We start from the raw sequence: 43,316 nt of genomic DNA, 5'->3' as shown, positions 1-43,316 counted from the left end.
TAAACATGTGGATGTCATCTAAAACTATCACTTCTTTTAAAACCTACACATTTTCTTAATGAAACCCAATATATCTTTTAGTTTCATCTTTATAACCATAAACAGCTTCAGTATCTAACAGGTTATCAATTTGAATAACATACAACTCAAAAGCTATTTTCTTATAACTAAACTTTGGTATCTTATAACTTTTATCGTTAAGCTCTATTTTGCCTTTACTAATTTCTTTTAACTTTTGCTTTTGTAGAAAAGAATTATACATAAAGTTTTCTAAAAAAAAGAGAATTTTTAATTATCAGTTTGACTATTAATTTATTGCTACTTATAAAGCTTATTAAAAATGGTTTTATAGATTAAACAACAATTTAATAAGACACTATACAAGCAGCTAAATAACAAGCAATTACAAACAACCAAAGGTTTTATCAAGAAAACTAAATAATTATCCTAGATTAGCCATTAATAATATCAATCACAAGTTATATATCTACAATAGCTTTCAAAAACTGTTACACTCAGCTTAATCATATTTTATAGATTCTTTATTATATTTTCTTAAAAGATCAGATAAATAAGCTTAATACCATATTTATAAACTAGGAAAAATTTAATAATATCTATTTTAATATTTATAATAAATATTAAAAAACAAAAAATCCGATTAGTAAAAAACTAATCGGATTTTTGTTTAAAAGAAAGGCGACGACCTACTCTCCCACCAGTGGCAGTACCATCGGCGCTAATGGGCTTAACTTCTCTGTTCGGAATGGTAAGAGGTGAGCCCCATTGCTATAATCACCTTAAGTTGTTTCAGTATATTTCAACTGTATAAGTTAACATATTAGTAAAATGGTATTTTAAATAATCAAAAGAGTTGTCTTCCCCTCATTAAGAGGGGAAGTACGTACATAAGCCTATGGGTTATTAGTACTACTCAGCTACATACATTACTGCACTTACACTTATAGCCTATCAACGTTGTCATCTTCAACGACCCTTTAAAGAAATCTCATCTTGTGGTGGGTTTCGCGCTTATATGCTTTCAGCGCTTATCCCTTCCGAACGTAGCTACTCTGCAGTGCCCCTGGCGAGACAACAGATACACTAGAGGTTCGTCCAACTCGGTCCTCTCGTACTAAAGTCAGATCCACTCAAATTTCTAACGCCCACAGCAGATAGAGACCGAACTGTCTCACGACGTTCTGAACCCAGCTCGCGTGCCACTTTAATGGGCGAACAGCCCAACCCTTGGGACCTTCTCCAGCCCCAGGATGTGACGAGCCGACATCGAGGTGCCAAACCCCCCCGTCGATGTGAGCTCTTGGGGGAGATCAGCCTGTTATCCCCGGAGTACCTTTTATCCTTTGAGCGATGGCCCTTCCATGCGGAACCACCGGATCACTATGCTCTACTTTCGTACCTGATCGACCTGTATGTCTCTCAGTCAAGCTCCCTTATGCCATTGCACTCTACGCACGGTTACCAAGCGTGCTGAGGGAACCTTTAGAAGCCTCCGTTACTCTTTTGGAGGCGACCACCCCAGTCAAACTACCCACCACGCACTGTTCTCATCGCTGAGTTAGGCTCTAGATAAGCAAAGGGTCGTATTTCAAGGTTGACTCCACAGCGCCTAGCGACACTGCTTCAAAGTCTCCGACCTATCCTACACATTACTTATCCAAAGTCAATACGAAGCTATAGTAAAGGTTCACGGGGTCTTTTCGTCCCGCTGCGGGTAATCGGCATCTTCACCGATACTACAATTTCACCGAGCTCATGGCTGAGACAGTATCCAGATCGTTGCACCATTCGTGCAGGTCGGAACTTACCCGACAAGGAATTTCGCTACCTTAGGACCGTTATAGTTACGGCCGCCGTTTACTGGGGCTTCATTTTAGATCTTCGCCGAAGCTAAACCCTCCACTTAACCTTCCAGCACCGGGCAGGTGTCAGGCCTTATACATCATCTTTCAATTTAGCAAAGCCCTGTGTTTTTGATAAACAGTCGCCTGGATCTTTTCACTGCGGCCTACCGAAGTAGGCGACCTTTCTCCCGAAGTTACAGGTCGATTTTGCCTAGTTCCTTAGCCATGAATCTCTCGAGCACCTTAGAATTCTCATCCCAACTACCTGTGTCGGTTTACGGTACGGGCTGCTTCACTCGCTTTTCTTGGAACCTCTTACTTGCTTTCGCTTTGGCCGAAGCCTAGGCTCAACGGGGACTTCCGTCACCCCGTAAGCACCTGGGAGATCCGTCACTTTTAATGTGAGCAGGTACAGGAATATTAACCTGTTGTCCATCGACTACCCCTTTCGGGTTCGCCTTAGGTCCCGACTAACCCTCAGCTGATTAGCATCGCTGAGGAAACCTTAGTCTTTCGGTGAGGGGGTTTCTCGCCCCCTTTATCGTTACTTATGCCTACATTTTCTTTTCTATACGTTCCAGCATGCCTCACAGCACACCTTCAACACATATAGAATGCTCCCCTACCACTCTCGTCCATAGCTTCGGTAGTATACTTATGCCCGATTATTATCCATGCAAAACCGCTCGACTAGTGAGCTGTTACGCACTCTTTAAATGAATGGCTGCTTCCAAGCCAACATCCTAGCTGTCTAAGCAGTTTCACCTCGTTTATTCAACTTAGTATACATTTGGGGACCTTAGCTGATGGTCTGGGTTCTTTCCCTCTCGGACATGGACCTTAGCACCCATGCCCTCACTGCTGAGAAACATTTTATAGCATTCGGAGTTTGTCAGGAATTGGTAGGCGGTGAAGCCCCCGCATCCAATCAGTAGCTCTACCTCTATAAAACTTTTACTCAACGCTGCACCTAAATGCATTTCGGGGAGTACGAGCTATTTCCGAGTTTGATTGGCCTTTCACCCCTATCCACAGGTCATCCAAAGACTTTTCAACGTCAACTGGTTCGGTCCTCCACTATGTGTTACCACAGCTTCAACCTGCCCATGGATAGATCACTCGGTTTCGCGTCTACTACTACTAACTATACGCCCTATTCAGACTCGCTTTCGCTTCGGCTCCGGACCTTAAATCCTTAACCTTGCTAGCAACAGTAACTCGTAGGCTCATTATGCAAAAGGCACGCCGTCACCCAGTTAATGGGCTCCGACCGCTTGTAGGCGTACGGTTTCAGGTTCTATTTCACTCCCTTACTTAGGGTTCTTTTCACCTTTCCCTCACGGTACTAGTTCACTATCGGTCTTTCAGGAGTATTTAGCCTTACCGGATGGTCCCGGTAGATTCATACAGGATTACACGTGTCCCGCACTACTCAGGGTACTGCTATATCATCTTCGCTTACCTATACGAGACTATCACTCTCTATGGTTCGTCTTTCCAAACGATTCTAGTTCACTAAGATTCTAATGTCGCAGCCCTACAACCCCAATATTGCCGTAACAACATTGGTTTGGGCTAATCCGCGTTCGCTCGCCACTACTAACGGAATCACTATTGTTTTCTCTTCCTCCGGTTACTTAGATGTTTCAGTTCACCGGGTTTGCCCCTTTCGGTACTATACCTTCAGTATAGTGGGTTGCCCCATTCGGAAATCTACGGATTATAAGGTATGTGCCCCTCCCCGTAGCTTATCGCAGCTTATCACGTCCTTCATCGCCTCTGAAAGCCTAGGCATCCGCCATACGCCCTTATTTAGCTTATTGTACTTTTTGCTTTGACTTACGTCAAAACGAGCTCTTTATAATTCTTTATAAAAATATTTTTGTTAGAGTATAACCTCTAACTCTCTATCTTGATTCTTTACGATATCATTTTACCAATATGTCAATGAACTTGTTATGAGTCATCACAGGAAACTAAACCTATATAACTCTTTGTGGAGAATACCGGAGTCGAACCGGTGACCTCTTGCGTGCAAGGCAAGCGCTCTAGCCAGCTGAGCTAATCCCCCATATACTAGTAGTTAGTACATAGCAGTTAGTAGTTTCTAACAACTACATCCTCAACTTCTAGAATTTCCTAATCTTTAAATAGTAGTCTCGGGCAGACTCGAACTGCCGACCTCTACATTATCAGTGTAGCGCTCTAACCAGCTGAGCTACGAGACTATTTTAAGATCTTAGTCTTTAGTATAAAATTAACAGCAGAGTAGTAAAATAACACACAATTACTCTTGTAACTCACCATCTTTCTCTAGAAAGGAGGTGTTCCAGCCGCACCTTCCGGTACGGCTACCTTGTTACGACTTAGCCCTAGTTACCAGTTTTACCCTAGGCAGCTCCTTGCGGTCACCGACTTCAGGCACCCCCAGCTTCCATGGCTTGACGGGCGGTGTGTACAAGGCCCGGGAACGTATTCACCGGATCATGGCTGATATCCGATTACTAGCGATTCCAGCTTCACGGAGTCGAGTTGCAGACTCCGATCCGAACTGTGATATGGTTTATAGATTCGCTCCTATTCGCATAGTGGCTGCTCATTGTCCATACCATTGTAGCACGTGTGTAGCCCAGGACGTAAGGGCCGTGATGATTTGACGTCATCCCCACCTTCCTCACGGTTTGCACCGGCAGTCTCGCTAGAGTCCTCAGCATTACCTGCTAGCAACTAACGATAGGGGTTGCGCTCGTTATAGGACTTAACCTGACACCTCACGGCACGAGCTGACGACAACCATGCAGCACCTTGTAAAGTGTCCGAAGAAAAATCTATCTCTAGACCTGTCACTCTACATTTAAGCCCTGGTAAGGTTCCTCGCGTATCATCGAATTAAACCACATGCTCCACCGCTTGTGCGGGCCCCCGTCAATTCCTTTGAGTTTCAATCTTGCGATCGTACTCCCCAGGTGGGACACTTATTACTTTCGCTTAGTCACTGAAATAATCCAACAACTAGTGTCCATCGTTTACGGCGTGGACTACCAGGGTATCTAATCCTGTTCGCTCCCCACGCTTTCGTCCATGAGCGTCAGTATACACGTAGTAGGCTGCCTTCGCAATCGGTATTCTAAGTAATATCTATGCATTTCACCGCTACACTACTTATTCTACCTACTTCCGTATAACTCAAGTCAACCAGTATCAAAGGCAGTTCTACAGTTAAGCTGTAGGATTTCACCTCTGACTTAATTAACCGCCTGCGGACCCTTTAAACCCAATGATTCCGGATAACGCTTGCACCCTCCGTATTACCGCGGCTGCTGGCACGGAGTTAGCCGGTGCTTATTCTTATGGTACCGTCAAGCCTCTACACGTAGAGGGGTTTCTTCCCATATAAAAGTAGTTTACAACCCATAGGGCAGTCTTCCTACACGCGGCATGGCTGGTTCAGGCTTGCGCCCATTGACCAATATTCCTCACTGCTGCCTCCCGTAGGAGTCTGGTCCGTGTCTCAGTACCAGTGTGGGGGATAATCCTCTCAGACCCCCTACCTATCGTAGCCATGGTAAGCCGTTACCTTACCATCTAGCTAATAGGACGCATAGTCATCTTGTACCGATAAATCTTTAACTAATAAGCGATGCCACTCACCAGTATTATGGAGTATTAATCTTCATTTCTAAAGGCTATCCTCCTGTACAAGGCAGATTCTATACGCGTTACGCACCCGTGCGCCGGTCGCCATCCAATTGCAAGCAATTGATGCTGCCCCTCGACTTGCATGTGTTAAGCCTGCCGCTAGCGTTCATCCTGAGCCAGGATCAAACTCTTCATTGTATAATCTTTAATATTATTTATGAATAAGTTTCAAAAGAATTTAACTTTGTTAAAGCTATGTTACTTTACTCTCTATATTTACGCTGTCAATTTCAATATTATCAATGAACTTAATTAATCTCAGCACTCAATCTGTTTCAACCGAAACTTCAACTAATCTAATCTTTGTAAAGACACCAGAATCGAACTGATTAACACTATTATTTGTTATTCCAAAATCTCTGTGATCGTTGCTTTCATTTCCGAAAGCGGATGCAAAACTATAACCTTTTTTTAATCTGACAAAACTTTTTTTGAAATTTTTTTCGATTAATTTTAAACCTAATCTTGCACCAAAAAATCAATGAACTCACGCCTCAAAAACGGACTGCAAATATAGAAACTTTAATTCTAATTCCGCAAGTAAAATTTTAATTATTTTTTAACCTTAATTTTACCAACTATCTACACTCTGTTTATGAACTTCTGCAAACTTCTAAACTGCGTTTCTCCGTTTGCGGGTGCAAAACTACACACTCTTTTTAATCTACACAAACTTTTACAACAAAAAAAAATAAAAAAAATCACAATAAAAAAACAACTATCAAATAGTCAACACTTTGTATTCAAAATAAAAATTTATTGAAATTAAATATTCTTACTTTTCATTCCGAATAAAATACGGACAAACTTAAAAGGACGTATTAAAAACACATAACAAAACAGTATTAAAAGAAAAGAACTTATTAATAATAGAACTATTTTAGTTGCAATAGACAGATTTATTTTTACAATATAGTAAGCTAAAACAACAATGATAGTTTGATGAAGCATATAAAATGGATAAATTCCTTCATTAAGTTTCACTAGTAAGTTACTTTTTTTACTAAGTAATACTTGACTATATCCTAATATAGTTGTAATCATAGACCAAGATAACAAAGCACAAACCAGATACCACAGTCTCCATCTGTTAGATAAAGTAATATAAGGCTTTATAAGTTCACTAGGTAAAAAGTAATATGCGTAAAATAATAATGAGAAAATTATAGTGAGTTTGAAGTTTAATTTTCTTTTGTTTAATAATAAACTCCATAATTGATCTACATTAGAAATTAGAATGCCACTGAAAAAAAAGAAACCAAAGTAAAATGTAGTAGATAAGTTAAAAAAACTTTTAGAATCACTTGGGAAAAACTCTTTTGTTATTATTCTAATAGCAATTAAAAATATCCCCCAAAACATCATACCATACTTATCGGTTTTAATTCTTATCCATTTTTTAAAGTTTTTACTCTTACTAGATTTTATAAAAATCACGAAAGGAATAAAAAAAATCGACATCAATAAAAGATTTTCTATAAACCATAAATGATTAACTTTTAGTTTTGATACCAAAACAGGGTAAGAAGAAAAATAACTTTTATATCTTGAAGTGTTTTCAAAAAACGTTTGAGGCGGTATTAAAAATAAAACTCCAAAGACTAAAGGAATTAAAAGCCTAAGCATTCTTTCTTTGATAAAAGAAATCCAATTTCTCTTTGAAAAAGCAAATACGGTTCCTACTCCTGAGATAAAAAATAAAAGAGGTAATCTGAATTGTTCAAAATACACCATAATATCATCTAACAATTTACTATGAGTATTATTCATAATATGGAAATTATCTCCATTGAAAGGCATTAGAACGTGATGAAGAAAAACTGCAAAAACAGAAATAACTCGTAACCAATCTAAATCGTATCGTCTTTGTTTTGTCATTATTAGTCGTTTAATTTTTCACGAAACTAATTTCAAGAAAACAATTATTGATTAATTATTAGGAGTTTGGGACGAGTAACATAGTAAATGTTATCAATAACTTATAGATTTTGGTTTTTAAACTTGTATTCGAATTCGGGTATTAATTTTCTTGACACTGGTATATAATCTTTATCATTAATCCAAAGCTGTAACCCTTGAGAATTACCTATCACTTTTTTTATAACTTTTAAGTTAATGATATATGATCTGTGAACACGACAAATATTAGCACAATCAGACAATTGCTCTTCAAAACTTTTAATTGTGATCCTTTTTAATAACACTAGATTATCTTCTAGATAGATTTCTAGATAATTTTTATCTGATTTTGCATAAAGAAAATTATTCAGATTAAGAGAAAAATCATCTGATATGACCTGAGTTTTTATTTCAATATGTTTCTCAACTTTATTTAGAGTTGCATTTAAAGTTGAATCTAAATCTTTGCCTTTTTTTATATAGATATTTTTTAGTCTTTCAATATTTATTGAAGTTATAACAAAAATTAAGAGTCCGCCTACTAAAATAGTATTCCTAATTTCTTCAACTAAATATTTAAATGACCAATTATCATCTTTTAAGTAAATAAAATCTCTGATTAAAAACTGAGAAACACCAATAATTAATAAAACTAAAAAGAGAAAAGAGAATTCATTTTTGAGTTTCCATTCATTCTTATTATCTCTAAAAACATTTAACACAAAAACCGAGAACATAAAAACAATGAATGATACTACTGAGTGAATAATTGATATAAATAAAAAACTAAACTTTAATTCTTTATAATTTACTTCAAAAGGTTCAAATAAAATTGAAAATAAAGTAGACAGAATAAAAACTAGTATTGATATTATGATAGAAGTTTTTATATCATAATAGAATGGGTAAGAAAGGTTGAAATATTTTCTCAATATATTTTTTATGCAAAATAAAAAAAGGCACACAAACTTAAATAAGTTGTGTACCTTTTTATTATTTAATAAACTGATAATTCTACCAGCTTGCTTTTTTAACTCCAGGAATTAAACCTTGGTTAGCCATTTCACGGAAAGTAACACGTGAAATACCAAACTGACGCATATAACCTTTTGGACGTCCAGTTAATTTACAACGATTGTGTTTTCTAACTGGTGAAGCGTTTTTAGGTAACTTTTGTAATGCCTCGTAATCTCCAGCTTCTTTTAAAGCCTTTCTTTTTTCAGCATACTTAGCTACAGTTTTAGCTCTTTTACGCTCACGCGCTTTCATTGATTCTTTAGCCATCTTTTAATTCTTTTTAAATGGTAAACCTAATTCTCCTAATAATGATTTAGCTTCTTTATCAGTTTGTGCAGATGTTACAAAAGTAATATCCATACCACTAATTTTCTTCACTTGATCAATATTAATCTCTGGGTAGATGATTTGCTCAGTAATACCTAAATTGTAATTACCTCTACCATCAAAACCATTTGCTTTTATTCCATTAAAATCTCTTACACGAGGTAAAGATGCAGTAACTAAGCGATCTAAAAACTCGTACATTATATCTCCTCTTAACGTAACTTTTGCTCCGATTGGCATTCCTTTACGCAATTTGAAGTTTGCAACATCTTTCTTAGATATTGTTGGAACTGCTTTTTGACCTGTGATTGAAGTTAATTCTTCAATTGCATAATCAATTAATTTCTTATCAGCAATAGCAGCACCTACACCTTTACTTACAACTATCTTTTGTAACTTAGGTACTTGCATTACGTTTTTATATCCGAACTCATCAGTTAGAGCTTTTATCACCCTAGCTTTGTATTCCTCTTTTAATCTTGGTACGTAACTCATGATTATATTGCTTTTTTAGTTTTTTTAGAGATTCTAGTTTTAGCATCTCCTTCAACTTTATAACCTACTCTTACAGCTTCTCCGTTCTCTACTAAAGCAACGTTTGAAATGTGTAATGGAGCTTCTTGTTTTACGATACCTCCTTGAGGATTAGCAGCATTTGGTTTGGTATGCTTAGAAACCATATTTACACCTTCTACTACTACTCTATCCTTATCTTTTAAGATACGTAAAACTTTTCCTTCAGATCCTTTGTGATCTCCTGCGATAACTTTAACAGTATCTCCTGATTTAATTTTAAATTTCTTCATCTTAAAATCTGATTTTATAACACCTCAGGTGCTAATGATACTATTTTCATAAATTGTTTCTCACGTAATTCACGAGCCACAGGACCGAATACACGTGTTCCTCTCATTTCCTCAGAAGGATTTAAAAGTACACAAGCATTGTCATCAAATCTGATATATGATCCGTCTTTACGTCTAACTTCTTTCTTAGTACGAACAACAACTGCACGAGAAACTTGTCCTTTCTTTACAGTTCCGTTTGGAGTTGCAGACTTAACAGTAACAACTATTTTATCTCCAACGCTAGCGTAACGCTTTTTTGTTCCTCCTAAAACTCTAATCACTAAAACCTCTTTAGCTCCAGTGTTGTCTGCTACTTTTAATCTTGATTCTGTTTGTAACATATTATTTAGCTCTTTCTAGGATTTCTACTAATCTCCAACGCTTAGATTTACTTAATGGACGAGTTTCCATTATTTTAACTGTATCTCCAATGTTGCAATCGTTATTCTCGTCATGTGCAACGTACTTCTTAGTCTTTAATACGAACTTTCCGTACATTGGGTGCTTTACTCTTTTTACCTCGCTAACTACGATAGACTTCTCCATCTTGTTGCTAGATACTACACCTATTCTCTCTTTTCTAAGATTTCTTTTTTCCATCTTTAAAACTGACTAGAATTTATTGTAATTCTCTTTTAGTTAACTCTGTAGCAATTCTTGCTACAGTTCTTCTTAAGGTTTTTAACTGCAAAGGATTTTCCAATGGAGTTATAGCGTGAGCCATCTTAAGATCAGTATAGTTTTTCTTCAACGCTCCAAGCTTACCTTGTAAGTCAGCTGTTGATAATTCTTTTACTTCTGATTGTTTCATGATATATTAGAATTAAGCGTTATAATCAAAATCTCTTGCAATAATAAACTTTGTTTTCACTGGAAGTTTTTGTGCAGCTAAACGTAATGCTTCTTTAGCTACTTCCATTGGCACTCCACCAACTTCAAATAATATTCTTCCTGGCTTAACAACAGCAACAAAATGATCAGGTGCACCTTTACCTTTACCCATACGTACCTCTAACGGTTTCTTTGTTATTGGCTTGTCTGGGAAAATTTTAATCCAAAGTTGTCCCTCTCTTTTCATGTAACGAGTTGCCGCGATACGAGCAGCTTCTATTTGACGAGAAGTAAGTAAGTTCTGGTCTAAGGATTTGATACCAAACATTCCGTTTGATAATTGAGTTCCTCTTCCAGAGTTTCCACTCATATTACCTTTACCCTTCTGAACTCTACGAAATTTTACTCTTTTTGGCTGTAACATCTCAAATTTCTTTTAAAAATTATTTTCTTCTGCGAGGTTGACGTCTACCACCTCCACCTTTGTTATTTGAATTACCTTTTTGCTTAGATAATCCAACTAACGGAGATAATTCACGTTTTCCATAAACCTCACCTTTCATGATCCATACTTTCACACCGATTCTTCCGTATGTAGTATGCGCTTCAACAAGTGAATAATCGATATCTGCTCTAAAAGTAGATAAAGGAATTCTTCCTTCTTTATAGTGTTCAGAACGCGCCATTTCAGCTCCGTTTAAACGACCAGAAAGTTGTACTTTAATACCTTCTGCGTTCATACGCATTGCAGCCGCGATAGCCATTTTAGTAGCACGCTTGTATGAAATTCTATTTTCGATTTGACGAGCAATACTAGCTGCAACTAAGTTTGCATCTAATTCTGGACGCTTAATTTCGAAAATGTTAATTTGAACTTCTTTTCCTGTAATCTTCTTAAGCTCTTCTTTTAACTTGTCTACCTCTTGACCTCCTTTACCGATAATAATACCAGGACGTGCAGTTGTGATAGTAACGGTTACAAGCTTTAAAGTACGCTCGATGATGATACGAGAAACACTTGCTTTAGATAATCTGGCTTTTAAATACCTTCTTATCTTATCATCTTCAGCAATTTTATCACCGTAGTCATTTCCACCATACCAGTTAGATTCCCATCCTCTGATGATTCCTAAACGATTTCCTATTGGATTTGTCTTTTGTCCCATTTCTACTAATGATTAATTACTGTTATTTTTAGTTCCTAACTCTAAAGTTACGTGGTTAGAACGCTTACGAATTCTGTGAGCACGTCCTTGTGGAGCTGGTCTTAATCTCTTTAACATTCCAGCGCTATCTACATAAATAGATTTCACGAATAATCCAGCGTCTTCGATACTAGCATCTTCATTCTTTGCTTGCCAGTTAGCAATTGCAGATAATAATAACTTTTCTAAGTTACGAGATGCTTCTTTTGGACTGAATTTTAAGATTTGTAAAGCTTTTTCAACTTCTACTCCTCTAACTTGATCCGCTACTAAGCGCATTTTTCTTGGTGACGTAGGACAGTTAGTAAGCTTAGCAAAAGCTTTTTGCTTTTTAGCTTCTTTTAACTGTGTTGCCATGTTTTTTTTACGACTTCCCATAATATCCTACTATTTTTTTCCTTTATTTTTAGCACCAGCGTGTCCACGGAATGAACGTGTTGGTGAAAATTCGCCTAACTTATGACCTACCATGTTTTCAGTAACGTAAACAGGTACAAACTGACGTCCGTTATGAACAGCAATCGTTTGTCCAACAAAATCAGGAGTAATCATACTAGCTCTAGACCAAGTTTTGATTACAGATTTCTTACCTGATTCAACGTTAGCTAACACTTTTCTTTCTAATTTATAGTGAACGTAAGGTCCTTTTTTTAATGATCTTGCCATGATTTATTATTTCTTTCTACGTTCGATAATATACTTATTACTAGCCTTAGTCTTAGATCTAGTCTTATATCCTTTAGCTGGGATACCATTCTTAGATCTTGGATGTCCTCCAGAAGAACGTCCTTCACCACCTCCCATTGGGTGATCAACTGGGTTCTTTCTAACTGCATTAGTTCTTGGTCTTCTACCTAACCATCTAGATCTACCAGCTTTACCAGAAACGATTAACTGATGATCTGAATTAGATACAACTCCAATAGTAGCTAAACAAGTTTGTAAGATTAATCTTGTTTCTCCAGAAGGTAACTTAACTGTAGCATATTTTCCATCTCTTGCCATTAACTGAGCAAAAGATCCAGCAGAACGAGCCATAACAGCTCCTTGACCTGGACGTAATTCGATACAAGAAATAGTTGTTCCTAAAGGAATATCACTTAAGAACATAGCATTACCAACATCTGGTGTAGCTTCTTTTCCTGAAACGATAGTTTGTCCTACTTTTAATCCGTTTTGTGCAATCACATAACGCTTTTCTCCATCAGCATATTGAACTAACGCGATAAACGCTGTACGGTTTGGATCGTACTCGATAGTTAATACTGTTGCAGGATCGTTATATCTATTTCTTTTGAAATCGATAATACGATATCTTCTCTTATGACCTCCACCTCTGTTAGGAGTAGTCATACGACCCTGATTGTTTCGACCTCCAGTTCTTTTTCTCGGTGCCAATAATGACTTTTCCGGCTTATCAGTAGTGATGGTGTCGAACCCATTCACAACTCTAAAACGCTGACCTGGTGTTATTGGTTTTAATTTTCTAACTGACATTTGTCTTGCTTATTCTTATAGATTGTTATAAAAATCAATTTCGCCTTCTGCTAACTGAACAACCGCTTTTTTATAACCGCTTGTTAAACCAGAAACTAAGCCTTTTTTAGTATACTTAGTTTTTCTTAATGCTGGGTGATTTAAAGTTCTCACCTTTTCAACTGTTACTCCGTAAGCAGCTTCAACAGCATCTTTAATTTGAATTTTGTTAGCTTTCTTGTTTACAACAAAAGTGTAACGATTGAATCTTTCGCTATCATTTGTTGCTTTTTCCGTAATAATAGGTTTTATTAAAATACTCATATCTGAAAATCCTATTTACTTAAGTTAGATTCAATTCCTTCTAAAGTACTTTCAGCGATAACTACTTTACCCGCGTTTAACACGTTGTAAGTATTTATTCCTGTAGCACTTACTACTTTAGAATTCTTTAAGTTACGAGATGATAAGTAAACATTTTTACTTTCGGCTCCTAACACGAATAAAGATTTTTTTGTATCTAATTCTAAAGCTTTTAATACATTAACAAATTCTTTAGTCTTTGGAGTTTCAAAATTGAAATCTTCAACCACTACTAAATTGCTATCTTTTGCTTGAATACTTAAAGCTGATTTACGAGCTAAACGCTTTAAGTTTTTGTTTAATTTGAAAGAATAATTTCTTGGTCTTGGCCCGAAGATACGTCCTCCCCCTCTAAACACAGGAGACTTGATACTACCAGCACGAGCTGTACCTGTTCCTTTTTGTTTTTTAATCTTTCTTGTACTTCCAGCAATCTCACCTCTCTCTTTAGATTTGTGAGTACCTTGTCTTTGATTAGCCAAATATTGCTTTACATCTAAGTAGATTGCATGATCATTTGGCTCTATTCCGAATACTTCGTTAGAAAGTTCAACTTTTCTACCAGTATCTTTTCCTGTAATATCTAATACTGCTACCTTCATTACTTCTCAATAATTACATAAGAGTTTTTGTGACCTGGAATAGCACCTTTTATTACTAAAAGATTCTTTTCTGGAACTACTTTTAATACTCTTAAATTTTGAACTTTAACTTTATCGCCTCCCATACGTCCTGCCATACGCATTCCTTTGAATACTCTTGCAGGATAAGAAGCTGCACCAATAGAACCTGGTGCTCTTAAACGGTTATGTTGACCGTGAGTTGCTTGTCCAACACCACCAAATCCGTGACGCTTAACAACCCCTTGAAAACCTTTACCTTTAGAAGTTCCTGAAACATCCACGAACTCTCCTTCAGCAAAGTGCTCAACTGTAATTGAGTCACCCAATTTAAACTCTCCTTCGAAACCTTGGAACTCAACGACTTTTTTCTTAGCTACGGTACCTGCTTTTTGAAAGTGACCGTCTAAAGCTTTATTAGAGCTTTTTGCCTTTTTGTCATCGAAACCAAGTTGTAAAGCATTGTAGCCATCAACCTCTTCGGCTCTGACTTGGGTAACTACGCAAGGACCTGCTTCGATCACAGTACATGGGATATTCTTCCCATTCTCGTCGAATAAGCTGGTCATTCCGATTTTTTTTCCTATTAACCCAGACATATCTGTTAATTTTAAGACGATTAGATTTTTAATTTATCCAGCGCGTCTATTCATAAATATTTATTTGAAACAAAAGTTTCTACGTCTTTAAAATTTCACTCAAAAAAAAAGAGCGTAAAACACGTTTTTAGCTCTTAACTTACTGTGTTTTACCATTTTTCCTTTGCGAAACCCTCCGGACATGTTGTTGAAATTGTGTGTAAAAAACTGATTAACACTCAATTTCGGACTGCGAAAGTATAAAAAAACAAACACATAACCAAAATAATTTCAATTATTTAAATGATTTCATGATAGTTAAGTTACCTTTTCTTTTATCACTTAATCAGTAAATCAATTTATGCAGTAAAACAAATTTCAAAATCATCAAATTTAATCTCTATAGTCAAAAACCTTAAACAGCAAAAAAGGCTTTTACATAATTGCAAAAGCCATTCTTTCGTTAAATACTAAATGTACTTATACTTTGATCTCTACCTCAACTCCGCTAGGTAATTCAAGTTTCATTAAAGCATCAATAGTCTTAGAAGAAGAACTATAAATGTCTAATAAACGCTTGTAAGCAGATAATTGAAATTGCTCTCTCGATTTTTTGTTTACGTGTGGTGAACGTAATACTGTAAAAATCTTTTTATGAGTAGGTAAAGGGATTGGTCCGTTTACTACCGCACCTGTACTTTTTACTGTCTTAACGATTTTCTCAGCTGATTTATCAACTAAATTATAATCGTAAGATTTTAATTTTATTCTAATTTTTTGACTCATCTTAATTAACCTTTTGCATTAGCGATAACTTCTTCTGAAATATTAGAAGGAGTCTCAGCATAGTGTGAAAATTCCATTGTAGAAGTAGCTCTACCTGAAGACATAGTTCTTAAAGCTGTTACATAACCGAACATTTCAGATAATGGCACAGTAGCTTTTACAACTTTTGAACCTGCTCTATCAGACATATCTGATACTTGTCCACGTCTTCTATTTAAATCTCCTACGATATCTCCCATGTTTTCTTCAGGAGTTAACACTTCTAACTTCATTATAGGCTCCATAATCTTAGCTTTTGCAGCTTTTGCAGCAGCTTTGTAACCCATTTTAGCAGCTAGTTCGAATGATAATTGATCAGAATCTACAGGGTGGAAAGATCCATCCGTTAAAGTTACCTTCATCGAATCCATCTCGTATCCTGCTAAAGGACCATTCTTCATTGCTTCTTTGAAACCTTTCTCTACTGAAGGAACAAATTCTTTCGGTACGTTTCCACCTTTAATAACAGATTCGAAAACTAAACCTTGAGTTCCCTCTTCAGCTGGTTCCATAGTAAATACGATATCAGCAAACTTACCACGTCCACCAGATTGTTTTTTATAAACTTCTCTGTGTTCAGCAGTAGCTGTAATCGCTTCTTTATATTCTACTTGAGGTTGTCCCTCATTAACTTCTACTTTAAACTCACGCTTTAAACGATCTACAATAATATCTAAGTGTAACTCACCCATTCCAGATATAATTGTTTGACCTGAAGCTTCATCTGTTCTTACTGTAAAAGTTGGATCTTCTTCAGCTAATTTCCCTAAAGCTATTCCTAATTTATCAACATCTGCCTTAGTCTTAGGTTCTACTGCGATACCAATTACTGGATCAGGGAAGTCCATTGATTCTAGAACGATTGGATTCTTCTCATCAGATAAGGTATCACCAGTTTTGATAGATTTAAATCCTACAGCAGCTCCAATATCTCCAGCTTCAATATACTCAATTGCATTTTGCTTATTAGAATGCATTTGATAGATACGTGAAATACGTTCTTTTTTACCTGAACGGTTATTTAAAACATAAGAACCTGCATCTAAACGACCAGAATAAGCACGGAAGAAAGCTAAACGACCTACGAAAGGATCTGTAGCAATTTTAAATGCTAATGCTGAAAAAGGCTCTTTTGCATCTGGCTTACGAGTAATCTCATCACCAGTGTTTGGATCAGTTCCTACAATAGCATCTTTATCCACTGGTGAAGGTAAATAACGACATACTGCATCTAATAAAAACTGAACTCCTTTGTTTTTAAACGCCGATCCACAAATCATAGGAATGATAGACATGTCCATTACAGCAGCACGAAGAGCAGCATGCACTTCTTCTTCAGTAATAGAATTTTCGTCCTCCATGAATTTCTCTAAAAGATTTTCATCGTAAGCTGCAACTTCCTCAATAAGTTTACCTCTTAATTCTGCTGCTTCTTCTTTTAAATCTTCTGGAATATCGATAACATCAAAAGTAGACCCTTGAGTTTCATCATGCCATACAATAGCACGGTTTTTTACTAAATCTACAATACCTTTAAAATCAGCTTCATCACCAATATTCATTACAATTGGCACTGCATTAGACCCTAACATATCTTTAACTTGCTGACATACCGCCATAAAGTTAGAACCTTGACGATCCATTTTGTTAACAAAACCGATACGAGGCACTTTATAGTTATCAGCTAAACGCCAGTTAGTTTCTGACTGAGGCTCAACACCGTCAACTGCAGAGAATAAGAAAACTAAACCATCTAACACACGTAAAGAACGGTTTACCTCTACTGTAAAGTCAACGTGACCCGGAGTATCAATAATATTGAAGTGGTAACCTTTTGTATCTGAAACTGCCTTTCCGTTTTCAGTTGGGAAGTTCCATGTACAAGTAGTAGCAGCCGAAGTAATTGTAATACCTCTTTCTTGCTCTTGCTCCATCCAGTCCATTGTAGCAGCACCATCATGTACTTCTCCAATTTTGTGAGAAACCCCTGTATAATAGAGGATACGTTCTGTTGTTGTAGTTTTACCTGCATCAATATGAGCAGCAATACCAATGTTTCGCGTAAATTTTAAATCTCTAGCCATTTTTATTAAAATCTAAAGTGTGAGAATGCCTTGTTAGCTTCAGCCATCTTGTGAGTATCAACTCTCTTTTTAACTGCAGCTCCTTCTTCTTTAGCTGCTGCTAAAATCTCAGCTGCTAAACGTTGTGCCATAGTTTTTTCATTACGCTTACGTGCATAACTTATCATCCACTTGATCGCCATTGACACTTTACGATCTGGTCGGATTTGCATTGGTATTTGGAATGTAGCACCTCCCACACGACGTGAACGAACTTCTACGTGAGGCATTACATTTGACAAACCATCTTTCCATACTTCTAAAGCTGACTTCTCTTCGTCAGTTTTCTTTTGGTCTACGATATCAATTGCATCGTAAAACACTTTGAACGCTACAGACTTCTTACCATCCCACATTAAGTTATTTACAAAACGTGTTACTAATTGATCATTAAATCTTGGATCTGGTAATAAAATCCTTTTTTTCGCTCTTCTTTTTCTCATGTCTTTACATTAAAAAAGTTACTGAATAATTACTTTTTGTCTTTAGGGCGTTTTGCTCCATATTTAGACCTACGTTGAGTTCTCCCTTCAACACCTGCAGTATCTAATGCACCACGTACGATGTGATATTTAACCCCTGGTAAATCTTTTACCCTTCCACCTCTAACTAATACTATCGAGTGCTCTTGTAAGTTGTGCCCTTCTCCTGGGATATACGCGTTAATTTCATTACCATTTGTTAATCTAACACGAGCTACTTTACGCATAGCTGAGTTAGGTTTCTTTGGTGTTGTAGTGTATACACGCGTACAAACTCCACGTCTTTGAGGACATGCCGTCAATGCAGCCGATTTACTCTTCTTAGTTATTTTGGTTCTTCCTTTACGAACTAATTGTTGAATAGTTGGCATACTAATTAATTACTTGTTTTCGTTTGTACTTATTAATATTAATCTCTATTTTTAAGAGTGTGCAAATGTACGATTAATTTCTAATTATTCAAATATCAGTAAGTTATTTTTACATCAACACAACAAAAGAAGGGGAATCTACTGATTTTAATATACTTTAGCATTTAATTTCAAATTGTGAAGCAAACACTATTTTTACTAGCATACATACTACTTTTAATCAATTCTTTACTTTTTTCTCAGGAAAGAAAATTGAAATTTATTTTTAGAAATGCTTCTGAAGAAAAAAACATACAACTTAACAAACTCAATCAAATAAAACCAAATAAGTCATTCAAAAAAACTTTAGACTCAATTTCTTATGTGTTAAAATTAAAAGGATATTTCTACAACAGAATTGACTCTACAGTAGACAATAAAAACCAAAAACTTGTTTACCTCCATTTTGGAAAAAAAATTGACTCCATAATCTTAACTACACCCGACACCAAAATCGCCTCTTCAAGAATCAAAAAAGAAATCCGTACTGAAGAACTACTTGAAACCTTGAAAGAAATTAATTCAAAGCTTGAATCTCAAGGCAAACCTTTCTCTAAATCTCATTTAGAAGAAATCAAATTAATAGATAATAAAATTTACGCTACCTTAAATATTAAAGAATCAAGAAAAAGAACTCTAGATAAAATCTTAATTAAAGGGTATGATAAATTTCCTAAATCTTATCTAAAGCATTTCGTAAAAATAAAACCGAAATCAACCATCAACAAAAACTTAATAAAACAAGTATCTAATCGAATTAATGCTATTCCTTTTATAAAACAAAAAAAAGAACCAGAACTCTTATTCAGCAAAGACTCTACTATTATATATATATATGTAGAAAAAGCAAAAAACAGCAATTTTGACGGCCTTATAAATTTCAATTCTGAAAATACCGAAAGACTAGAAATTAATGGAAATATAAATCTAGAGCTAAACAACCTTTTAAACACAGGAGAAAAACTACATCTTAACTGGAATGCCAACGGTAATGATAGACAAAATTTAATTTTGAAAATCTTTACACCATATCTTTTCAACTCCCCAATATCTAACCAAAGCTCTTTTGAAATATATCGCCAAGACAGCACTTTTTTAAATTCGAACTTCAAAACATCCTTCTTATATGACATTAACAGCAAAATAAAAACAGGAATTCAATTTGAAAATCAAGAATCCAACGAAACTTCAACAAACAACTTTAATACTCCTAATTTTTCATCATATTTCTTTGGTTTAAATTTCTATTACCAAAGTTTGAACTTAGACAAAAATCTTTCACCCAAATTCACTTTCAACTTCACTCCTCTTATTGGAAAAAGAAAAACAAACAACAACTCTTCAAAACAAATAAAAACAGAAATAGAAGTTTCGTTAACGATTGACATTAATCAAAAAAATTCAGTACATATAAAAAACAAAACAGGTCTACTTTTTTCTCCTAATTATTACCTAAACGAACTATACAGAATTGGAGGAATTAAATCCATAAGAGGTTTCGAACCTCAAAGTATTTTTACTCAGAATTTCTCCTACATAAATTTAGACTACAGATATTCTACATCAAAAAAAAATTACATTTATAGTTTTATTGACCCAGGAGTATTCCAAGATATCAATAAAAACAATTTTCACATCTTGGGTTATGGAATCGGGTATGCATTTAAAAGAAAAAATTCCTCAATTAATCTATCTATATCTAGTGGAATTTCAAAGATTCGCAACAACACCCCATATAATTTATCAATCATATTTAAAAACTACCTTTAAAAACAAAAACCAACCTTTTTTAACACCCATAATTAGATATTTACATTTTATTAACTCTTTTTGTTGTTTTTTTAAGTTTTATTTAAGATTTTAGCACACATTAATTCAAATAATTACATAATGAAAACAAAATTTAATGGAATTTTGACGTTTATTTTGGCGTTGCTTGTGCATGTTTCCTTTGCACAAGACAGAACTATTTCCGGTATTGTTACAGATGGATTTGATCCATTACCTGGAGTTAGTGTATTAAAAAAGGGAACGACAACAGGAACAGAAACTAACTTTGATGGTAAATACACGATCAAAGCAAAAACAGGAGATGTTCTTATTTTTAGTTTTGTTGGTATGAAAACAGTTGAAAAAACTGTTGGTAATTCAAACAAAATGGATGTTACCCTAGCTACAGATAACCTTCTTGAAGAAATTGTACTTACTGCTCTTGGTACAGAGAAGAAAAAAGACAATGATTTAAGTTCTACTAGTATTGTAAAAGTAGACCAATTACAAAAGTCTGGAGAAGCAGGGGTATTACAAGGTTTATCTGGTAAAACTTCCGGAGTTAACATAACAAGAAACTCTGGAGATCCTGGAGCTGGAGCTTACATTCAGATTAGGGGTCAAAACACAATTTTAGGAGATAGTAGTCCTTTAATTGTATTAGATGGTGCAATTATTTCTAATAGCGCAGTTGGTGGTGGTACTGCTGGTGTAGTACAACAGTCTCGTCTTAACGACATTAACCCAGAAGACATCGAATCTATCTCTGTATTAAAAGGAGCATCTGCTGCTGCTATTTACGGTACAGGTGCTGCAAATGGTGTAATCGTAATTAAAACCAAAAGAGGATCTAAAGGAGGAAAAAGATGGCAAGTAAATGTAAAGTCTGCTCTTTCTATTGATGAAGTAAACAGAGAATGGGCTAAACAAGATCAATATGGTCAAGGTTTCCCTAATGCTTGGTTAGGTCAACCTGGATTTACAGGAGTTGATTTACCTACTGCATCTACTTCTTATGGTGCTAAAATTTCGACCAGAGCAGGTGGTGCTGATTCAGTAGACACTACTGGTCAATACTTCGTAGCTGACGATGGTACAATTTACTATCCAATTACACAAAAAAATTCAAGACAAACATTTAATCAAGAAAACAGAGATGCTGTTTTTACAAACGGTATTGTTTTTGACAACAATGTAAGTTTTAGTTATGCTGGAGATAATTCAAGAACTTTTGTAAGTTTATCTAACTGGGATCAAGAAGGTATCTATAGAGGAGCTTCTGACTACAAAAGAACTTCAATTAAATTAAATAACGATACAGATATTTCAGACAATTTTACTGTAAAATTATCTACTACTTATGTTGACATTAGCTCTAACAGAATCCAAACTGGATCTAACTTAAATGGTCTTTACTTAGGTTATTTAAGAACTCCAGCTGATTTTGACATTAGAGATTATAAAGGAACAAATTTTTCAGCTTCAGGAATCCCTACTCCTAACTCTCATAGAGGATATAGAAGATATTTAGGTTCAACTAGAACATTTGATGCTGAAACTGGTACTTTCCAATATTCTGCTCCAACATATAACAATCCACTTTGGACTTTAAACGAGCAAAAAAACTTAAACGAAGTTGATCGTTTTATTATAGCACCAGAATTCACTTATAAGATAAATGACAATTTAGCTTTTACAGGTAGATATAGTTTAGATTACTATCAAGACAACAGAATTAACTTTTGGCCTGCTGGATCTGCTGGAGACGGTAGTCAAGGTTTATTTAGCGAAGATAGAATTACTGAAAGTAACCAAAACTACAACTTCTTCCTTTCTGGTAACTATAACTTAACTAATGATGTAAAGTTCAACTTCACTACTGGTATCCAAATGTTTGAAAACAAATTCAAAAGATTAAGCGGTACTGAAACTAACTTTACAAACCCTGATGAAGTATTTTTAAATTTAGGTAATGCTACTTCTGAAAACTCTAATCCTTCTGACTTTATCCAAAACACAAGAAAATCAGGTGGTTTTGCAGTATTAAACTTTGATCTATGGGATCAATTATTAGTTGAATTAACAGGTAGAGGTGAATATGTATCAACTATTCCTGGCGATTTTATCTTTTACCCAAGTGCATCTTTAGGATGGAACTTCTCTGATTATGTAAAAGACTCTTTTGTTTCTTTTGGTAAAATTAGAGCTTCTTATGGTGAAGTTGGTATTGAGCCAGTACCTTATTCAACAAGAACAGTAATTACAACAGGAGGAATCACTTCTTCTTGGGGAGACGGTTTTGATGGATCTTTATATGGAAACCCATTAACTCAATCAGCTACACGTGGTAACCCAGACTTAAAAGAAGAGCGTATTAAAGAATTTGAAGTTGGTTTCGATACAAGATTCTTCAATAACAGATTAAGCTTATCTGCTACTTACTATAACAGAACTTCGGAGGATGTTTTACTTTCTTTACCAACACCTCCTTCTAACGGTTTCTCTCAAGAGCTTAGAAATGCTGCTACAATCTCAAATAAAGGTATTGAAATTGATTTATCTGGTAAGATTATTCAAAACGAAAACTTTACTTGGAATGCTAATATTAACTTCACTCAAAACAGAAGTTTAGTTGAAAACATGGCAGGAGCAGGTTACTTCACTTTAAATGGATTTACTTCAACTTCTTCTGGTGTTGCTGAAAATCAACCTTTCGCAGTACTTAGAGGTGGAGTTTATGACAGAGATGCTAATGGCGACCTTGTATTAAACGCAAATGGATTCCCTACAGCGGCTGCTACTAACGAATTTATTGGTGACCCAAACCCTGATTGGAGAGGTGGTTTAGGTACAACTGTTTCTTATAAAGGTATTACTTTATCTGCTCAAGTTGAAACTTCTCAAGGAAATGATGTATGGAATGGTACAAGAGGAGTACTAAACTTCTTCGGTATACACCCAGACACAGCTAACGAAACTATTGCTTCTCAGGATTTATTAAACGCAGACGGTGATCTTATTGCTGCTGGAACTGCTTTCAGAGGATATGAAGTAGATTTTGGTGGAGGTCCTGTTGCTGTTGACTATGCATGGTGGACAACAAATGGAGGAGGATTTGGAGATGTTTCTGAGCCATTTATTGAAGATGCATCTTGGACAAGATTAAGAGAAGTTTCTTTATTCTACGATTTCGATAAAAATGTTACTGATAAACTTGGTATTGAAAGTCTACAAATCGGTGTAACTGGAAGAAACTTATTTATATGGACTGATATCGAAGGATTCGATCCAGACAACAATTTAACTGGTGCTTCTAAAGGTCGTGGTTTAGAATACTTTAGCAACCCAGGAACTAGATCTTTTATCACAACTCTAAGATTATCATTCTAAAAACTTAAAAAATGAAGAACATAAAATATTTTATATTATCCTTAGTTATTTTAGCTTCATGTAAAGATTTTACTGAAGGCTTAAATACTGACCCAAATAACTTTAGTTCTGCTGCTCCTGAACTTATTATAGGACAAGCTCAACTAAGTTGGATGCAATTAGCAGAAAGTAATGGTGCTAGATATGCTGGTATCTTTATGAATCAATTTTCTGGAGAAGATCGTCAATATTTAACTGTAGAAGCTTACTCTATAACAGCTGGTGAATTTGATGATCTATGGGATGATGCCTATGTGGAAGGTATTACTCAAGCTAAATTAACTAAAAAATTAGCTTTAGAAGACGGGAACACACAACTTGCAGGGGTTGCTCAAATTACAGAAGCTGTTCTTTTTGGAGAATTAGCAGCTCTTTTTGGAGACATACCATTTAATCAAGCAAGTGACGCAGACAACAACTTTGCTCCAGAATACGATTCTCAAGCTTCTGTTTTAGCAGGAGTACAGAATCTTTTAGATCAAGCAATTACAAATATAGGTTCAGCTCCTGCATCATTATACGCTGGAAATAGAATGTCTAGTTCAGCTACTTGGGCGCAAATCGCTCACTCTTTAAAAGCTAGATATTATTTATTGGCTAAAGATTATGCTAATGCTTTAACTAGTGCTAGATTAGGAATAGATTCTCCTGCTGGAAGTTTAGTATCTTTACACGGCACTTCTCCAGAAAATAGAAACCTATATTATCAATTCATGGTTGATGAAAGAGAAGGATACTTAGGAGCTACTGGTTCTTATTTAGAACAACTAATTGATTTAGGAAACACTTCTGTAAACAGATTAATCAATACTCCTGGTGAAGCACAAAGACATGCATATTACTTTACTGGAACAGATCCAAACACAACTGCTACTGGTGTATTTGGACAGACTCAATCTTTCCCTTTAATTTCATATGAAGAAGTAAAATTAATTGAAGCTGAAGCTGCTAATAGAACAGGAGATGCTGGAGATATTACAGCTTTTAATGCTGTTAGAGACAAGCTTGCTTTAGATTACAAAACAAGAAAATTTGAAGTAAACTATCCTACCACATTTTCAGATAGTGTAAGGATCTCTATAAATAACCAACCAATAAATGGTATAGCTAGCGTAAATAATAATGGAACTAGTGATAACTTAATTGATGATTATGTAGAAGTTATCATAAACGAACAAGATATTCAATTTTCAGGAGTAGATAATTTAACATACGAAATATGCGACTTAAAAGCTTCACCTATTTCTTGTCAAACTGGCACAATAAGTTTTAGTTCCAGTTTCCCTCACTCTACTTCTTCTGGAGATGCTTTATTAAGAGAAATTATAGAAGAGAAGTATATCACTTTAATTGGTCAATTACAACCTTTCCATGATATCAGAAGAACAAACAACATATTAGGTATTCCTGCAAAAACAGGAAGTCAAATCCCTCAAAGATTCTTATATCCACAAGTAGAAGTTGACAACAATCCAAATACACCAAACCCATTACCTGGTTTATTTGATGCAACACCAATAAATTTATAGATATAAATTTTTTAAAGATTTATCATAAATATAGAGAAGCTAACCTTTACAGGTTAGCTTTTTCTTTTTTTTGTTAAAAAATTGTTTATTTAAGATAAAATTAAGATTTTAGCGATTGATTAATTCAAACAATTATACAATGAAAACAAAGTTTAATGGGATTTTAACGCTCCTTTTGGCGTTGGTTGTGCAAATATCATTTGCGCAAGACAGAACAATTTCAGGAACTGTTTCGGATGAAACCGGGCCTTTACCTGGAGTTAGTGTATTAAAAAAAGGTACCACTTCTGGTACTGAAACTGACTTTGACGGAAAGTATTCAATTAAAGCAAAAACTGGAGATGTTTTAGTTTTTAGTTTTGTTGGTATGAAAACTGTAGAAAAAGTAGTTGGTGCTTCAAACAATATCAGTTTCACTATGGAAGGAGATAATGTTTTAGAAGAAGTTGTAGTTACTGGTTATGGTACAGAAAGTAGAGAAACGGTTTCTTCTTCTGTAACTGTATTAAGTGCAGAGGACGTAGAAGGAAGACCTACTGCATCTTTAGTACAAGCTTTACAATCTCAATCACCAGGTTTAAATATTGCTACAGGTAACGGTCAACCAGGTGGAAACAGTGTTATTTTATTAAGAGGTATTAACTCTTTATCTGGTAACTCTGAGCCATTATTTGTTATTGATGGAGTTCCTGTAGATGAAGATAACTTTAGATCTATCAACCAAAATGATATTGCTTCGGTAACAGTATTAAAAGATGCATCTGCAACAGCTATTTATGGTAACAGAGCAACTGGTGGTGTTATTTTAGTTACAACTAAAAAAGGTAAATCAGGTCAAAAATTACAAATTCGTTATTCAGGAAGAAGTGGATTTACATTCAAACAAAACCCTAACTTCACATTAGCAAACTCTAGACAAATTTTAGAAATTGAAAGACAAGCTGGTGTTGGTGTTGGTAGTGGTGCTTATGATGACTACATTGCTTCAGTTACAGGATTACCTGTAAGAGCTGCTGGAGCTGCACCAATTCCTTTAACTGATGCACAAATTGCTACAGCTTCTCAAACTAACACAAGCTGGCAAGATATTTTATTAAGAGTAGGTAATTTTACTTCTCATGATCTTTCTTTTTCTTCTGGTTCAGAAAACATTAATTCATATACTTCTTTAGGATATTTTGATCAAGAAGGTATTACTTTACGTTCTGGATTACAGAGAATGACTGTTAGAAATAACACTACTTATAAAGCTAACAAATTTACATTCAACTCAACTATTGGTATTGGATTTAGTAGATCTGATTTTGCAGGTGGTGTTGGAACAGGAACTGGAAGTGGATCTTTAAGTAACCCTTTTATCGTTCCTTTTGTTGCTAAACCATATTTACCAGCTTATAATGCTGATGGAACTTTAAATGTAGAAGGTAACACTGACCCTGATGACGATGATGGATTCTTAAACACTCCATATATCGCTCAAAATGTTGCTAGATTTGATACAAACAGAACTACAGAATTAAGAATTACTGGATCTTTAACTGCTGATTATAACTTTACAGATAAATTAAGAGGACATATTGGATTTGGTGTGGATATGATTGAAAGTGAAAACTTCCAATTACAACCAACACATAGTATTAGAGGTAGAAATGCAAATGACCCTAATGCACAATTCCAAGGATCTCAAAGTCAAAACTACAACAGAGACACAAGAACTATTTCTGATTTCAGATTAAGTTACGATGACACTATTAACGAGAAACATAATTACTCTGTTATAGGTATTACGGAATTTTTATATTCACAAATTAACGGATTCAGCTATGCGCAAACTGGTTTAATACCAGGTTTAGAAGGAGTTGGAGCTGGTTTCGTAGCTGGTACTACTACTGAAGACCCTAACAATGATGGTGTAGATGATTATTTCTATATACCTGGAGTAGGTTCTTTTAAAAATAAAGTATCTCAGTTCTCTTTAGTTGGAAAAGCTACTTACGACTATGATAAGATTGCTGGATTTGATGTTACTTTACGTCGTGATGGTTCTTCTCGTTTTGTTGGAGACAATAGATTTGGTTTATTCTGGGCTGTTGGAGGTTTTGCCAACTTAACAAAATCTTTATTTGAACCTTCAGATATCGTAAACGACATCAAGTTAAGAGGTAGTTATGGTATCACTGGTAACGATAGATTATTAGGTGGTTACTATGGCGGTTTAGACGTGCCTTTTGATCAGTTTAATACTGGAGGTGGTTATAATGGTAGTGTTGGTTTATTCCCTAGTCAATTAGGTAACCCTAATATTAAATGGGAAGAAACTGCAAAAGCAAACGTAGGAGTTGATTTTAGATTATTAAACAACAAACTTACTGGATCTTTCGATGCATATATTAATAAAACTACAGATTTATTTGGTACTAACTTAGTAAGTAACTTAACTGGATTTACTCAAGTTCCAGGTAATATTGGAGACATGGAAAACAGAGGTTTAGAAGCAGTTTTAAATTATAAATTAATTTCAAACGAAAATACTTCATGGACTGTTAATGTTAATGGATCTTTAAACAAAAACGAAATTACAAGATTAGAAGGTGTTGAAGCTGATGCTAATGGAGATATTATATTAAATCCAGGTCAAAGAGCTCCTGAAGCTGTAGGACATAAATTTAATGAATATTACGCAGTTAGATGGGCTGGTGTAAACCCTGCAAATGGTAGACCTCTTTATTTAGATAGAGATGGAAACATTACTGAACAATATGACCCAGCAAACAGAGTATTTACTGGAAAGTCTACTATACCAACTTACCAAGGAGGATTTAGTACTTCTTTCTACCACAAAGGATTCTCTTTAGATGCTCAATTTACATTTGCTGCAGACGTTTACAGATACAATGGTACATTAGGTGTAGCTGAAGATCCAGGTTTAATTGGTATAATTAATGCTACTACTAACTTATTAGATGCTTGGCAACAACCAGGTGATATCACTGGTATCCCATCTTTAAACTCTGGTTCAACTAGAAACTTACTTTCTGACAGATACTTAGAAGATGCTTCTTATTTAAGATTAAAAAACATCGCTATTGGATATGAATTAACAAACTCTTTAGTTAAGAAAAGTCCTTTTAGTTCAATGAAAGTGTATTTACAAGGAGAGAACTTATTAACTTGGTCTGCATGGAGAGGATTCGATCCAGAATTTGATCCTTTTGCTTCTAATGATTTCTTCTCATTCCCGAACTCACGTATTATAACATTAGGTGTTGATTTAAAACTTTAAAAAAAATGAAAGCAATTAAAAAAATATTTTTAGGATTAGCTCTAGCTTCATCAACATTATTTATTTCGTGTGATGAGCAGTTAGACATTTTACCTAACGACTCTTTACTTCCTGAAACAGCTTTTCAGAATGTAACAGATTTACAAAATGGACTTAATGCTGCTTATAGTCAGTATGATAATAGTTCTATTACTTTAAATTCTATTTTTACAGATAACACAAAAGTTGGTGTTGATAATGGTGGTCAGCAATTAAACTTACACGGTTTAGTTATGAATCCAAACACTGGTATCGCTCAAACTATTTGGATTACTAGATATAGAATGATTAACTATGCTTCGAGAGTTATTCAAGCATTCCCTACAGTAGATAAAGCAGGACAAGAAACTGCTGCAAATCACATATTAGGTCAAGCTCGTGCTTTACGTGCTTTTGCTCATTTCGAGTTATTTCAATACTTTACTCCAGATTATTTAGATCCTAATGGACTAAGTGTTCCTGCTGTAGATTTTGTTGTTACAACAGAAAATTTGACAAGAAATACTGTTTCAGAAGTACTTCAAGCTATTCAAGCTGATCTTACTGCTGCAAGTGGTTTATTAGATGCTACACAAACTGATAATCGTTTTGTTACTGCAGATTTTATCACTGCTTTAAGAGCTAGAATTGCATTATTTACTGGTGAATATACTACTGCTTTAAGTTTAGCGAACCAATTAATCGCAAAATACCCTTTAGCTGATCAAGCTCAATATAGAGCAATGTTCTTAGATCAAGATAATACAGAGGTTATTTTTAAAGCTGCAAGAATACAAGGAGATGCTAGACCAGGATTTATTTGGCACTTTTCAGGAGGTGGACCATTTATTGAAATGTCTAATTCATTCTTTAATCAATTAGATCCAGCAGATATTAGATATTCTACTAATTTAAATGTTGCTGATAGTGACCCTGGAGCTAACTCACACTTAATCAACAAATACCCAGGTACTGCTTTAGAATTTTTAGCTGATGTTAAAGTATTTAGAGTTTCTGAAATGCATTTAATTAAGGCTGAAGCTGAAGCTAGAGCTGGAAACTACGCTGCATCACAGATGACAATAAAAGGATTAAGAGATGCTCGTTTTGGTTCTAATACTACTCAACCAACTTATGTTAACTTAAATGATGCTTTAGATTTTATCTTTAATGAAAGAAGAATTGAATTAGCTTATGAAGGCCATAGATGGTTTGATTTAGGTAGATTAGGTAAAGGACTTAACAGAGCTTCTGAAGATTGTGCATCATTAGATAATGCTTGCACATTAACTCCTGCAGATCAAAGATTTACTTTACCTATTCCTGCATCTGAAATAAACGCTAATCCTAATTTAGTACAAAACCCTGGTTACTAATTAGTAATTAAAATTTAATAATTATGATTAAAAAAATAAGTTCATATATATTCATTCTTGCTGTATTGGTTTTAGCAGGATGTGATCCAACTGAGAATATTATCACTGATATTCCTGAAGCTGGTTTTATTCAGCTAGCTTCTGAAACAGGAACTGTATCTGAAGGTGCTACAAATGTTGAAATAGACGTTTTATATGGTGCAAAATCAAATCAAAACGGTGTTACTGTTAAATATACAGTTACTTCTGAAGATCCTTCTAGATATGTAGATGTAACTGGAGGAACTTTAGAGATTCCTGCTGGTGAGTTTTCTGGTAAAATTGTTATAGCACCAGTAAACAACGCTGCTACTGACGGAGATTTAAAGATAGCTGTAACATTAACATCAGATAGTTCTGCTCCTGTAGGTTTAGTAGGAGGCGTTAATAACGTAACTCAAAATTTAACTTTAATTGATGATGATTGTCCTATTTCAATCAATGATTGGGTAGGAACATATACTGTTGCTGAGGTATTTAGTGCTGGTGGTACTAATGCTGGTTTAACTTTAGCAGGTGCTTTTGGTGAATCTTATCAAATTGAGTTAGCTTTAGATCCTACTGATACTGATGGTATTAAGTTAGTAGTTACAAATTCTGCTGGTTTCAATACTTATTTACCAAACGGAACAGTAATTACTTTTGATACATGTAATGCTAAAGTTTCTTATAGCAATGATCCTTTAAACATTGCTGCTTTTGCTAACCTAACAATTAGTGAAACAGCTTACAACGAAGGTGGTTTCTCAATTTCTACAAATGGTTCTTTAGGTAACTTTGGAGCTTATGAGTTTAAATTAACGAAGCAATAAACTTTATTTCATAGTATTTAAAAACCATCTCTTAAAGAGATGGTTTTTTTATTATACTTATTATACCTTTGCAACATGGAACAGACTACAACAATTTTTGGTATTAGAGCTATTATAGAAGCTATTGAAAGTAATTCGACAATAGACAAAGTATATCTTCAAAAAGGTTTAAGAGGAGAACTTTACTTTGAATTAGAAAAACTTATTAAAAAAAATAAAATATCTACAAGTGTTGTTCCTGTAGAAAAATTAAACAGGCTATCTAAACATAATAATCACCAAGGAGCTGTTGCTAAAATATCTCCCATTACTTTTTATGAATTAGATATATTAATGGAGAAAACTTTAAATTCCGATAAAACACCTCTATTTATTATTTTAGATCAACTATCTGATGTTAGGAATTTTGGTGCAATTATAAGGACTGCTGAATGTACAGGTGTAGATGGGATAATTATTCAGAAAAGTGGTAGTGCTCCAGTAAATGCAGAAACTATAAAAACCTCTGCCGGTGCTGCGTTTAAAGTTCCTATCTGTAAAGTAGATCATATAAAAGACGCTATATTTCAATTTCAAGCAGCAGATATTAAATTAGTAGCTGCTACTGAAAAAACAGAAGATTCAATTTATGATGTAGACTTAAATCAACCTACGGCAATCATAATGGGATCTGAACATAAAGGAGTTAGTAATTCAGTTTTGAAAATGGCTGATTACAAAGCAAAATTACCTTTATTAGGAGAAATAGAATCATTAAATGTATCTGTAGCTTGTGGTGCTTTTTTATATGAAACCATAAGACAAAGAATAAAATCATAAAAAAAAGGAGCTTTAAAGCTCCTTTTTTTTATTCTTCCTCCTCTTTAACATTAGGTATATAAATATATCTGTAATTAATTTCTTCAAAGTTTTGTTCTTCTTCTAAAACAGGAGGTACATAATTCCCTTCTTCATCAAACATTTCATCAAACTCCGTTTTAGAAAACACAAATTTCTCTTTAACTATACCCACTTTTCTATAGTAAATAGCAAAAATTAACCCAATTAAAAAACCTGACAAATGCCCTTCCCAAGAAATTCCTTTTTCTATAGGAAATAAATACCAAATCATACTTCCATAAAGAAAAATTACAATTAAAGACATAGCAACCAAACGAAAATGTTTTCTAATAATTCCACTAAAAAAAATAAAACTGAATAATAAATAAACAACACCACTTGCTCCAAAATGATAAGCTTCTCTACCTATAATCCAGGTAAGAAAACCTGTTAGTAGACCACCAATAATTAGCAACTTCCCTCCTACCTCTTTATAAAAATAAAATAAAGCCATTAAAAGCACTGTCAGAGGAACTGAATTATTAAACAAATGTTTTGTGTCGATATGTATGAAATGAGACAAAAAAACACCTTTAAAACCTTTTAATGTTCTTGGTAATACGCCAAGTTTGTTAAAATTAAAACCAAATTTAATTTCTACCCAATAAACGAACCATATAGCGAAAACAAATAATAAAGGAATCACTATTATATTATTCTTAAACTGAAATTGTTCCTCTTGTTCCATATTTTATATAGTTATCAAAAAGAAAACCATTTTATATTTCTTGTTAATCTGTCATAAATGTTTCCTATTTTTACTTTATGAGTGCACCTTTGGCAGAAAGAATTAGACCCAAATCTTTAGACGATTATATTAGTCAACAACACTTAGTTGGTAAAAATGGTATTTTAACCAATCATATTAAACATGGAATTATTCCTTCATTAATTTTTTGGGGACCTCCTGGAATAGGAAAAACAACCTTAGCTAATATTATTGCCAAAGAGTCCGATAGACCATTTTACACACTAAGTGCAATAAGTTCTGGCGTAAAAGATGTTAGAGAAGTAATTGAGAAAGCCAAAAAAAGTGGAGGATTATTCACTCAAAAAAATCCAATCTTATTTATTGATGAAATTCACCGATTTAGCAAATCACAACAAGACTCTTTACTTGGTGCTGTAGAAAAAGGATGGGTAACATTAGTTGGTGCAACTACTGAAAATCCAAGTTTTGAAGTTATTCCAGCACTTTTGTCTCGTTGTCAAGTATACATTTTAAATTCTTTTGATAAAGATGATTTAATTGCACTTTTAAATAGAGCGATTAAAAAGGATGAGATTTTATCTTCTAAAAAAATAACATTAAAAGAAACAGATGCTTTGTTACAAATTTCTGGAGGTGATGCTAGAAAACTTTTAAATGTATTTGAACTAATAGTAGCTTCTGAAAATGAAATAGAAGTTACCAATAAACTTGTTTTAGAAAAAGTACAGAAAAACACTGTTAGATATGATAAGACAGGTGAGCAACATTACGATATTATTTCTGCCTTTATTAAATCAATTAGAGGAAGTGATCCTAATGGAGCTGTGTATTGGTTAGCTAGAATGATTGAAGGCGGTGAGGATGTAAAATTTATTGCTAGAAGATTATTAATTTCTGCTTCAGAAGATATTGGTAATGCTAATCCTACTGCTTTAATTTTAGCTAATAATACTTTTCAGGCTGTATCTGTAATTGGATATCCAGAATCTAGAATAATATTAAGTCAATGTGCTGTTTATTTGGCTAACTCCCCAAAAAGTAATGCTTCTTATATGGCCATAGGTAAAGCTCAAGATTTAGTTAGAAAAACTGGCGATTTATCTATTCCTTTACATTTAAGAAATGCTCCAACTAAATTGATGAAAGATTTAGATTACGGAAAAGATTATTTGTACTCTCATAATTATGAAAACAACTTTGTAAATCAAGAATACCTTCCCGAAGAAATTTCTAATACAAAACTTTATGAACCTGGAAACAATGCTAGAGAAAACAGTTTCCGAGAAACATTAAGAAAACGCTGGAAAGAGAAATACAATTACTAAAACTTTACACTATAAAGTTTAGTAACTAGTTTATCATTTTCATAAAATTCGGCAGACCAAATATTACCTTGTTTCTTTGTAAATGTTCCATTTTTATCTTTTATAATAAATGTATTCGGATTTTTAGTTTTTAAAAGTTTAAAAACAACTTCTGGAATATCATTAATTAATTGAAATCCGTAATCTTTAGGCTGTGCATAAAGAATTCCTGAGACTGCTTCATTGACTTTCTCTTCAACATTAACATCAGCCTGTTTAACTGTATTCTCTACCTTATTTACAGCTACCTTTGTAGAAGAAACACTATTATTAACAGCAATAGGTTTTTCATTTGCTTCAGGAATATATTTATAATTTAGTTGTTGAATTGACTTAAAAGCATCTCTTATTGCCTTATGATAAGCTCTCTTATAATCTTTTAATTTATTTTTTCCTAATACGGAGGTGTATATTGTTTTATTAAAACAATCTTTAAATTCAATTTGAACTTTGGTGCTAAAAATTCCTGAATCATTGAGTAAATTTGCTGTTAATGCCTTACATCTATCAGTTGCTAAATCTGTAGGTAAAGATTCATCCTCTAAAAAAACAGTAAAATTACTTTTTTCTAATAAAAACTTAATTAATGAACTAGTTTGGTATTGATCTGCTTTTTTAAAACCATCAAATTGTTTAGGTACTAAAATATATTTATAATTATTTACATCTTTCTGAGCAAAAACAGCTGTTGTGGTTAAGAATAGAAGAATAAGTACTTTTTTCATCATTAATAAATTTATATCAAAAACGACAAGATAGTAAAAAAGCTTTTAAAGCTATTACAATATTGTTTATCTAGAAACAAAATTAATTCCAAACTGGAAAGATGCACTATTCGCTGCTGCTACATCTGAAAGTTGAAATACATTATCTACTGCTGTATAAATATTAAGTTTCCATACATTCGCTGATATTCCTAAACCAATATTTGAGTTTGAAAAATCATCAACTGTATATGTAATTTTAGTATTAAATCTATTAGATATTTTTCTTTCAAAAAAACCAGTTAAAGCAAATTTTGGTCCTATTGGTGTCAGAACAGAAAAGATTTGTCCTCCAACTGTATTATTATAGTAATCGTTAAATGACATATCGGAACAACTTTCTTCTCGTCTTGATTTACCAAAACTATATTTACCGGCTAAATTTAATTTTAAAGGTCTCATTACAGAATAGGATTCTGCATTTTCACTTCTTGGAATTCTATCATTTATTTGATCATTTAAATCTTGCCAATAATCTGGATTTGTATTATCAAACCTAAAATCAATTCCACTAAATATATAATCTCCTGTAACATTTCCATTTCTAACTTTATTCGAATAACTTATAAAACCAATATCTAATAAACTTGCCGATAGTTCGGTTTGATCATCTACCACATAAGTGAAACCTAAATCGAATCCTAAACCTAAGTTACTTCCTAAAAAAATATTTCCTGTAATATCTTCAGCTTGAAGATCAAATTCATCATTTTCATTATATAACCCAGAGCTATAACCATTAATATTTACATTATTTAATGCATGTTCATACAAACTAGAAGTTCCTAAACGAGTAGTAAAACTCCCTCTATTACCTGTAGATGTAATATTTATAGCTCCTGAATAAATCTTTAATCTGGCACCTGCTATGAACTTATCATTAAGTTTTCTAGTAATCCCTGCATGAATAACTCCTAATACATCTGCTTTTGTAGCTAAATCAGAGAACAAAAAACTTCTATTTATAAAAGGGGCATTTCCATCTTTTATTAACTCTAAAAACTCTTTAGGTATTTTTAAAAAAGCATCTACTTCTGTATAATAACCTACACTTATATAATCTTTTTTATTTAATTGATACCCTGCATTAATTACTTCTATCTGAGAATTAATGTAAGCATAGTCGTTACTACCTAAATTATTAACTACATTATTGAATTTGGTGGTAAAATCGATATTATCATCTCTAAATAAATCAGCAACGGTAAAGCCTGATGTATTTACACTCATTGAAATTCCTGATAATACAGGAACTCCTACATGATATTTATAATCTGTTTCTGCCCCAGGGTTTAATAATAATCCTTGCGGAATTTTATCAAAACCATATAAAACTTGTTTATTTTGACTAAAACTTAAGCTTGTATATACAAAGAAGAAAAATAAAAAGATTTTATTCATAAATTTAATTTACTCTAAAATATAAGGTTCCTGCTGACCTAAAATTTAATGAAGCTGGTACATTAGCATCAATTATTGAACCATCGGTACTTGGTAATAATTCTACTCTTACTCTAACTTTTCTCGTATTAGTAAAAGTTGGTTCGTTAGTTAAAAGAATTTCTTCTTCTTGTGTAAAATCTGATTGATTTGGAGCTATATTTAAAGTTATTGGGTCGTATGTTGAATTATCTGCATTATCTAAAAAAAAGAAGTCTATTCTAAAACCTCTATTAAATTGATTATTTATTGCAAATTGCAAAACAACACGTTCTAAATTATCATTTGACTGTTGATTATTAAAAATAGTGAAAAGAGAAGTTTGTTCAATCGGAGCACTTACTTCTAAACCACCAACAACTAAATCATTTTGAGTAATTGTAGCATTTACCAAAGATGCTAAAACTGCTGGGGTAATTTCTAAATCTTCTGCTTGGTTAAAATTAATATCTTCAACACAAGAATTCATCATCAACAAAATACTGCATAAGATAATTTTAAAAAATAACTTCATTCTATTTATTTTTAATTCTGAACGTAAAATCTCTAGAGAAATTGTTTAATTTCTAACAAAGAAGAAATACTTTGAACATTAGGAATTCCTATTTCCTTGTTAGGATTGTAAAAAATAGCTTGCATTTTCATATCTATAGCTCCTTTTACATCAGCTTCTAAACTATCACCTATCATTACACATTTTTCTGGCTCTGCGTTAACCTCTTGTAACGCAAAATCAAATATTTTCGGATTTGGTTTCTTTAATCCTACACTTTCAGATGTTACTACTAAGTTGAAAAAATCCCTAATTCCTGATTTAATTATTTTTTTATGTTGAACTTCTTTAAAACCATTTGTAATAATATGAAGTTGATATTTTAGCTTTAAATATTCTAATATTTCTAATGCTCCTTCGATTAAGAAATTATAATCAGAAAGATACTTAATATAATCTTCTGATATTTTATGAATTAATTCATCTGTTACTGAATAATTTAGTTTTTCAAAAACATCGTGTAATCTTCGATATCGAAGTTCTTCTTTAGAAATTTTATCTTCTCTAAATAATCTCCAATATTTAAGATTTAACGGAATATAAACTTCTAAAAACTTATCAAAATCAAGTGTTATCTCTTGTTCTTTAAAAATTTGTTGAAATGTTAATGCCGAATTCTTTTCAAAATCCCATAAAGTGTGATCTAAATCAAAAAAAATATGTTCAATCTCTGTCATAAACCAAAAGTAAGGATATAATTCAGCTAAGATTTAATTTAATTGTTAAAAAAATATATCTTGGTACTCCTAAAAAAAGTACAATTGCAATTATCAGAATTTTTTAATTTATTTTTAATTATTAGCGCTATTCACGGTTTTGCTTTCAATTTTTTCTTAATCAAGAAGAATATTAAAAATAAAGGAATATTATTTATAAACTTGATGATTTTAGTTATTGCTTTAAATAATTTACAATCGTGGTTCTTAATTAAAGACTTCTTTGTTTTAAAATATATTCAAATTCCTTGGCATTTTTTAGTTGCTCCACTTTTTTACACATTTTTAATTCATTACTTACATATTAAGGAAAACTTTTTTAATGTTTTAAAGATTGTAATTCCTATTTTCTTTATCAGCATTATTTTACAAGTAGTGAATTTATCTTTTGTAAATGATATTAGTAATGATGGCAATTATCTATTATTCTATGAAAAATACACTGCTGTAGAAGAGGCAATAAGCTTATTAATTTCTCTTACTTTATTTTTTTATTGTTATAATATTTTAAAAAATAAGTCTCACTTATTTAAGGAGATATTAAGTTTTGATAATTTAAAATGGCTGAATACTTTTATTTATTTAGCTGGTATAACTTACATTTTATGGATTACAGCCTTAAGTATAAAATTTTATTTAAACTTTGATAATTTTATTGTTTTCTATTACCCTTTAAGAATAATGACCACTGTTCTTATTTACTGGTTAGGATATGAATTGGTTTTCGTATTAAAACAAGTAAACGAAAGAAAATCTATACGGGAAAAAATTGTTGCGAAGCCTAAAGAAGAAAAAGAAAACTTATCTAAGAAATTTATAAAAATTACTACTTATATAAAAGATAATAGACGCTTTTTAGACAATCTTCTTAGTTTAGAAACTTTGGCTAACGAATTACAAATAAGTAGTAGTCAATTATCGAAAGTTATTAATGAAGAAACTTCTCAAAATTTCAACTATTTAATTAACACCTACAGAGTAGATTTTTCTAAAAAATTATTAATCGATCCAGAATATAATAATTACACAATTACTTCTATAGCTTTAGAATCTGGCTTTAATTCTAAGTCTACTTTTTACAATGCTTTTAAAAAGCATACTGGTATTACTCCTTCAAGTTTTAGAGATCAAAACTCCTAAAACTGAGTATCCAAAAATCATCAAACTTGTCCTATTTCTAGCATAAACCTTAATGTTGGACTAAGAAAACACGAGCTAAAAATACTTTTGAAGAAACTTTTTAAATCTTTTTATTATGAAGAATTCTTCAAAATTTTCAGTTCTGAAAAATTTATGTTTTACCATTTTTTTCATTTCATTTTTTAAAGCACATGTTTATGCACAAAACATCAACTTATTTTCTTTAAAAAATGATTCTGCTAACATAGGTTTTATTCCTTCGGATATTTATTTAATAAACGGAATAGGTATTAAATATTCTGAAACGATGTTTGATTCTGCTGATACAGATTGCGATGTAAATGGGATTCGATTAGGAGTAGATCCATTTACAATTTTTATGCCTTTTCTAATGGCTATACACGCTTATGAAATAAGTGATGAAGATTATGATAGCATACCAAATGATATTACTCAATTCAATATTGTTAACGGAATTGACTTGAGTTTGTTTAATTCTGAAAGAACAAAAGTTAATGGACTAGAGGTAAATCTTTCGGGTAATTTCGGTTCCTTTTCTAACGGATTATCTATTGGATTAGTTAATAATCATTATAAAATAAACGGTCTTGGAATCGGAGTTTTGAGAAACAAAAGCTCTAAATGTAGAGGAATTCAAATAGGAATAGTTAATGAATGTAGTGATTTAAAAGGCTTACAAATCGGATTATGGAATAAAAATCAAAAAAGAAACTCAGCTTTAATTAATTGGAACTTTTAAAATTTTAAAAATGAAAAATATTATAACCTTCTTACTTTTTACATTGATAACAATTAATGTGAATAGTCAAAATATCAATAATAAACTAGATCAAAAAAAAATAGAAAATGAAATACCTCAACTTACAGAAAAAACAGGGAGTGTTTCTATTATTACTTCTGTAAATACTTCAGAAAAGTTTAGCGGACTCGCATTTGGAGCTGATATTAGTTTCAACCTTGATAAAAATGCAATAAAACTAGAATTAACCCGTATATGGGAAGTTGATTTTTTAGACATCTTGTTTGATTCTTCTCATCGGAAGAAATCATTTACTGAATTTAATGTTTTATATGGTAGAGAATTTGAAATAACAGAGATAGTATTTTTAGATGTTTTTGCTGGATTAGGACATGTTCAAGGAAATTATTATGACATAAAATATTCTGAATCTCTTTATGGTAGCGGTATAGGATTTCCTTTTCATGGGAAATTACGTCTTCAAACCGGACCTTTATTTTCTTTAGGTATTCAATTAGGCTTTAACATTAATAATATTGAAATTATTAGAAAAATGGGAGTCTTCGTTCAATTCAACATCTAAAAAATGAAATTAAAATTATACTTTATTATCTATTTCATTTTATATGGAATAAATAGCCAAAATAAAATATCTTTTGACAGACTTCAAGCTATTGAAAATGGAGGCCTTGTTTTTTACAATATTGATGGTATTAGAATTACTCGACAAGATTTTCCGTATTCCTTTAATCAAAAAGGCTTAAAAAAAGTGTACAGAAAATACCGAATTAGAAAAAAGGAAATTAGAAAAACAGATGCTATTATTAAATACAATCATTTTTTAATTACTTCTGAACAAAAAATTAATGAAAAACTGACTCAGAAAAACTCAATCTATTTTGTAGAAAATAAAAAGAAGCAAATTTCGGTCATATTTTTTAGCGCTCATTTAAGAGACACTAAACTAGAACAAGAATTCATACCTCTAGCTTTGGAAAATAAAATTCCGCAAGACAGATTTGCTAGACCTGAATTAAGAATTGTTGATTTTGGAGGCAGACAGATAAAACTTGGGAAAAAATGTGATTGGAGAGATATTAACAGTATTCAATGTCCTGGTAGAGGACAAATGAATTGGTCTATTCATAAAGAAATAGAAAGTGCTAAAAAAGCCATTGATTTTCAATTAACAATTACAAAATCTAAAAAAATGAAAGTCATTTCTGAAGAAGAAATTGCGATTGAATTTGAAGGAACTTCTACAAAAGCAACAAAAATGACATATGAGTTTACTGGAGGCACTTCTCTTTTTTTAGGTTTATCTGGTGGAAAAAAATTAATTGTATACTATGTTGCCTGTAAAGTAAGAGATAATTATATGAGTTGTGTACTTAGTCATTGGGAGAGTGATCCTACTGGATCCAGTGGCTTACCTTCTTTTTTAGAAGAAGTAATGAAAATTAAATAGCGGGAAAATTGCAAATTGAAAAACTCTTTTAAAGGCGTTGTGTAAACAACGCCTTTATTAGTATTTTAGAGCCCATATTTTGGACTCTAAAAAACAACATATTCTTTTTCTTTGTGGTTGGTATCCGTCTCGGGTATTACCCAATAATGGTGATTTTATTGAGAGACATGCAGAAGCTGTTCAATTATATCACAACGTTTCTGTAATTCATATTATAACAGATTCAAACTGTAAAAAGAGTATAGAAATTGTTAGTAATGAAAATGTTCATATAGCATATATAAAGCCTTCAAAAAATAAAGTTTTAAAGGCATTTCATTTTTATCGAGCCTTTAAATTATTGCTACAAAAGATTGATCATTTTGATAGTGTGCATTTAAATGAATTATTTCCCTTTGGAATATTAGCTCTGTATTTGAAATGGTTTAAAAAGAAGAATTTTATCATTTCTGAACATTGGACAGGTTATCATAAACCTTTATCTGAAAAAATTTCTCATACGGCATTAAAACTTTCTAAATTAATTGCTAAACAAGCTCAATATATTTGTCCGGTTTCCAAAGATCTTCAATTATCTATGGAAGAATTAGGATTGAAAGGGAATTATACTATCATTCCAAATGTAGTAAACACCAATATTTTTCAACCTAATGTAAAATCTAACAAAAAATTCACCATACTCCATATTTCTAATATGGTAGATTCTCATAAAAATGTTTCAGGAATTATTCGAGCTATTAAAAATTTTGAACAACAAAACATTCCATTTGAACTTATTTTGGTTGGAGAAAACTCTAAAAAATATCAATTCATTTCAGATAAATTAAAAATTACCAATCAAATTAAATTCATAGATCATATATCACATAAAGAAGTTAAAAGACAAATGCAACAGGCTGATGTTTTTGTGCTTTTTAGCAATTATGAAAATCAACCTTGTGTTATCTTAGAAAGTTTTGCTTGTGGAACACCTGTAATTAGCACTAATGTTGGAGGTATTTCTGAATTTTTCCCGAAAGATTATGGAATTTTAATTGATTCGAAAAATGAAGATCAACTTGTTAAAGCATTAGTTGACATTTATCATAACAAAGAAAAAATTAACAGTACTGTTTTACACAACTATACGAAACAAAACTTTAGCTACGAAACGATTGGCAAACGCTTTTCTGAACTTTACAAAACCTGTATATCTTGAATAAATTTATAAATTACATAAAAGATTTTTTTAACCGGTCTGGAGGTTTTGTTTTAAGCGCAACAATAATAGCTAGAGGATTATCTTTTGTTACCTCTTGGATCGCTTTACAATTAATTTCTAAAAAAACTTTAGGAGAAGTTCTTTACGCTTGGAATATTATAACATTTATACTTCCGTTAGTTGGGCTGGGTTTGCACCAAAGTTACATTCGATACGGAGCTTTATTAAAATCGAAAAAAGATAAAGAGCAATTGCTATTTTATGTTTTAAAAAGAGGTGTTTTTATATCACTAATCATGAGTTTTTTTGTTGCTCTTTTTGGATTTAGCTTTCATTTTTCAATAGATAACTCAGGAAGATATTTAGCTATTTTCTCATTAATATTTGTTCCTTTTTTCTTGTTTGAAATCTTAAAAATAAAAACTCGATTATTCCACAAGAACAAAAAACACGCTTTTATAGATATTTCTTATTCTCTTATCATGGTAACTCTTGTTACTATTTTAAGTTTTACATTTCAAGAAATTGGTTACATAATAGCATTATTATTATCTCCCACGATTTGTGTTGCGTTTTATTTCAAGGAATTTAAAGGAGTTTTACAATTATTAACACGTCCTAAATTAAATATTATTGATATCAATTTTTGGAAATATGGTGTATTTGGCGGACTTTCAAATGTAGCCACTATATTACTCTTTGCTATCGATATTCTTTTAATAGGAAACATTTTGCAAGAACCTGAAAAAGTTACAGTATACAGATATATCTCATTATTACCATTTAGTATTTTATTCTTACCAAGAGTATTTATTACAACTGACTTTGTAACGCTTACAGAAAAAATTAACGATATTAATTTTATAAAAAACTATTGTATAAATTACTGTAAATTATTCTTAGTTATTAGTATAATTTACGTTTCTTTTTTTTATGCTTTTGATGATTTTTTCTTAAACATATTAGATGCATCTTTCGTTGATTATAAAGAAAGTTTTTTCATCCTAAATTTAGGAATATGTGGAATCTTAATCTTAAGAGGTCTTTTTGGTAATCTACTTTCTTCTTTAGGACTAGTACACATTAATTTCTACATTACTTTAACAGCTTTAATTATTAACTATGTAAGTAACCAAAAACTAATTCCCGAATACGGAATTAAAGGCGCTGCAATAACTTCAGCTAGTTTGCAATGGTTTACAGGAATTGTTTCTTTAATCTTCTTCTTATTATACTACAGAAAAAAGAATTCTATTTCTTAAATAAGCGTAATAAAAAAGGCAATTTATTGTAATGTAATTGGTAGTAATGTTCATCTTTTGCGCCAAAACTATGATAATATTTTGCGATATTTTTCATTGATGAACCACCAAAATCGAACAAATCAAAATTACGTTCATATTTAAATATTGCTCTATCATTCATAAAAGTATTAGCGCCATTATTTCTATTTTTAAAATCTGAAGAGCAAACCAATTCTGTTACTCTTCCTTTA

The 43,316-nt window shown here is 32.8% G+C and carries 41 protein-coding genes, 2 tRNA genes and 3 rRNA genes (1 of these 46 only partly in view); 14 read left to right on the top strand and 32 right to left on the bottom strand.

Annotated elements, in window-relative coordinates; genetic code table 11:
* Nucleotides 1–55: 55 nt before the first annotated feature.
* The 26 genes from AC2TEO_RS14400 to rpsL form a co-directional block, all read right to left on the bottom strand.
* The gene (locus AC2TEO_RS14400) at nucleotides 56–262 is read right to left on the bottom strand and encodes a hypothetical protein (RefSeq protein ID WP_442265489.1); all 207 of its coding nucleotides are present in this window, start codon (nucleotides 260–262) and stop codon (nucleotides 56–58) included.
* Between the two features lie 432 nt (nucleotides 263–694).
* Nucleotides 695–803: ribosomal RNA gene (rrf, locus tag AC2TEO_RS14395) — 5S ribosomal RNA — on the bottom strand.
* 101 nt (nucleotides 804–904) lie between these two features.
* Nucleotides 905–3,688: ribosomal RNA gene (locus tag AC2TEO_RS14390) — 23S ribosomal RNA — on the bottom strand.
* A 174-nt stretch (nucleotides 3,689–3,862) separates the two neighbouring features.
* Nucleotides 3,863–3,936, bottom strand: a tRNA-Ala gene (locus AC2TEO_RS14385).
* An 83-nt stretch (nucleotides 3,937–4,019) separates the two neighbouring features.
* Nucleotides 4,020–4,093, bottom strand: a tRNA-Ile gene (locus AC2TEO_RS14380).
* Nucleotides 4,094–4,182: 89 nt separating this feature from the next.
* Nucleotides 4,183–5,702, bottom strand: a 16S ribosomal RNA gene (locus AC2TEO_RS14375).
* The 16S, 23S and 5S rRNA genes sit together here with 2 tRNA genes alongside, the layout of an rRNA operon.
* Nucleotides 5,703–6,329: 627 nt before the next feature.
* Nucleotides 6,330–7,442 (bottom strand): acyltransferase family protein, encoded by a 1,113-nt coding sequence (locus AC2TEO_RS14370; protein ID WP_442265488.1) that lies wholly within the window; start codon nucleotides 7,440–7,442, stop codon nucleotides 6,330–6,332.
* Between the two features lie 101 nt (nucleotides 7,443–7,543).
* On the bottom strand, nucleotides 7,544–8,395 hold the full coding sequence (locus AC2TEO_RS14365; RefSeq protein WP_442265487.1) for a LytR/AlgR family response regulator transcription factor: 852 nt from the start codon (nucleotides 8,393–8,395) through the stop codon (nucleotides 7,544–7,546).
* Nucleotides 8,396–8,477: 82 nt separating this feature from the next.
* Nucleotides 8,478–8,747, bottom strand: coding sequence for a 30S ribosomal protein S14 (rpsN, locus tag AC2TEO_RS14360; protein WP_442265486.1), 270 nt, complete (start codon nucleotides 8,745–8,747; stop codon nucleotides 8,478–8,480).
* Nucleotides 8,748–8,750: 3 nt separating this feature from the next.
* Nucleotides 8,751–9,302, bottom strand: coding sequence for a 50S ribosomal protein L5 (gene rplE, locus AC2TEO_RS14355; RefSeq protein ID WP_442265485.1), 552 nt, complete (start codon nucleotides 9,300–9,302; stop codon nucleotides 8,751–8,753).
* 2 nt (nucleotides 9,303–9,304) lie between these two features.
* On the bottom strand, nucleotides 9,305–9,613 hold the full coding sequence (gene rplX / locus AC2TEO_RS14350; protein WP_442265484.1) for a 50S ribosomal protein L24: 309 nt from the start codon (nucleotides 9,611–9,613) through the stop codon (nucleotides 9,305–9,307).
* A gap of 14 nt (nucleotides 9,614–9,627) precedes the next feature.
* Entirely contained in the window at nucleotides 9,628–9,996 is a 369-nt protein-coding gene (gene rplN / locus AC2TEO_RS14345) for a 50S ribosomal protein L14 (RefSeq protein ID WP_028890735.1), read from the bottom strand.
* 1 nt (nucleotide 9,997) lies between these two features.
* Nucleotides 9,998–10,255 carry a 30S ribosomal protein S17 gene (gene rpsQ, locus AC2TEO_RS14340; protein WP_075342609.1) on the bottom strand — a complete coding sequence of 86 codons (258 nt, stop codon included), beginning with the start codon at nucleotides 10,253–10,255 and terminating at the stop codon, nucleotides 9,998–10,000.
* A gap of 19 nt (nucleotides 10,256–10,274) precedes the next feature.
* Nucleotides 10,275–10,466 carry a 50S ribosomal protein L29 gene (gene rpmC / locus AC2TEO_RS14335; RefSeq protein ID WP_095074025.1) on the bottom strand — a complete coding sequence of 64 codons (192 nt, stop codon included), beginning with the start codon at nucleotides 10,464–10,466 and terminating at the stop codon, nucleotides 10,275–10,277.
* 12 nt (nucleotides 10,467–10,478) lie between these two features.
* Nucleotides 10,479–10,910: a 50S ribosomal protein L16 gene (rplP, locus tag AC2TEO_RS14330; protein ID WP_075342607.1), complete on the bottom strand. Its 432-nt coding sequence runs from the start codon at nucleotides 10,908–10,910 to the stop codon at nucleotides 10,479–10,481.
* 19 nt (nucleotides 10,911–10,929) lie between these two features.
* Nucleotides 10,930–11,652, bottom strand: coding sequence for a 30S ribosomal protein S3 (rpsC, locus tag AC2TEO_RS14325; RefSeq protein WP_095074026.1), 723 nt, complete (start codon nucleotides 11,650–11,652; stop codon nucleotides 10,930–10,932).
* Nucleotides 11,653–11,664: 12 nt separating this feature from the next.
* Complete coding sequence (gene rplV / locus AC2TEO_RS14320; protein ID WP_442265483.1) at nucleotides 11,665–12,069, bottom strand: 50S ribosomal protein L22; 405 nt, start codon at nucleotides 12,067–12,069, stop codon at nucleotides 11,665–11,667.
* A 9-nt stretch (nucleotides 12,070–12,078) separates the two neighbouring features.
* On the bottom strand, nucleotides 12,079–12,357 hold the full coding sequence (gene rpsS / locus AC2TEO_RS14315) for a 30S ribosomal protein S19 (protein ID WP_075342604.1): 279 nt from the start codon (nucleotides 12,355–12,357) through the stop codon (nucleotides 12,079–12,081).
* A gap of 6 nt (nucleotides 12,358–12,363) precedes the next feature.
* Nucleotides 12,364–13,188: a 50S ribosomal protein L2 gene (rplB, locus tag AC2TEO_RS14310; RefSeq protein ID WP_095074029.1), complete on the bottom strand. Its 825-nt coding sequence runs from the start codon at nucleotides 13,186–13,188 to the stop codon at nucleotides 12,364–12,366.
* Between the two features lie 15 nt (nucleotides 13,189–13,203).
* Nucleotides 13,204–13,491, bottom strand: a complete 288-nt coding sequence (rplW, locus tag AC2TEO_RS14305) for a 50S ribosomal protein L23 (RefSeq protein ID WP_095074030.1) — start codon at nucleotides 13,489–13,491, stop codon at nucleotides 13,204–13,206.
* 11 nt (nucleotides 13,492–13,502) lie between these two features.
* The gene (gene rplD, locus AC2TEO_RS14300) at nucleotides 13,503–14,132 is read right to left on the bottom strand and encodes a 50S ribosomal protein L4 (protein ID WP_442265482.1); all 630 of its coding nucleotides are present in this window, start codon (nucleotides 14,130–14,132) and stop codon (nucleotides 13,503–13,505) included.
* A complete protein-coding gene (gene rplC, locus AC2TEO_RS14295; RefSeq protein WP_442265481.1) occupies nucleotides 14,132–14,749 on the bottom strand; it encodes a 50S ribosomal protein L3 in 618 nt (205 codons plus the stop codon). The genes rplD and rplC overlap by 1 nt, the downstream gene beginning before the upstream one ends.
* A 459-nt stretch (nucleotides 14,750–15,208) precedes the next feature.
* Entirely contained in the window at nucleotides 15,209–15,514 is a 306-nt protein-coding gene (gene rpsJ / locus AC2TEO_RS14290) for a 30S ribosomal protein S10 (protein WP_075342599.1), read from the bottom strand.
* Between the two features lie 5 nt (nucleotides 15,515–15,519).
* Nucleotides 15,520–17,637, bottom strand: a complete 2,118-nt coding sequence (gene fusA, locus AC2TEO_RS14285) for an elongation factor G (protein WP_442265480.1) — start codon at nucleotides 17,635–17,637, stop codon at nucleotides 15,520–15,522.
* 5 nt (nucleotides 17,638–17,642) lie between these two features.
* Nucleotides 17,643–18,119, bottom strand: coding sequence for a 30S ribosomal protein S7 (gene rpsG, locus AC2TEO_RS14280; protein ID WP_095074036.1), 477 nt, complete (start codon nucleotides 18,117–18,119; stop codon nucleotides 17,643–17,645).
* Between the two features lie 29 nt (nucleotides 18,120–18,148).
* Nucleotides 18,149–18,529, bottom strand: a complete 381-nt coding sequence (gene rpsL, locus AC2TEO_RS14275; RefSeq protein WP_075342596.1) for a 30S ribosomal protein S12 — start codon at nucleotides 18,527–18,529, stop codon at nucleotides 18,149–18,151.
* A 252-nt stretch (nucleotides 18,530–18,781) separates the two neighbouring features.
* Here rpsL and AC2TEO_RS14270 point away from each other — a divergent pair, with 252 nt between their 5' ends.
* The 7 genes from AC2TEO_RS14270 to rlmB all read left to right on the top strand — a co-directional run bounded on the left by AC2TEO_RS14270 (nucleotide 18,782) and on the right by rlmB (nucleotide 31,643).
* Nucleotides 18,782–20,338, top strand: coding sequence for a BamA/TamA family outer membrane protein (locus AC2TEO_RS14270; RefSeq protein ID WP_484730864.1), 1,557 nt, complete (start codon nucleotides 18,782–18,784; stop codon nucleotides 20,336–20,338).
* A gap of 120 nt (nucleotides 20,339–20,458) precedes the next feature.
* Nucleotides 20,459–23,728 carry a SusC/RagA family TonB-linked outer membrane protein gene (locus tag AC2TEO_RS14265; RefSeq protein ID WP_442265478.1) on the top strand — a complete coding sequence of 1,090 codons (3,270 nt, stop codon included), beginning with the start codon at nucleotides 20,459–20,461 and terminating at the stop codon, nucleotides 23,726–23,728.
* 11 nt (nucleotides 23,729–23,739) lie between these two features.
* Nucleotides 23,740–25,296, top strand: a complete 1,557-nt coding sequence (locus AC2TEO_RS14260) for a SusD/RagB family nutrient-binding outer membrane lipoprotein (protein WP_442265477.1) — start codon at nucleotides 23,740–23,742, stop codon at nucleotides 25,294–25,296.
* Between the two features lie 139 nt (nucleotides 25,297–25,435).
* Nucleotides 25,436–28,579 (top strand): SusC/RagA family TonB-linked outer membrane protein, encoded by a 3,144-nt coding sequence (locus AC2TEO_RS14255; RefSeq protein ID WP_442265476.1) that lies wholly within the window; start codon nucleotides 25,436–25,438, stop codon nucleotides 28,577–28,579.
* A 5-nt stretch (nucleotides 28,580–28,584) separates the two neighbouring features.
* Nucleotides 28,585–29,973 (top strand): RagB/SusD family nutrient uptake outer membrane protein, encoded by a 1,389-nt coding sequence (locus AC2TEO_RS14250; protein ID WP_442265475.1) that lies wholly within the window; start codon nucleotides 28,585–28,587, stop codon nucleotides 29,971–29,973.
* Nucleotides 29,974–29,996: 23 nt separating this feature from the next.
* Nucleotides 29,997–30,824, top strand: coding sequence for a hypothetical protein (locus AC2TEO_RS14245; RefSeq protein ID WP_442265474.1), 828 nt, complete (start codon nucleotides 29,997–29,999; stop codon nucleotides 30,822–30,824).
* A 75-nt stretch (nucleotides 30,825–30,899) separates the two neighbouring features.
* Nucleotides 30,900–31,643, top strand: coding sequence for a 23S rRNA (guanosine(2251)-2'-O)-methyltransferase RlmB (rlmB, locus tag AC2TEO_RS14240; protein ID WP_442265473.1), 744 nt, complete (start codon nucleotides 30,900–30,902; stop codon nucleotides 31,641–31,643).
* A 28-nt stretch (nucleotides 31,644–31,671) separates the two neighbouring features.
* On the opposite strand, the gene AC2TEO_RS14235 is transcribed toward rlmB, so the two are convergent.
* Entirely contained in the window at nucleotides 31,672–32,391 is a 720-nt protein-coding gene (locus AC2TEO_RS14235; protein WP_442265472.1) for a rhomboid family intramembrane serine protease, read from the bottom strand.
* A 77-nt stretch (nucleotides 32,392–32,468) separates the two neighbouring features.
* Between AC2TEO_RS14235 and AC2TEO_RS14230 the strand changes: the two genes are divergently transcribed.
* Nucleotides 32,469–33,740: a replication-associated recombination protein A gene (locus AC2TEO_RS14230; protein ID WP_442265471.1), complete on the top strand. Its 1,272-nt coding sequence runs from the start codon at nucleotides 32,469–32,471 to the stop codon at nucleotides 33,738–33,740.
* Here AC2TEO_RS14230 and AC2TEO_RS14225 read toward each other — a convergent pair.
* The 4 genes from AC2TEO_RS14225 to AC2TEO_RS14210 all read right to left on the bottom strand — a co-directional run bounded on the left by AC2TEO_RS14225 (nucleotide 33,737) and on the right by AC2TEO_RS14210 (nucleotide 37,213).
* Complete coding sequence (locus AC2TEO_RS14225) at nucleotides 33,737–34,504, bottom strand: hypothetical protein (RefSeq protein ID WP_442265470.1); 768 nt, start codon at nucleotides 34,502–34,504, stop codon at nucleotides 33,737–33,739. The two genes, AC2TEO_RS14230 and AC2TEO_RS14225, sit on opposite strands and share 4 nt — an antisense overlap.
* Before the next feature lie 66 nt (nucleotides 34,505–34,570).
* Complete coding sequence (locus AC2TEO_RS14220) at nucleotides 34,571–35,944, bottom strand: DUF5723 family protein (protein WP_442265469.1); 1,374 nt, start codon at nucleotides 35,942–35,944, stop codon at nucleotides 34,571–34,573.
* Nucleotides 35,945–35,948: 4 nt separating this feature from the next.
* Nucleotides 35,949–36,497: a hypothetical protein gene (locus tag AC2TEO_RS14215; RefSeq protein WP_442265468.1), complete on the bottom strand. Its 549-nt coding sequence runs from the start codon at nucleotides 36,495–36,497 to the stop codon at nucleotides 35,949–35,951.
* Nucleotides 36,498–36,529: 32 nt separating this feature from the next.
* A complete protein-coding gene (locus tag AC2TEO_RS14210) occupies nucleotides 36,530–37,213 on the bottom strand; it encodes a YjjG family noncanonical pyrimidine nucleotidase (RefSeq protein WP_442265467.1) in 684 nt (227 codons plus the stop codon).
* An 84-nt stretch (nucleotides 37,214–37,297) separates the two neighbouring features.
* Here AC2TEO_RS14210 and AC2TEO_RS14205 point away from each other — a divergent pair, with 84 nt between their 5' ends.
* The 6 genes from AC2TEO_RS14205 (at nucleotide 37,298) to AC2TEO_RS14180 (ending at nucleotide 43,083) form a co-directional block, all read left to right on the top strand.
* A complete protein-coding gene (locus AC2TEO_RS14205) occupies nucleotides 37,298–38,392 on the top strand; it encodes a helix-turn-helix domain-containing protein (RefSeq protein WP_442265466.1) in 1,095 nt (364 codons plus the stop codon).
* Nucleotides 38,393–38,507: 115 nt separating this feature from the next.
* Nucleotides 38,508–39,152, top strand: a complete 645-nt coding sequence (locus AC2TEO_RS14200) for an LA_2272 family surface repeat-containing protein (RefSeq protein ID WP_442265465.1) — start codon at nucleotides 38,508–38,510, stop codon at nucleotides 39,150–39,152.
* A 10-nt stretch (nucleotides 39,153–39,162) separates the two neighbouring features.
* On the top strand, nucleotides 39,163–39,735 hold the full coding sequence (locus AC2TEO_RS14195) for a hypothetical protein (protein WP_442265464.1): 573 nt from the start codon (nucleotides 39,163–39,165) through the stop codon (nucleotides 39,733–39,735).
* Nucleotides 39,736–39,738: 3 nt separating this feature from the next.
* Nucleotides 39,739–40,620, top strand: a complete 882-nt coding sequence (locus AC2TEO_RS14190) for a hypothetical protein (protein WP_442265463.1) — start codon at nucleotides 39,739–39,741, stop codon at nucleotides 40,618–40,620.
* Between the two features lie 79 nt (nucleotides 40,621–40,699).
* Complete coding sequence (locus tag AC2TEO_RS14185; protein WP_442265462.1) at nucleotides 40,700–41,818, top strand: glycosyltransferase; 1,119 nt, start codon at nucleotides 40,700–40,702, stop codon at nucleotides 41,816–41,818.
* Nucleotides 41,815–43,083 carry an MATE family efflux transporter gene (locus tag AC2TEO_RS14180; protein ID WP_442265461.1) on the top strand — a complete coding sequence of 423 codons (1,269 nt, stop codon included), beginning with the start codon at nucleotides 41,815–41,817 and terminating at the stop codon, nucleotides 43,081–43,083. Before AC2TEO_RS14185 ends, AC2TEO_RS14180 begins: the two co-directional genes overlap by 4 nt.
* Here the strand turns inward: AC2TEO_RS14180 and AC2TEO_RS14175 are convergent.
* Nucleotides 43,073–43,316: the 3' end of a hypothetical protein gene (locus tag AC2TEO_RS14175; RefSeq protein WP_442265460.1), read on the bottom strand. It continues 662 nt past the right edge of the window; the window shows 244 of its 906 coding nt (coding positions 663–906); its start codon lies off the right edge, out of view; its stop codon occupies nucleotides 43,073–43,075. The two genes, AC2TEO_RS14180 and AC2TEO_RS14175, sit on opposite strands and share 11 nt — an antisense overlap.

The organism is Tenacibaculum aquaeponti, from assembly GCF_057221555.1.
Note: the sequence above shows the minus strand (reverse complement) of the source record. Positions and strands in the feature narration are given on the sequence as shown.

Excerpts from the sequence above, each read along its gene's own strand:
- rpsL (WP_075342596.1), bottom strand. The coding sequence starts at position 18,529 with ATGCCAACTATTCAACAATTAGTTCGTAAAGGAAGAACCAAAATAACT.
- rpsC (WP_095074026.1), bottom strand. The coding sequence starts at position 11,652 with ATGGGACAAAAGACAAATCCAATAGGAAATCGTTTAGGAATCATCAGA.
- rplP (WP_075342607.1), bottom strand. The coding sequence starts at position 10,910 with ATGTTACAGCCAAAAAGAGTAAAATTTCGTAGAGTTCAGAAGGGTAAA.
- rplV (WP_442265483.1), bottom strand. The coding sequence starts at position 12,069 with ATGGGAAGTCGTAAAAAAAACATGGCAACACAGTTAAAAGAAGCTAAA.
- AC2TEO_RS14260 (WP_442265477.1), top strand. The coding sequence starts at position 23,740 with ATGAAGAACATAAAATATTTTATATTATCCTTAGTTATTTTAGCTTCA.
- rplX (WP_442265484.1), bottom strand. The coding sequence starts at position 9,613 with ATGAAGAAATTTAAAATTAAATCAGGAGATACTGTTAAAGTTATCGCA.
- rpsQ (WP_075342609.1), bottom strand. The coding sequence starts at position 10,255 with ATGGAAAAAAGAAATCTTAGAAAAGAGAGAATAGGTGTAGTATCTAGC.
- AC2TEO_RS14225 (WP_442265470.1), bottom strand. The coding sequence starts at position 34,504 with ATGAAAAAAGTACTTATTCTTCTATTCTTAACCACAACAGCTGTTTTT.
- AC2TEO_RS14370 (WP_442265488.1), bottom strand. The coding sequence starts at position 7,442 with ATGACAAAACAAAGACGATACGATTTAGATTGGTTACGAGTTATTTCT.
- rplC (WP_442265481.1), bottom strand. The coding sequence starts at position 14,749 with ATGTCTGGGTTAATAGGAAAAAAAATCGGAATGACCAGCTTATTCGAC.
- AC2TEO_RS14265 (WP_442265478.1), top strand. The coding sequence starts at position 20,459 with ATGAAAACAAAATTTAATGGAATTTTGACGTTTATTTTGGCGTTGCTT.
- AC2TEO_RS14210 (WP_442265467.1), bottom strand. The coding sequence starts at position 37,213 with ATGACAGAGATTGAACATATTTTTTTTGATTTAGATCACACTTTATGG.
- rplD (WP_442265482.1), bottom strand. The coding sequence starts at position 14,132 with ATGAAGGTAGCAGTATTAGATATTACAGGAAAAGATACTGGTAGAAAA.
- AC2TEO_RS14195 (WP_442265464.1), top strand. The coding sequence starts at position 39,163 with ATGAAAAATATTATAACCTTCTTACTTTTTACATTGATAACAATTAAT.
- AC2TEO_RS14235 (WP_442265472.1), bottom strand. The coding sequence starts at position 32,391 with ATGGAACAAGAGGAACAATTTCAGTTTAAGAATAATATAATAGTGATT.
- AC2TEO_RS14190 (WP_442265463.1), top strand. The coding sequence starts at position 39,739 with ATGAAATTAAAATTATACTTTATTATCTATTTCATTTTATATGGAATA.
- rpsS (WP_075342604.1), bottom strand. The coding sequence starts at position 12,357 with ATGGCAAGATCATTAAAAAAAGGACCTTACGTTCACTATAAATTAGAA.
- rplW (WP_095074030.1), bottom strand. The coding sequence starts at position 13,491 with ATGAGTATTTTAATAAAACCTATTATTACGGAAAAAGCAACAAATGAT.
- AC2TEO_RS14245 (WP_442265474.1), top strand. The coding sequence starts at position 29,997 with ATGATTAAAAAAATAAGTTCATATATATTCATTCTTGCTGTATTGGTT.
- rpsJ (WP_075342599.1), bottom strand. The coding sequence starts at position 15,514 with ATGAGTCAAAAAATTAGAATAAAATTAAAATCTTACGATTATAATTTA.
- AC2TEO_RS14255 (WP_442265476.1), top strand. The coding sequence starts at position 25,436 with ATGAAAACAAAGTTTAATGGGATTTTAACGCTCCTTTTGGCGTTGGTT.
- rplE (WP_442265485.1), bottom strand. The coding sequence starts at position 9,302 with ATGAGTTACGTACCAAGATTAAAAGAGGAATACAAAGCTAGGGTGATA.
- rpmC (WP_095074025.1), bottom strand. The coding sequence starts at position 10,466 with ATGAAACAATCAGAAGTAAAAGAATTATCAACAGCTGACTTACAAGGT.
- rpsG (WP_095074036.1), bottom strand. The coding sequence starts at position 18,119 with ATGAGAAAAAGAAGAGCGAAAAAAAGGATTTTATTACCAGATCCAAGA.
- rpsN (WP_442265486.1), bottom strand. The coding sequence starts at position 8,747 with ATGGCTAAAGAATCAATGAAAGCGCGTGAGCGTAAAAGAGCTAAAACT.
- AC2TEO_RS14220 (WP_442265469.1), bottom strand. The coding sequence starts at position 35,944 with ATGAATAAAATCTTTTTATTTTTCTTCTTTGTATATACAAGCTTAAGT.
- AC2TEO_RS14215 (WP_442265468.1), bottom strand. The coding sequence starts at position 36,497 with ATGAAGTTATTTTTTAAAATTATCTTATGCAGTATTTTGTTGATGATG.
- fusA (WP_442265480.1), bottom strand. The coding sequence starts at position 17,637 with ATGGCTAGAGATTTAAAATTTACGCGAAACATTGGTATTGCTGCTCAT.
- rplB (WP_095074029.1), bottom strand. The coding sequence starts at position 13,188 with ATGTCAGTTAGAAAATTAAAACCAATAACACCAGGTCAGCGTTTTAGA.
- AC2TEO_RS14400 (WP_442265489.1), bottom strand. The coding sequence starts at position 262 with ATGTATAATTCTTTTCTACAAAAGCAAAAGTTAAAAGAAATTAGTAAA.
- AC2TEO_RS14200 (WP_442265465.1), top strand. The coding sequence starts at position 38,508 with ATGAAGAATTCTTCAAAATTTTCAGTTCTGAAAAATTTATGTTTTACC.
- rplN (WP_028890735.1), bottom strand. The coding sequence starts at position 9,996 with ATGTTACAAACAGAATCAAGATTAAAAGTAGCAGACAACACTGGAGCT.
- AC2TEO_RS14230 (WP_442265471.1), top strand. The coding sequence starts at position 32,469 with ATGAGTGCACCTTTGGCAGAAAGAATTAGACCCAAATCTTTAGACGAT.
- rlmB (WP_442265473.1), top strand. The coding sequence starts at position 30,900 with ATGGAACAGACTACAACAATTTTTGGTATTAGAGCTATTATAGAAGCT.
- AC2TEO_RS14250 (WP_442265475.1), top strand. The coding sequence starts at position 28,585 with ATGAAAGCAATTAAAAAAATATTTTTAGGATTAGCTCTAGCTTCATCA.